A 55,980-nucleotide genomic window follows, 5' to 3' on the forward strand; every position below is an offset into this window, starting at 1 on the left:
CGTTTTCACTTATTTTCTGTAATGTATTCATAATGCGCGTTGTGTTTTTTGGGTCCAAAGAAGCAACGGGTTCGTCGGCCAATAATATTTTGGGGTTCTGCATCATGGCGCGACAAATAGCAACTCGCTGCATTTGACCACCAGATAGGTTCTCCGCACGCTGTAGGGCATGGGGCAACATATTAAGCCATTGCAATAACTCGATTGCTCTGGCTCGGTCCTGCTCAGCGAATATTTTGAAAAATGATTTTAGTGTTGAGGTATAACTGAGGCGGCCTAATAAAACATTGGTAATAACATCAAGGCGGGGGACCAGACAAAAGTCCTGAAAAATCATGCCGCATTTGGCGCGCCATTTACGCATCTGCTTTGCTGTAAGTGCTGCAATATTCTGCGTATCGCCATTATCATGATAATTAATGATTTCACCAGCACTGCTAGGGATCGTGCCATTTAAAACATGCAGCAATGTGGATTTACCGGCACCTGAACGGCCAATAATTGCGACAAACTCACCAGCATGAAGTTCGAAATTAATGTTATCTAAAACGCGATGCTGTGATTTGTACGCTTTAATTAACCCTTTAACGGCAAGTACCTTCTTACGCGGTTCTTGCACCACAGCCGGATAATCAGCCACAGTGAATTTACGTAATGCCTGGCCCATATCATGTCTCTCAGATTTCCTGTGGTCATGAGCCATTAACGGATATTTTTATTGCATCTCGATGATAGTTTTATGAGAGAAAGGTGACAAAAATAGCCACCTTTCTTATCTTTTTAAGCGCACAGATTTTAGTGAGTAATGATTATTTTATGTCATTATCATAAATCTCTTATGCGGGGTTAACTTCTTAACTTTCGGTAGACAAATAGCACGACCAACGAACCGACAACTGCAACCACAAAGCTACCAAGGTTAAATCCATCAACTCGCCCCATACCAAAGAAGGTGCTGATATAGCCTCCGACCAGAGCCCCGACCACACCGAGAATGATGGTCATAATAAAGCCACCGCCATCCTCTCCGGGCATAATCCATTTAGCCAAAATACCGGCAATAAGACCAAAAATAATCCAAGATAGTATGCCCATAAGCACCTCCATAAAATTAATTTTCGTGACAGCTGATTTAGTGACTCTGTAAGTGACTCGTCGTTCACGTTTTGCTTTTGGCCTTAAACATAAGCCCCCAAACAAACATGGTAAACTCACTATTACAAGCTTAAGCAACTATCATCATTATTAAGTTAAGACCCGAATAACAAAATCTGCAAATCAGATCAGCAATGTTCAGCACAAATCAAATAACTGGCTGACGCGGTATGACAATCTGGTTAACACCCTGTTGTTGTAACTTTTTCAGCAAATCAATCCCCCCATTTGGCATACTATGAACGAACTCCCTTTCACTGGTAAATATGGGGATGGCCCAATATATATTGACCGGGTCACCTTGCTGTTTGGGCAATGTAAGATTGTCTGCATCAGCATATAATTCTGAAGATAAAATGTAGCCTTCGTAGCCCTGAGGGGCAACTGACGACTCCAATGTATGCCCCTCCCCTAGCCAGGTTATTTTGCTCCAGGGAACATGAGAGAACCCAGCCAAAGCGCTGGCCATATGAATAGCATTGTCCTCATTAACATATTGCCCATCTATCGCTATTGCCATCTCCAAACGCCGATATTTAGCGGCATCATCATTGAATAATATTTCAACCCACGGCTGAGGGCGAATACTGACCCCCAATGTCAGAAAAAAATATATTCCCTCTTTTTCGTGCTGAGAAATGGCCATTGGCGGCCACTTTCCTTGGTCGATGGCATAATATTTCAACGATGGACCAAAGTGTTGTTCATAGCATTGAATATATTCAGCCTGTAATGCGGGCCATGGATTCCCTTCTTCCTGCTGCCAAGTCCGCCAAAATTGACGGGTATTTTGTGCGTTGGCATATTGAGTGTTGGTTGAAGCTGAACCAAGGGGTAATGTCAGGGGATTATCTTTAATACAGCTGGCAGAATAACAAATGGAGTGATCAATATATAAGCTCCAGCCAGGAATAATCGCTAACAATTGCCCCTGATACCATAGTGCAGCACCATCATCACTTTCAGACCAGACTATCGTAATAAATTGTGGATCAAGTTCTGCCTCACCGGCCACATTACGGCAAAACTCGGCCGCTAATCGGGGGGCCAATCCTTGTTCAAGGGCAGAATTATCAGCAGATTGGGGCGCGGAAACCAAATTTCTTACCCAACAAGCACGAACCGGGAAACGCTCTTCAAATGCCTCCTGCGGATAGAGATAGAAGTACACGACCCGCTGGTCCTGCTGCACCACGGCTATTAATGTCTGGTTTTCATTACTGACTTCGGCCAGCACTTCAGATTCTTTCATATCGCCTCAACTGTTTCGGCAAAAGATTTCAGGCGAAACACACTGCATGCCTGCCATAAAGTAAGTCTATTAGCGGGATACTGATAATTTCATGCTAATAACTTTTACTGATAATGTAAAACATGTGGGTAGTCACACCATGGGTGCTAAACACTTACTGATAGTGTAAAACGCCCTTGCCCGTTAAATCATCAGCAAAAGTCTCAAAAACCACTGAATACGATTAATATCTAAAGTATCTGTTTATATAATTGATTCAGTAACTTCCTATGTGGGCCCGTGGTAATTATAGACCGCCATCGAGATATTTATAATCAATAGTTGATAGTCTACAACTGGATTTCACGCTAAAATAGCAACATTATTTTTCGCGAAATTGAAGGTTCATATGGCATATATACCGAAGAATTACACCCGTCTGGAGAGTGGTTATCGGGAGAAAGCACTGAAAATTTTCCCATGGGTTTGTGGTAAATGTTCGCGAGAGTTTGTTTATTCCAATCTGCGAGAATTGACGGTTCACCATATTGATCATGATCATAGTAACAATCCCGAAGATGGCAGCAATTGGGAGATGTTATGTCTTTTTTGCCATGATCATGAACACTCTAAATACACTGAAGCGGATCAATATGGTTCAACAGTGATAGCAGGCGATGACGCCCAGAATGATCAGGGGGTAGCAACCCACAATCCATTCGCAAACCTAAAGTCATTGATGAAAAAATAAGCCTGTTTGGTCGCGAAATTAATAGCGACCAATATTGCTTAATGAGCATGGTTTGGTTAAAAACCCAATAATTGCCGGTATGAACGATGCTCCTGCTGTTCTGGCAATAATCCTAGTTTGTCAGCTAAATGTTGGCATTCAGTCTCCAAACTATTAAGCGCCGCTGCATCATCAGTCATGATGGCGATTTCAGCAAAGTCACCAAGCCCTGCCAAATTATCCAGCGTGACGTGAAACTTCCCAATAAAATAGATACTCCGTTGTTTTTCCAGTGTAAATGCAGGTTGATACCCTAAAGTGCCCAACATGCTTTTCACTTTATCGATATCTTCAATATTGCTGGCTTCACAGCGCTCTGATCCTGGTCCTTTGATTATCCATAAGCGAATACCAGATGGATTCATCTCCCGTAAAACCATACTGATCTTGTTCGCCGCCAAATCACCACCGTTAGCTTCCAGATAGATATCTTTTTCATGATTATTAAGGGTAAATGGTGTGGCTTGATATATTTTCAGTTGTTCATGTAATTGGTCGATATTCGATATATGGTACTTTAACTCAACTTCATATTTACCAACAAAATGCTCACTCATAAAATACCTTACTGATCCGTGTAATGATTAAGTCCGATCCTATACCTCATCGTACAATGATCAAAATTATTATCAAAATATTGAGGGAGCTAGCAAGCCCATATTTATCGAATCACTGCCTGACTAAATCATTAATATTGTTAATACTTGAGCGGTGATAATAATTATGACTGAAAGCCGTTTAAGTACTAATAATGTGAGGCAGCTCACAAAGCAAACGATTTATCGAGAAAGCCTCTCCTGCCTCATGTTTACTTCATGGCACTAATATATCTGTTTCATATGAATCTGAACACGGGTGTAATGCCCAATGATATAAAAAGTCAATGTCACTACAGAGAACCGCACCAATGAATCACGCCAATGATGAAAAAACGCAAACCTTGTTGAATCAATTACAGCAGATTGTGGGTGCACGTTACTTGCTCACCAGCGAACGGCAAACCGAGCGATATCGTAGGGGGTTCCGGTCCGGAGTAGGAGCAGCCCTCGCAGTCGTATTCCCTTCAACGTTATGGCAGCAATGGCAGCTACTACAACTCTGTGTGGCTGCCGATACTATTGTTATCATGCAAGCAGCAAATACCGGGTTGACTGAAGGTTCCACACCCAGCGGCAATGATTACGACAGACCGATTGTCATACTGAATACTTTACGCCTCAATCAAATTCAATTATTGAATGATGGAAAACAAGTCATTGGTTTTCCTGGTAGCACTCTGAATCAGTTGGAGAAATTGCTGAAACCTTATGAGCGTGAACCGCATTCGGTGATTGGTTCATCTTGTATCGGCGCTTCCGTAGTTGGCGGTATTTGTAATAACTCGGGGGGATCTTTGGTCCAACGAGGGCCGGCATACACTGAAATGGCACTGTATGCACAAATTGATGCGCAAGGTGAATTACAGTTAATTAATCACTTAGGGATCAATTTAGGCAATACACCAGAAGAAATTCTGCAATGTCTGGAACGAGGTAAATACCGAGCCAGTGATATTATGCAGGGTACACAACAAACCTCAGACCACGAATATGCCACTCGAGTGCGAGATATTGATGCGCCGACCCCTTCCCGCTTTAATGCCGATCCCAGACGATTATTTGAAGCTTCTGGATGTGCCGGTAAATTAGCGGTATTTGCAGTGCGGTTGGATACCTTTCCAAGTGAAAAACAGCAGCAAGTCTTTTATATCGGCACCAATCAAACTCAGGTATTGACTGAATTACGTCGTGCTATTTTACGTGACTTCAAGCACTTACCGGTAGCTGGTGAATATATGCATCGCGATATTTTTGATATTGCCGAAGTGTACGGCAAAGATACTTTTGTGATGATCAATAGTATGGGTACCAATAACATCCCCCGCTTTTTTACCTTAAAAGGTAAAATTGATGCCCGCCTAAGTAAAGTTCCTTTTCTTATCGACCACTTAACTGATCGGATAATGCAGGGTTTCAGCCAGATACTGCCTAATCATTTACCTAAACGCCTTAAGATGTATCGTAATAAATATGAGCATCATCTGATGCTTAAAATGTCAGGCAGAGGCATAGAGGAAGCACAGCAATTTTTGAAAACCTTTTTTGCCACTGCTGAGGGTAACTTTATCACCTGCACCGCTGAGGAGGGTAAAAAGGCGTTTTTACACCGATTTGCAGCCGCAGGTGCAGCGGTGCGCTATCACGCGGTTCACGCCGACAAAGTGGAAGATATTCTGGCACTGGATATTGCTTTACGACGCAATGAAGAGCAGTGGTTTGAGACACTTCCGCCAGAAATAGATCAATGTCTGGTCGCCAAGCTCTATTATGGCCATTTCCTGTGCCATGTTTTCCATCAGGATTATATTGTGAAGAAAGGCGTCGATACCCAAGCATTAAAACAAAAGATGCTGGCACTATTGAGTGACAAAGGTGCGGAATACCCAGCTGAGCATAATGTCGGGCATCTTTATATAGCAAAACCCACATTGAAGGCCTTTTATCAGCAGATAGATCCAACCAATAGCTTTAATCCGGGGATCGGCAAAACTTCAAAATTAAAATACTGGCAAGAAAAATGACGGCACTGAGAGTGATACCCATCTATCGCATAATACCTGTCGCATTGAATAAAGTGTCATACCAGTGCCAGACATATATTGTCGCCATTCAGACTAAAGCTATAGGAAGAATTTACAGCCCTGGCTGCAGACTCCGCCATTCAATTCTCTTGTGATGCTTATTCTAAGACCTGAGCTAGGCGTGCCTGGCTATCTTTTTGTTGGCGGTAACTTTTCGCCGCACCGGGTATTGGCGCGGCTTTGCCAGTTTCCATCCAGCTACGTAGGCGGTTTGCATCAGCAAAATGGGTATATTTGCCAAAAGCATCTAACACGACGAGTGCCACGGGACGACTGCCAATGACAGTACGCATCGCCAGGCAGTGCCCAGCCTGATTAGTAAAACCTGTTTTTGTTAGCTGAATATTCCATTTATCATTATAAACCAAATGGTTAGTGTTACGGAAAGGCAGTGTGTAATTGGGCTCACGGAAAGTAGCCATTTTCTCTGTCGTGGTACTCAACTGCCCAATCAGCGGATACTGTTTGGTCGCTATCAATAGTTTTGTCAGGTCACGTGCAGTGGATACATTATTAATCGATAGGCCAGTGGGTTCGGTATAACGTGTTCTCGTCATTCCCAAAGATTTAGCTTTCGCATTCATTGCGTTAATAAATGCGTTATAGCCACCTGGGTAGTGATGAGCCAAGCTGGCCGCAGCACGGTTTTCTGACGACATCAATGCCAGCAGCAGCATATCTTTGCGGCTAATTTCACTGTTTACACGTACTCGCGAAAACACCCCTTTCATCTCTTTAGTTTGATGAATATCGATCGAAATAATTTCATCCAGCGGCAATTTAGCATCCAATACCACCATTGCTGTCATTAGTTTGGTGATTGACGCGATCGGTACGACCTCATCTGGATTATTAGCATAAATGACTTTATTTGTTTGTAGGTCAACCACCATTGCACTCCCGGACGCCAGCTCCAGGGGGGCTTTCCCTTTAGTTTCAGTCGTTCCGCCACTGGCGACGGCTAAAGGAGCAGCACTGATACCAGTAGATAAAAGCAAAATACTTAAAAGTGCAGAACGGATTTTCACATGCATGTTCATCAGCTTAAATAGGTTATTGGGAGTGGTTGTGGTTGATCCAGCGCATTATAAATTACAGTAATGCCCTTCGCATCACACATTCTTCAAATGATTGTTACAAAGATTAAAGCTGACTAATCACTGCCCAAAGGTAAACATTTCTCAGTGATAACAGGGTATGCCGTGATTGAAAGGTCTATTTTGAACGATAGCGGTTGTTTATAAAACAATCAAGACCCGCTAGATATACCTTGGTTGGGGAGATCAATTTAAGTAGATTATATGGCGGTGAGGTAAATTAGCGCAGCCATTAGCCGCAGAAACCTAAACAAGGTCTCAATAGTAGTAAAAAAAATCCTGCTAAATTAATTATTAACTTATAATTGTCAGAATGATTTTTTTATAATTCGGATTTATAGGCATTACTATGGGAACAACAATTTTTGGTATTATCTTTGGTGTATTTTTGATCGCGGCAGGTTTAGCTGATATTCATGATGAAAATCTAGCATCACTGACATTCTGGGTTGATGCTTTACTGATTCTTGTTGGCGCGGTATTCCTGCTAGGAATTGCTAAATTTATCGGGCGCAAGAAGAGATAGCTATACGCTGTCATTGATAACAAAAGGCGTGTAATACGTCTTTTATTAGCATGTCTATATGCTATTTAATTGTTATTACAAACAGCCAAAATTTATAGCAGGATATTAATTCGAAATTTAATCATTAATATTTAAAATGTTTACCTCTACTTTGGTACTTTCAGGAGTAGGCATATTTCGTGTATCATACCTCACTGTACGAGCATACTCACTCTGTCTATCCTTATGCTAAATAAAGATATTATATTATTACGTCATAGTTATTGACCTTTATAGTGCAACCACATTAAGAAGGAACTTATTGATGAAAAAAAACACAGTTACATTAATGTTATTTATGGCCGGTGTAATGGAAGCTGGCTGTGCATCTGCCAATGAAATTACGTTATGGCGCGAGCCAGCGCCTGTGGTAAGAGAAGGGAAATATTACAGCCTTATCGTTGATCGAGGCGATCTACAAAAAGCAGTCAAAAGTAGTAATAACGACTATCTCTTTTCTGAGAAAGGGAGTGGCGTTAAGCCTTTAGTGCTTATCGGCACCCCAATTGAGATTTCAGCGTTTTTGATTAAAAACGAGACACGTGGTATCGAAAACAATATTAAAGATCTTCCTGATATTTATATGGGCATCACAAATTATGTGCCACATAAGCGCTTTAGCGGCTTATTCCCGCTACATGACTTGTTAAGCAAGAGTGTCGAGCAGGCGTTAAAATTCGTTCCGGCAGGCACTATTTTAACCGATGCCGCTGGTATGCCTTCTGATATAAATGAAATGTATCAGGTTATTAAGCATTTAAGCCATAAAGAGAAAGCAGAAGGTAAAGTGCTTTATGTTAAGTTCAGCTATCTTCCAGAAGATGGAATGAAAAAAGTGGGTAGTAAAACGGTAAGCTTCGGTAAAATTCTTAAAAAAATTCGACTTGAAGATCATTAATAGCTAAGAAATAGGACTGTTGCAAACACGCACAGTTAATCCGTTTGCAACAGCGTTTACTTTCACATTCCCGCGCGGGACAAGTAATTACTGAATTATTGAGCACTAACACTGAATAGATATCTGCAAATCTAGATGTCTGTCAATCAAATACGCTGAATAGATAATGCAATATCTTTCGAGGTTTTTAACGCACGTATTTCACTGAATAAATTCGTCGCTTCGGGATACTCTTTACGCAGATAACCTAACCACTGTTTGATGCGCGCCACATGATACAAACCGGTATCGCCCTGCTTTTCCAACTGCACATATTTTTGCAGTAATTTGACCACTTCCGGCCACGGCATACGCGGTTCGTTATACTTAACAACTCGACTCAGATTAGGCACATTCAGCGCACCGCGCCCTAGCATCACCGCATCACAGCCAGTGACACTCATGCACTCTTGAGCGCTCTGGTAATCCCAGATTTCACCATTGGCGATCACCGGAATAGTGAGGCGCTGACGGATTTCACCAATTGCTTGCCAATTGATCCGTTCAGCCTGATAGCCATCTTCTTTGGTTCGGCCATGCACTGCCAGTTCGGTCGCACCGGCTTGCTGCACAGCATCGGCAATTTCAAACTGACGATCACCAGAATCCCAACCTAAGCGGATTTTGACAGTAACAGGTAAATGCGCCGGTACCGCTTCACGCATCGCTTTTGCCCCCTGATAAATCAGTTCAGGATCTTTTAGCAACGTGGCCCCACCGCCACTGCCGTTGACCAGTTTTGAAGGACAACCACAGTTTAAATCTACGCCATATGAGCCAAGTTCAACTGCACGAGCCGCGTTTTCCGCCAGCCAATTTGGATACTGGCCCAGTAATTGGATACGAACTAATGTGCCTGACTGCGTACGGCTTTGATTATGCAACTCTGGGCACAGGCGGTAGAAGGATTTTGCCGGCAAGAGTTGATCGACCACCCGCAAGAACTCGGTGATACAAAGGTCATAATCATTCACTTCACTGAGTAATTGGCGCACCAGTGAATCTAATACACCTTCCATCGGTGCCAATATTACCCGCATGCTAATTATCCTGATCCATTATCCGTACCATCACACTTAGCGGCCCTGACTATAAATTCCACTCAGTATAACTGCAAAAAAGATCGGCAATAATACGGGGGAATAGTGGCGTAAAACAAGGAATAACGGCTTGGTTGCGGTGATTGAGATGAAAAAAAACCGCCTCAAAGAAGCGGTTTCATCAGCAAATAGCATTTACAGCTTATTCGCCCGGATTGCGGCTACGTCCGCGAGAGGACGGGCCAGCTGGACGGCGTTGACCATCAGCCTGGCTGCGCGGACGGCTGTTACGGCTATCGCCGCGACCTGCTGCACCACCACCATTTTGTGGACGACCCGCACTGCTACCACGGCCCATACCAGGACGTTGCGCACCACGGCCCTGACGACCATTTTGAATCGGATCAGCTTTAATGCTTGGGTCCGGCTCATAGCCTTCCAGTGCAATGCGTGGAATTTCACGTTTCAGTAAACGTTCGATATCACGCAGTAGTTTGTGCTCATCAACGCAAACCAGTGAAATCGCTTCACCGGTACGCTCCGCACGACCAGTACGCCCAATACGGTGCACGTAATCTTCTGGTACGTTCGGCAACTCATAGTTAACCACATGAGGTAACTGATCGATATCCAGACCACGTGCAGCGATATCAGTCGCTACCAGCACCCGGATTTTGCCATCTTTAAAATCAGCCAGTGCACGAGTACGTGCGCCCTGGCTCTTATTGCCGTGAATAGCGGCGGCAGTGATGCCGTCTTTATTCAGCTGTTCAGCCAAATGGTTCGCGCCGTGCTTAGTGCGGTTAAACACCAACACTTGCTGCCAGTTGCCTTCGCCAATCATCTGAGACAGCAACTCACGTTTGCGGTTTTTATCCACAAAATGAACGCTTTGGGTGATTTGCTCAGAAGCCGTATTACGGCGAGCCACTTCAACCGAGACCGGGTTGTGCAACAGCTTGCTGGCCAAACCTTTAATCTCATCAGAGAAGGTGGCGGAGAACAGCAGATTCTGGCGTTTAGCTGGCAGTTTAGCCAATACACGACGAATATCGTGAATAAAGCCCATATCCAACATGCGGTCAGCTTCGTCCAACACCAAAATCTCAATCTTGGAGAGGTCAACAGCGTTCTGATGTTCCAGATCCAGTAAGCGGCCTGGGGTGGCGACCAGGATATCGACGCCACCACGCAATTTCATCATCTGTGGGTTAATGCTAACGCCACCAAATACCACCAGCGAACGCAGCTTCAGGTATTTGCTGTAACTCTGTACGTTTTCGTCAATCTGCGCAGCCAGTTCACGGGTTGGCGTTAAAATCAACGCGCGCACCGGGCGACGACCTTTAATTGGTTCTTGGTTCTGGTTAAGCAGTTGCAACAGCGGCAAGGTGAAACCCGCCGTTTTACCGGTACCGGTTTGTGCACTGGCCATTAAATCACGGCCTTCCAGTACCACAGGGATTGCCTGACGCTGTATTGGCGTCGGCACAAGATAGCCCTGCTCTTCAACAGCACGCAGGATGTCGGCGTTTAGGCCGAGAGAATCAAATGACATATTACGAGAAGCTCCAGATCTTCCCAATCCCGGCGATATCGTCAGGTGCAGTTTCAAGGGAAGATTATCAGACGAGGCATGAATTGAGGCATTACCACGAGGATTGGCACAAACTGCAGTGCACCATTGCGGCTGATTATAACAGATGTTTAGCAAGAAAAGGGATATTTACACGTTTATTCAGTTTTTTAATGCGACATACCTCAGAAAAACTGACTTATTACTGGCTATTAATCCAGCTCAGCTCACAAAAATAGGGCTTTGACGCGCCATAACTTTACAGACTCTCAAGGTGAGCCTAAAGTTAATCATATGATTGATTTATTCTTTGCCAGTCTATTAATATTGGCGTAAATGATATTGGTATAAAACCCGTTGACCGAGTAGGGAGCCTATGTCCCATTCCACCCCTCATGCCGTAACATCATCTGTGCCAGTGACCAGCCGTGGTGAGCAAGCACGTCAGCAATTGATTCAGGCAGCAACCGAACTATTCGGTGAACTGGGCCTGAAAGGCGCGACGACACGAGATATTGCACAGCGGGCGGGTCAGAACATCGCCGCCATCACTTACTATTTCAACTCCAAAGAGGGTTTGTATCTGGCGGTGGCTCAGCAAATTGCTGATTTTATCCAGCAGGCGTTTTCGCCATTGGCGCAGGAGATTAACCAATTCCTCCAGCGCCCCCTTCAGGATCAAACGGCCGAGCAACAGTTGCACTATATTCGCCGTGGATTACTGGAATTCAGCCACTTAATGACACAGCCAGAAACCTTAAATATAAGCAAAATCATGGCGCGCGAGCAACTTTCGCCCAGTGAGGCCTACCCGCTGATTCATGCTCAAGCCATTGCCCCATTACACCAAAAATTGAACCTGCTACTGGCCGCATTCATTGGCGCTGATCCCAGTGCGACTAAAACCATTCTTCATACCCATGCATTGATTGGTGAGGTTTTAGCTTTTCGTATGGGGCGGGAGACGATCCGCCGACAAGCGGGTTGGCAGGAGATGGGCCAGGCTGAAATTGAGATGATTAATCAGGTACTTATCGAACATATTGACCTGCTTCTTTATGGATTGCGGGCCAAGGCATCCACGTGAAATTGCACCATTTTTTCCATAAAGATCATAACTGTGATGATAAAAATCAGTAACAGATAGGGAGCATTATGAATCGCAAGAAGATTATAGTGGCCGTTGTTGTTATCGCCCTGTTGGCGGCGATGGCTTACGGATGGAGTTATTATCGTCAGCAACACGACTCATCATTAACCTTATACGGCAATGTGGATATCCGCACGGTGAATCTGGGCTTTCGAGTCGGTGGCCGTCTGGCATCACTGGCGGTGGATGAAGGGGATGAGATCCAGCCGGGGCAACTGCTGGGGAAACTGGATGACGGCCCTTATCTCAATGCGCTCAAACAGGCGCAAGCCAATGTGCAAAGTGCGCAGGCACAGCTGGCATTGCTGAAAGCGGGCTACCGCGACGAAGAGATAGCGCAGGTGAAATCTGAGGTTTCCCAACGTGAGGCCGCCTTCAGTTACGCCGATAGCTTCCTGAAACGGCAACAGGGGTTGTGGGCCAGCAAAGCCACCTCCGCTAACGAGCTGGAAAATGCCCGCACCGCGCGTAATCAGGCGCAGGCCAATCTGCAAGCGTCGAAAGATAAGCTCGCTCAATATTTAAGTGGTAACCGTCCACAAGAAATTGCTCAGGCCGAGGCCAATCTGGCCCAGGCTGAGGCTGAACTGGCCCAAGCCCAGCTCAATCTGCAAGACACCACCCTACTCTCCCCATCAGCAGGCACTGTGTTGACCCGTGCGGTTGAACCGGGGACCATTTTATCCGCCAGCAATACTGTCTTTACCCTCTCACTGACCGATCCGGTCTGGGTGCGCGCCTATGTCAGCGAGCGCAACTTAGATAAAGCCATCCCCGGTACACAGGTGGAAGTTTTCACCGATGGACGCCCGGATAAGCCCTATCACGGCAAGATAGGTTTCGTGTCGCCGACCGCCGAATTTACCCCTAAAAGTGTCGAAACGCCGGATTTGCGCACCGACCTGGTTTATCGCTTGCGAATTATCATCACAGACGCTGATGAGTCGCTACGACAAGGTATGCCGGTCACCGTCCGTTTTGCACAACCTTAAGGCGGCATAAGCGATGAATGGAATCCAGCATCTCATTACTCTGGATGGCGTTGAAAAGCGCTTCCCCGGACTGGAAAGCCCTGCTGTCGCCAGCCTGACGACGGAGATCCGCAGTGGCGCGGTCACCGGTTTAGTCGGGCCAGATGGGGCCGGTAAAACCACCTTGCTGCGTATGTTGGCCGGCTTACTCAAACCCAGTCAGGGCAAGATAACAGTCGTGGGCCTCGATCCACTGGAAAACGATCGACAGTTACACTCAATTCTCGGCTATATGCCGCAGAAGTTTGGTTTATATGAAGATCTCACGGTGATGGAGAACCTGACGCTATATGCCGATCTGCGCGGGGTGATCGGCGAACAACGCCGCCAGACATTTGAACGCCTGCTAACCTTTACTGATTTGACCCGCTTTACTGAACGATTAGCGGGCAAACTGTCCGGCGGGATGAAACAGAAGCTGGGTCTGGCCTGTACTCTGGTCGGTCAACCTAAAGTTTTGCTCCTTGATGAGCCGGGGGTGGGGGTCGACCCCATCTCGCGCCGCGAGTTATGGCGCATGGTGCATGAGCTGGCGAGCGACGGTATGCTCATCCTCTGGAGCACCTCCTATTTGGATGAAGCGGAGCAGTGCCGCGAAGTCTTGCTGCTGAATGAGGGCAAATTGCTGTATAGCGGTGCGCCGCAGCGTCTAACCCAGCGCATGAGTGGCCGGACAATTTTGGTGGCAGCCCAAACGGGCACCCACCGCAAACTGTTGCAACACGCCCTCACCTTGCCACAGGTCAGTGACGGGGTTATTCAGGGGAGATATGTGCGGTTGATCCTCAAACCGGAGGTCGATCACCGCCAACTACTGCCCCTGCTCAATCAGCCCAATGCCGAGATGATGGAGGCTGAACCCCGCTTTGAAGATGCCTTTATCGACTTGTTGGGCGGTGGCCCGGCCAGTGAGTCGGCACTGGCGAAAATCATGCCGAAAGTGGAAGGCAGCCACGATGAAATGGTAATTGAAGCCCAAGAGTTAACCAAAAAATTTGGTGATTTCGCCGCCACCGACCATGTGAATTTTAAGGTGAAGCGCGGTGAGATTTTTGGCTTACTTGGGCCAAATGGTGCCGGTAAATCAACCACCTTTAAAATGATGTGTGGCCTGCTGGTGCCAAGTTCCGGTAATGCATTGGTGCTGGGAATGGATCTGAAAACCAGCTCCGGTAAGGCGCGGCAACATTTGGGCTATATGGCGCAAAAATTCTCGCTGTACGGCAATCTGACGGTTGAACAAAATCTAAAATTTTTCTCTGGCGTTTATGGCCTGCGGGGCAAAACGCAGCGCGACAAAATAGCAGATATGACCTCAGCCTTTAATTTTACGCCAATTCTTAAGCAAACACCGGACTCGCTGCCACTAGGGTTTAAGCAGCGGCTAGCGCTGGCCTGCGCCTTGATGCATGAACCGGATATCTTGTTTCTTGATGAGCCAACGTCAGGGGTCGACCCGCTGACTCGCCGCGAATTCTGGCTACATATCAATGGGATGGTCGATAAAGGGGTGACCGTCATGGTCACCACCCACTTTATGGATGAAGCGGAGTACTGCGACCGAATCGGGCTGGTTTACCGTGGCAAAATTATTGCGGCGGGCACACCAGATGAGCTAAAGCAGCAGGTGGCCACTGATGAGATCCTTAACCCATCAATGGAAGAGGCATTTATCGGGTTGGTTCAGCGTTATGACCAACAAAACGATCAGGAGCAATCGTCATGACCGAGCCACATCCATTACCGATAACGTCGGCAAATACATCGTCGGTAAATGAAGGCGAAACTTATCAGGACACTGGTTTTTCCTGGCGTCGTCTGCGAGCCTTATGCCGGAAAGAGACCCGCCAAATTCTGCGTGACCCCAGCAGTGGGCTGATTGCCTTCGTCATCCCGCTGCTGCTGCTATTTATTTTTGGCTATGGCATCAACCTGGACTCCAGCAAACTGCACCTCGGCATTTTAATGGAGCAGCAGAGCAAACCGGCGCAGGATCTGGCGAACGCCTTTGCCAGCTCACCCTATATTACGCCGCAAATCAGTGATAATCGTCCGGCACTGATTCAGGCAATGCAAGCGGGGAAAATTCGCGGCTTAATCGTCATTCCAAATGATTTTGCCGAGCAACTGGCGCGGCCAGAGAGTCAAGCGCCGATCCAGGTGATTACCGATGGCAGCGAGCCAAACACCGCCAACTTTGTGCAAGGCTACGCGCAAGGCGTGTGGCAACTCTGGCAGCAACAACAGGCGCAAAATCTGGGGCAAAAAAATGATCCGCTGATTGAGGTGCAGGTACGTTATTGGTTTAACCCCGCCGCCATCAGCCGACACTTCATTATTCCCGGCGCGATCACCATTATTATGACGGTCATTGGTGCAATTCTGACCTCACTGGTGATCGCCCGTGAATGGGAGCGCGGCACCATGGAGGCGCTGCTGTCAACTCAGGTAACGCGCAGCGAACTACTGCTGTCAAAGCTTATCCCCTATTACGTCCTCGGCATGATAGCCATGACACTCTGCATGGTGGTGGCGGTGTTTATCCTGGGCGTGCCCTATCGCGGCTCACTGTGGATATTGTTCGTCATGACCAGCCTGTTTTTAGCCAGCACGCTGGGAATGGGGCTGCTGATTTCGACCATCACCCGCAATCAATTCAATGCGGCCATGGTGGCACTGAACGCCGCATTTCTGCCGGCGGTGATGCTGTCGGGCTTTATTTTCGAAATTGACAGTATGCCCGCGATAGTGCGCGCTGTGACCTATATCATTCCTGCCCGCTACTTTGTCAGCAGCCTGCAAACCCTATTCCTGGCGGGAAATATCGGCACCGTTTTGGTGGTTAATCTCCTGTTCCTCATCGCCTCAGCGGTTGTGTTTATCGGCCTGACGGCATGGAAAACACAACGCAGATTAGATTAAGCATCGGTGAGATTAAAAGAAGGAAGCAAAATATGTTTCATCGCCTCTACACATTGATTATCAAAGAGTTGCAGTCGCTACTACGCGAGCCGCAAACCCGCGCGATATTAATCATGCCGGTGATATTACAGGTGATCTTATTCCCGTTCGCCGCCACTTTGGAAGTGACCAACGCCACTATCGCCATTTACAGCGAAGATAGCGGCAAAGCCTCGGTGGAACTCACTCAGCGCTTGGCGAAAGCCGAAGCATTTTCCCATGTGTTACTACTGCACAACCCACAAGAGATCCAACCGGTGATTGATAACCAGAAAGCGCTGCTGTTAATTCGCTTCCCGGAACAATTCAGTGCGGATTTGGCGAACGGTAAAACCACTCAGTTACAGTTAGTGCTGGATGGACGCAGCTCTAATAGTGCTCAGATTGCGGCGAACTACATTCAGCAAATCGTGCGTGATTACCAGCTAGAGCTAACCGCTGGCCAAATTAAGCCCAATAACAGTGAGTTAGTAATTCGAAATTGGTATAACCCGAATCTGGACTACAAATGGTTTGTGGTTCCGTCATTGATTGCGATGATAACCACCATCGGCGTACTGATTGTGACTGCACTCTCTGTGGCGCGTGAGCGCGAGCAAGGCACACTGGAACAGTTGCTGGTTTCCCCACTGACCACCTGGCAGATTTTTATCGGCAAGGCCGTTCCGGCGCTGATTGTTGCCGCCTTCCAGGCAAGTATCGTGTTGTTTATTGGTATCTTTTTCTACCAAATCCCGTTTGCCGGTTCACTGGCACTATTTTACGGCACTATGCTGCTCTATGGTTTGTCATTAGTGGGTTTTGGCTTGCTAATCTCATCGCTGTGCTCCACTCAACAGCAGGCATTTATCGGCGTGTTTGTATTTATGATGCCGGCGATCCTACTTTCTGGTTATGTCTCGCCAGTAGAGAACATGCCGGTTTGGCTACAAAACATCACTTGGATCAATCCTATTCGTCACTTTACTGATATCACCAAACAGATTTATCTCAAGGATGCCAGTTTCGATATTATCTGGCACAGTTTGTGGCCGCTATTGGTGATCACCGCCACGACGGGGAGTGCGGCGTATGGGATGTTCAGGCGGAAAATAGCCTAAGGGGTTAAGTTTAGCTGGCAGGGGAACAACTCTGGTTTCAGTTGATATTTGGCTCAAAAAACAAAGGACACCAGATTGGTGTCCTTCTTCAAACCTCAAGCCACCAGCTTAAACTGGCGACGCCTTATTAACGACGGTTGCCGAAAATCCGCAACAACATCAGGAACAGGTTGATAAAATCAAGATACAGGGTCAATGCGCCGACGATAGAGTATTTGCGGAAGCTATCTTTATCATTAGCATCTAACTGTGCACCCATATTTTTCAGCTTCTGGGTGTCATACGCGGTCAAGCCAACAAACACCAACACGCCGATATAGGTGACTGCCCACATTAAAGCGGGGCTTTTTAGCCAGATATTAACAACCGATGCCAAAACGATACCAATCAGGCCCATAAACAGCATGCTGCCCATGCCGCTCAAATCGCGCTTGGTGGTGTAACCGTAGAAGCTCATCGCGCCAAACATGCCCGCACAAATGATAAAGGTGCTGGCTATGGAAGCACCGGTATACATGATCAATACACTGGAGAGTGTCAGACCCGTTAACGCGGAATAGAGCATAAACAAGCTGGTTGCCATCGAACCACTCAGGCGATTAACCATGCCAGAAATCACAAACACCAAACCTAACTGAGCAATAATCAGCCCGAAAAAGGTGATTTGGCTAGAGAAGATAAAGTTAAGTGCCGCAGGGGTATTCGCTGCGTACCAGGCGACAACCGCCGTTAATAACAGACCACAGGTCATCCAGCCGTATACCTGCGCCATATATGCCTGAATGCCAGTGTTGGCACGTTCGACAATAGAACCATTAGAGCGTGGATAGCGATCCATGGTAGTTACCTTATGCATATAAATAATGAAACAGGCTATCAATTGACAGCCCACCGACTCTTTTAGGTTACCACAGAACTACCCTAAACAAGGGAGTAAAAATAGGTATTTAGCGCTGATCTTTACATGGGTTTACGTACGATTTACCAGCGCCCGGCGGCAGCATGATCACTGTCCCGCGATTCAACCCAACGTTCACCCTGCGCAGTAGCTTCTCGCTTCCAAAAAGGCGCACGCGTTTTAAGGTAATCCATAATGAATTCAGCTGCATCAAACGCCATGCCACGATGAGCACTGGTCACGCCGACAAAGACGATTTCATCACCAGGGAACAGTGGCCCGACGCGGTGGATCACGGCGACCCGCTGCAGGGTCCAACGGCTGCGAGCCTCGGCAATAATGTCAGCCAGGGCTTTTTCTGTCATGCCGGGGTAGTGTTCCAGCGTCAATGCACTGACACTCTCACCCAAATTGTGGTTGCGCACTTTGCCGGTAAAGGTCACCACTGCACCGTCTTCATCACACTGCGATAACCAATGATATTCATCGCCGACGTTAAACACTTCAGGCCCAACGTAAATTCGCGTGTGATCCATCATCAACCCCCTGTTACCGGTGGGAAGAAGGCCACTTCATCACCCGCCACCAGTGGATGCTGGGCGCTAACCAATGATTGGTTCACCGCCGTGAGCAACTTGCCCTCTTCAAGTGCTAACTGCCAGCGTTCACCCCGTTGACACAGCGACTGTCGCAGTGCTTCGACGGTGGGAAACTCTGCGGCCAGTTGTAGGCGGTCGGTCCCCACCAATTCACGTATTTGAGCAAAAAAGAGGATCTGAATCATGGGTTCACCTTAAAATCGCCGGATTTCCCGCCACTTTTCGCCAGCAGGCGAACCGGGCCAATTATCATATCTTTTTGTACCGCTTTGCACATATCGTAAATGGTCAGCGCCGCCACTGAAGCCGCCGTCAGGGCTTCCATTTCAACTCCGGTTTTACCGGTCAGGCGACAGCAGGACTCAATACGCACCCGGTTGTGCTCTGGCTGTGCTTCCAGTTGGACCTCCACTTTGGTCAGCAGTAGTGGATGACACAGGGGGATCAGTTCCCAAGTGCGCTTGGCGGCTTGGATGCCGGCAATTCGTGCAGTGGCAAACACGTCACCTTTGTGGTGGCTACCCTCAATAATCATTGCCAGTGTCGCCGCCTGCATCTCAACAAAAGCTTCCGCACGCGCTTCGCGCACGGTCTCGGCTTTGGCGGACACATCCACCATGTGAGCTTCGCCTGCGGCGTTGATGTGGGTCAGTTGTGTCATAAGTCAATCCTTAGTGCTGACGTTTTAGGGCATCAGCCACCAATAAACGATAAGTTCTGCGTAATGCCGCTATTGCCCTGATGCAAAAAATGGGTCTGCTTCTTGGTTTGCAGTGCACTCTGGATCCGCGCCATCAACTCATCTTGCTGGTCGTCGCTACCCAGCAGATCACGCAGCGTAATGCCCTGTTCGCCAAATAAGCATAGATGCAGATTCCCTAGCGCTGAAACACGCAAGCGGTTACAGCTGGCGCAGAACTCTTTTTCATACGGCATAATCAGCCCCACTTCCCCCAAGTAATCAGGGTGATGGAATACCTGAGCCGGGCCATCACTGCGCGCACGCTCTTTCTGCTGCCAACCTTGCTGGAGTAATTGCTGGCGAATGACGCCACCGGAGAGATGATGCTTGCGGAACAGATTACCGCCTTCGCCGGTTTCCATCAGTTCAATAAATCGCAGTTGGATCGGTCGCGGTTTTATCCAATTAAGGAAGGCGCTCAAATTGCGATCGTTGACATCGCGCATCAGCACGGCATTGATTTTGACTTTGTCAAAACCGGCCTCAAAGGCCGCATCAATGCCTTGCATGACTTGATGAAATTTATCTTGCCCAGTGATGGCATGAAATTGCCGTGGATCGAGGCTATCGACACTGACGTTAATCGCCGTCAGCCCTGCTTCCCGCCATTGTGCAGCATCACGCGCTAAACGGTAACCATTGGTGGTCACCGCCAATGTGCGGATCGCAGGATTTTGCCGGATAGTGGCAATAATATCGGTGAAATCACGCCGCATAGAGGGTTCACCGCCGGTTAAGCGGATTTTTTCTGTGCCCAACAGAGCAAAGGCACGGCTAACGCGGCTTATTTCGTCAAGGTTCAGAAAACTTTTTAGCCCGTCGGGGCGATAGCCATCCGGCAGGCAGTAGGTGCAGCGAAAGTTGCACACGTCGGTGATCGATAGGCGCAAATAATAGAACTTGCGCGCAAATGCGTCAGTAAGTTGTACCATAACACCTTTCCAAATACGGGAGATGCAGGCATTTCTACCTCGCACCCTGGTGGCTAAAGCCACGGCCAGAGCATCATATTGCCGGTAAACGAAAAGCGTATTCGCGACACGGGACAACGTAGACACCAAGGCTAGGAGTTTATGTTCAGTCACAGTTTGCGTACTGCAGCTGAACCATGGTTTTAAAAAGTGGAGTCAATAACAGCAGCAACACGCTAAAAACCCTACTTTTCCTCAAGATTCTAACGCTAAAACGACAGGATAGCCAATCGCAGTTTTTCGCTATATATTTTAATATACAACGACTTAACTAATACACCCATCAGTAATGATACTCATTTAACTGGCGGCTAATACCTTGTTTAAAATCACGAAAATTATAGCTTTTATCGCGTTGTCGCGACAAATCCGTTAACTTATGCAGCAATTCCACCATTAGCGATACCCAATAGATTTCAAGGTGCACAAAGGCACCTACAATTTAAAAGATGGCGGGTATCCGTAATTAGAACCAAGCAACAATATTTAGACAGGAAAAATATGCGAAATCGCACATTAGCGGATCTCGATCGGGTGGTTGCATTAGGCGGCGGTCATGGACTGGGCCGAGTGATGTCAGCCCTCTCCCCTTTAGGCTCGCGCCTGACAGGTATTGTTACCACCACCGATAATGGCGGTTCGACCGGGCGCATACGCCGTTCAGAAGGCGGAATTGCCTGGGGCGATACCCGAAACTGCCTTAATCAATTGATTACTGAGCCAAGTGTGGCGTCTGCAATGTTCGAATACCGATTTACCGGTAATGGTGAATTGGCGGGTCACAATCTGGGAAACCTAATGCTCAAAGCACTGGATCATCTTAGTATCCGGCCAATTGAAGCTATCAATCTGGTGCGTAGTTTGCTGAAAGTGGATTCCTGGCTCATCCCGATGTCCGAACACCCGGTAGATTTGCTGGCTATCGATAGTGAAGGACACCCGGTTTATGGTGAGGTGAATATCGACCAATTGGCTCAGATGCCGCAAGAGATGCTGTTGTCACCTCATGTCCACGCGACGCGGGAGGCAATCGAAGCCATTGGTCAGGCAGATGTCATTCTGATCGGCCCCGGCAGCTTTTTAACCAGCCTGATGCCACTGCTGCTGCTGGATGATTTAACCCAAGCTTTACGCCGCAGCTCTGCCAGTATGATCTATATTGGCAATCTGGGACGCGAACTAAGTGTGGCGGCGGCGGCGCTCTCACTGCAAGAAAAACTGGCTATTATGGAGAGCAAAATTGGCCGCAAAATTATTGATGCGGCAATTGTCAGCCCACAGATTGATATCAGTGGCGTAACAGATCGAATTATTGTCCAGCAGCCGCTGGAAGCTAAAGATATTCCTTATCGCCATGACCGCGAGCTACTACGCCTGGCACTGGAAGCCACTTTACAACAACTGGGCGGCGCAGTCTCCGCGTAGGGCGAGCTAAGAGCGTGACTCGCTGGATTTAGCCTGTAATGCTGCATTAACAATGGTATGGATATAGAGTGCTTCCACTTTAGCCCGTGCCCACGGGGTACGGCGCAAAAACTTCAGGCTAGATTTAATGCTGGGATCACTGGTGAAGCAGTTGATCTGGATACGGTATCCCAGCTCCTCCCAGCCATAGTGCTCCACCAATTTGGTCAGCAATTGCTCCAGCGTAATACCGTGCAGCGGGTCTTTGGATAAGTGATCACTCATTATTTATCTCACACTTTATTAGGTGACAATTTTATCAGCCGCACACAGTAATCAGGATTGGCTGATGCGACAAGCAAAATTCTCGATTAATCACCCGTTCCCTTAGCGAGCTAAGCTCATCAGGAGATGGCGATAAACTGTTGCCGCAATTGATGGACTTGATCACGTAATTCGGCTGCCTGTTCAAACTCCAGATTCTGCGCGTAAGTGTACATTTTGGCTTCCAGCTCGCGGATTTTCTGATCCAGTGCTTTCGGTGGCAATGACATGTAATTATTAGGATCTGCCGCTTTACCACCCCGCCCTTTCCCTTTACCACGGGTAGAGGGTTGACCCAGTTGCAGCAGATCACCAATTTTCTTGTTAAGCCCCTGCGGAATAATGCCACGCTCTTCATTGTAAGCTTGTTGTTTAGCGCGCCGCCGCTCCGTTTCACTAATGGCTTTTTCCATCGAGGCGGTAATTCGGTCACCATAGAGAATGGCTTTACCATTGAGGTTACGCGCCGCACGGCCAATGGTCTGGATTAAGGAGCGCTCAGAGCGCAGGAAACCCTCTTTATCTGCATCCAGAATGGCAACCAGTGAAACTTCTGGCATATCCAGACCTTCCCGCAGCAAGTTGATGCCCACCAACACATCAAACTCACCCAGACGTAAATCACGAATAATCTCTACCCGCTCCACGGTATCGATATCCGAATGCAGGTAACGTACCCGCGCGCCATGCTCGGTGAGATACTCGGTCAGGTCCTCTGCCATACGTTTGGTCAAGGTGGTTACCAGCACCCGCTCATTAATCGCAGCACGGATACGGATCTCTGATAACAGATCATCGACTTGTGTGGCGACAGGCCGTACTTCAATCAATGGGTCAAGCAGGCCGGTCGGCCGCACCACTTGCTCAATGATATCACCACCGGACTTCTCCAGTTCATACTTGCCCGGCGTTGCTGAAACATAAATAGTTTGTGGTGCCGAGGCCTCGAACTCTTCAAAACGCATCGGACGGTTATCCAGTGCCGATGGCAACCGGAATCCATACTCGACCAGTGTCTCTTTACGTGAACGGTCGCCTTTGTACATGCCGCCAATTTGCGGAATAGTCACGTGGGACTCATCGACAATCAGCAAACCATCAGCAGGCAGATAGTCGAATAACGTCGGCGGCGGTTCACCTGGCCCGCGCCCCGAAAGGTAGCGGGAGTAGTTTTCGATGCCGGAGCAATAGCCCAGCTCATTCATCATTTCGAGGTCAAACTGGGTCCGCTGAGCAATGCGCTGTTCTTCTAACAGTTTATTGTTATCTAACAGCACCTTACGCCTTTCAGCCAGTTCGATTTTGATCTCTTCCATGGCCTGTAAAATACGCTCTCTTGGGGTCACGTAGTGCGTTTTCGGATAAACCGTAAAACGTGGTACCTCATGCTGCAACTGGCCAGTCAGTGGATCAAATATCGAGAGCCGTTCAACCTCTTCATCGAACAATTCAACCCGCAGCGCCCACTCATCAGACTCGGCTGGGAAGATGTCGATAACCTCACCGCGCACTCGAAAAGTACCCCGTTGAAACACCTGATCATTACGGCTGTATTGCAACTCTGATAAGCGACGTAAAATTGAGCGCTGATCGATAATCATGCCCTTGGTCAGATGCAGCATCATTTTCAGGTATAAATCGGGGTCACCCAAACCATAAATGGCGGAGACCGAGGCCACCACAATCACATCTCGCCGCTCCAGCAGTGCTTTGGTGGCGGACAGCCGCATTTGCTCAATATGTTCGTTTACCGAGGCATCTTTTTCGATAAAGGTGTCGGAGCTGGGGACGTAGGCTTCGGGTTGATAATAATCATAATAGGAGACGAAATACTCTACCGCGTTATCGGGGAAAAACTCTTTCATCTCGCCATACAGCTGGGCGGCCAATGTCTTATTCGGTGCCAGCACCATAGTTGGCCGATTTAAGTCAGCAATGACATTGGCGACCGTAAAGGTTTTACCTGATCCCGTTACCCCTAGCAGCGTCTGGTGGGCCAGACCATTCTCCAGCCCCTCCTCCAGTTTACGGATGGCATCAGGTTGATCGCCCGCAGGCTTAAACTCAGAATGTAGTTTGAATGCTTTACTCATGAATTTGCTACCCGCCGGAGAAACACACACTATCAGGAGGCTAATTATGAAAGCCCCATAAAATTTTGCCACCTCTATGATACTGGATATAAAACCAGCTTCAAGCACCAAAGTGTAGGAATTTCTTTAATTACGAACTGAGTTGCTTCATGACAGTGACACTCAGACGGTAGCTGCACTGTAAAGGTATTTTTATCCCCAAGGGTTAACATAAACACTTTAGTGGTAGTTAATTGATTAAAGATAACCCATCAAGCCCAGCTATAACTTAGGACGCTTGATTTTAATTAACCAATTGAAAATAAATAGTATTTTTTAAAAGTAGAGAATCCGGACAACAGAGTCAGAAGCCGCGCCCGCTCTCGCTTGCCATCAGTTTTCTATGGCTAATGCACAAGGTTATCCACAGGAATGGTGGATAACTCATTCAACCCCATAGGGGCTGGGAGTTGGCGAAAAGCAAAGCTTCACGATGAAATAGGGACTAATTAGCTTTTTTAGTGTTTTTTTTACATTTTTATTTCAGCATATATTTCAAATAGTACTAACTACTCGACTTGCTAATTCTAAAATTTTCGCCTCACTGCTTCCCTCCGCCAATCATTCTCACCGATCTGCTTTTTCTGCACCATGATCTCCATCAGAGCACCGCTTGGGTGCAACTCATCCGCCACTCACCGCCTTTTTCCCGTAGGTAAAATGATTTTCACTTATGGCTCCGCGTTAAAACCATTTACAGCTCGTTAACATACGCGTTTTACCGCTATCTGCGCCAACTTGGCCCAAGAGTTGCTTTATATCTCTGTGAAATAGAGAGATGAGAGGTTAAATGACCTAAATCGGTGCAGCGCATCAATAGGCTGATAATTATCCTATAGGCGGGGTGATTAGCTGTAAAAATAGCCCATTCTTGCGTTTTTATACCGCTACTAGCCAAATTTACCTCAATTTACACTAACAACCACCCGCCATAAGTGTGGTGTTTTATGCTGTACTGCCACTATCAAGTATGCAGATTTGCTGGTTAATCCTTCACTAGCCGTTACAGAACACTGGGCCACCTGTGAACCACTGAGATCGACTGAGGAGAAGCACTGATGCTGAGTTTAACCGCCGTAAATCAATACTATGGTCAGAATCATATCCTTTGGGATATCAATCTGGAGCTTCCCCGTGGGCAATGCACCTGTCTGATTGGGCGCAATGGTGTCGGGAAGACCACGTTAATTAATTGCATCATGGGCCATTTGCCAATTAAGAGTGGCACTATGACTTGGCAGCCCAACCATGAGCCGCCGCAAAACTTGCTACAGCAACCGGTTGAGGGGCGCACTGCGCTGGGGATCGGTTATGTTCCTCAAGGGCAGCAGATTTTTTCTCAATTGAGTGTCGAGGAGAACATGCTGATCGCGGTGCTGGCGGGTCGCCATAAGTCGCGCCATATTCCAGGCTGGGTATTTGATTTGTTCCCTCAGTTGTATGACAAACGTCGCCAACGCGGTGGCGAGCTTACCCGCAATCAACAGCAGCAGTTGGCTATCGCCAGAGCGCTGGTCGCAGAGCCGGAGCTGCTGATCCTCGACGAACCGGGGAGTGGTACTTTGCCGCCGTTGAGTGAAGATATCGGCAATATCCTGCATCAACTCAGTCGTAGTCTGGGTCTGACCGTTTTATTGGTTGAGCATCGATTACCGCTGATTCAGCATGTAGCGGATCGATTTTGCCTGATGGCGGGCGGGCGAAATGTGGCGCAAGGGACCTTGGATCAGTTGGATGAGGATATGATTATTGAGCATCTGGCCAGTTGATGCCGCTCAGCGCAGCGACTCATCAGGCGGGCCGAGGCGATGGCACCCCAAAAATTATCGGGCTAATAGTGGCTATTAGCCCTCAGACTGCTGACAAAGTTGATAAGCGGGGATATGTGCCGAATGGGTCGTAACGGCATGAGCCGTCGGAGCGCCCATCGGTGCAGTCGCCCCGCCAGTTTCGGAGTGACAAAATAGGTTTGTCATCAACCTCCCTTTTATCAGTTCGCACTTACGCCGTTAACTTATCTGTGGTGGAGTGTAAGTCTGTGGTGGAGAGTAAGCTCAAATCGAGAAAGCCGCTAAGATCACGACGTTCAGTAACCGGATACTGATTAAGATCAGTCAGATGGGGGACAACACCCAGTAGCGGTGCATCTATCATCCGCGTCAATGTCGCCAGATACTCCGCTTGCCGCCCTCCCGCAGGAATGACTTCATTGGCGACCCAACCGGCCAGAGTCAAACCTGCTTGCCGGATAGCCAACGCAGTCAGCAATGCATGATTGATGCATCCCAGCTTGATCCCAACCACCATAATCACCGGTAATTGCTCCTGCTGCACCCAATCAGCAAAAGTGGCTTGCGCGGAGAGTGGGGTAAACCAGCCGCCAGCCCCCTCTACCGCTATCCAGTCAGCTAATGGCTCAAGTTGCCGTAAGCCTTGCGATAGGGCAGATAAATGAATCTGCTGCCCTTCACTTTCGCTGGCAATATGTGGCGAGGTAGCTTCCAGTAGCGTCAGCGGGTTGACTTGCGCATAATCGAGCGCTTCACTGCTATTCGCCTGTAGTGCCAGCGCATCACTGTTACGTAAACCAGCCGCCGTCATCTGGCTACCGGAAGCGACCGGTTTATAGCCGACAGTTCGATGGCCCTGCTGGGCGGCGGCTTGCAATAAGGCGCAACTGGCAACCGTCTTACCGACATCGGTATCAGTGCCAGTAATAAACCAAGATTTAATCACGATAGATAACCCCATAAACTAAATGGTAACTCAGCGGGTAGTGATCCGCTTGCCTGTTATAAGCCCGTTGCAGCCCCAGCAGACGTTGACGACCACTCAAGCCGGCCTCACGCCCCTGATGTAAATGGGTAGCGCCAATACCTTGTAGCGAGCGCATAAGGGCTATCACATCTGGAAATTGTTGCTGATATAGCTGCGCTGTTAGCTGATGGCGGTAAGCCAGACAGGCGGCGCTAATTTGCTGAAATGGCAGGAAATCATTGACATGGCGCTTGCCATCGACCTGCTGCCACGCCTGCCCCAGCTCATCAAGCGAACCTTCCGCCAGGGTAGAGAAGAGGATAATGCCACCACGACGCGTCACGCGATACAGCTGTGCCAATGCCACCGATAAATCCGCGCACCACTGCACCGCCAGATTACTAAAGCAGATATCAACTGATTGATCTGGCAGCGGAATATGCTCAATATCGGCCAGTAAATAGTCATCTGCGACCTGCTGTTGGCGCGCGTGATCCAACATGCCAGCGGCAAGATCCAGCGCAATGACCTGCTTGCCCAGTTCACGCCAGCGGCGACTGAAATGACCGGTGCCACATCCTGCATCCAGCACCACAACCCCGCTATGCTGATGGCCCAGCGCCAACAGGGTCTCCCCCGTTTGGCGCTGTAAATCGGCGGCGGTGTCATAGCTGCCCGCCGCCCGGCTAAATGCGGCGGCAATCGCGGATTTATCCACTGATGCTGGCGGCAGATTTTCAGTGGCAAGCGCCATAAAGCACCTCCAGTAATCGGTCGATATCATCCGGCTGATGCGCGGCGCTAAGGGTAATGCGCAATCTGGCCCCGCCCGGCGGGACGGTGGGTGGGCGGATCGCGGTCACCCATAAACCCGCCGCGCGCAGTTGCTGCGCCAGTGCCAGTGTTTGCTGGTTATCCCCCACCAGCAGCGGCTGGATAGCGGTTTCTGAAGCCCCTAATGAGACGGGTAAATCCGCCGCACCATGCCGAAATTGTGCAATACGTTGCTGAAGCTGTTGGCGTAGATCATCACCTTGCTGAATGCGTAATAGTGCCGCTTGCAGAGCAACGGCCTGTGCTGGCGGCATCGCCGTGCTGTAGATCAGGTGGCGGGCATATTGCAGCAGATATTCCGCTACCGGCTCCTGGCATAATACCGCCGCGCCACTAAGGCCAAATGCCTTGCCAAAGGTCACCACCAGCAGCTCGGGTTTCACCCCTTGTAACTCACAGCTGCCACGCCCTCCCTCGCCATGCACACCAATACCGTGCGCATCATCCACCATCAGCCAGCCCCCAGCGGCGGCAGTCTGTTGCTGTACAGCGGCCAGCGGTGCGCAGTCACCGTCCATGCTAAAAACGCCTTCGGTGACCACCAGGGTTTGGCCGCAACAGGGCTTGCTCAGTAGGTTTTGCAGTGAATCTGGCTGATTATGCGCAAAACGCCGCAACTGAGCCGGCGAGTGCGTAGCCGCCTCCAGGAGCGAGGCGTGGCTGAGTTTATCGGCCAATATGCGGTCATCGGCATTGGTTAGGGCCGCCAATACCGCCTGATTCGCCCCATAGCCGGAGATAAAGAGCAGTGCACGCGGGTAACCCAGCCAATCGGCCAGTTGTTGCTCCAATCGGGCATGGGGTTGGCTGTAACCGGTCACATGGCCCGAGCCACCACTGCCAACCCCGTAGCGCTGTGCGCCCTGCTGCCAGGCGGCAATCACCGCGGCATCCTGGCTGAGTCCCAGATAATCATTACCCGCGAAATTGAGATATTGCCGCTCGCCCGACTGCAACCAGCGCCCGTTAGCCCCATCATTGACCTGACGGCTGCGGTAGGCCGCCGCAGCACGCCGCTGTTGCAACCCTTGCTCTATCTTGCTTTGCCAGCTCATTACACCGCCGCGTTATAAAATTGAACGCGGTCTTCAGGTGATGAATCGCTGTGCAACAATTGCTCGGTCAATGCTTGCTGCTGCTCACGATCCCCTTGCTCAGTGGCGGTCTGTTGGGGATTCAGCCCCAATTTGCGGAATAGTTGCCTATCTTTATCCTCTTCCGGATTCGGTGTGGTGAGCAATTTACAGCCATAGAAAATTGAGTTGGCCCCCGCCATAAAGCACATAGCTTGTGTCTGTTCGTTCATCTGCTCGCGACCAGCAGAGAGCCGCACGTAAGAGGTGGGCATCATGATGCGCGCCACCGCGATGGCGCGGATAAACTCAAACGCATCGACATCATCGTTATTTTCCAGCGGCGTGCCTTTCACTTTAACCAGCATATTGATAGGTACGCTTTCAGGGGGTTTGGGTAGATTGGCTAACTGCACCAGCAGTCCGGCACGGTCACGGACAGTTTCCCCCAATCCAAGGATACCGCCGGAGCAGACTTTGATACCGGCGTCGCGTACTTCGCTGAGCGTATCCAAACGCTCCTGATAGCTGCGGGTAGTGATGATGCTGCCGTAGAATTCCGGCGAGGTATCCAGATTGTGGTTGTAGTAATCCAACCCTGCATCTGCCAGACGATGAGCTTGCTGCTTATCCAGCGTACCAAGTGTCATGCAGGTCTCCATGCCCATCGCCTTGACGCCTTCGACCATTTTTTCCAGATAAGGCATGTCGCGCTCATGGGGATTTTTCCACGCCGCCCCCATACAGAAGCGGGTGGAGCCGGCCGCTTTGGCCTTTTTGGCGGACTCCAGCACTTGCTCGACTTGCATCAGGCGTTCACTTTCCAGCCCGGTTTTGTACCGCGAGCTTTGCGGGCAATATTTGCAATCTTCCGGGCAGGCACCGGTTTTAATCGATAGCAAAGTACTGACCTGCACCTGGCGGGGATCAAAATGCTGACGATGGACCTGTTGAGCTTCAAACAGTAAATCCAGCAGCGGTTTCTCAAACAGGGCCTGGGCTTGCCCGACTGTCCAGCGCATATAATTTGCCATTACGGCTTCTCCAAAGAAGAGAAAAAAGTGTCGTCAGTGTAAATAAACTCGATATACTGTCAACCATTCTTGTAGCAAATTGGTTTACAGCAAACTCTCATGACACCTTCTGACCTGGCTTTTGATCAACGCCATATCTGGCATCCCTACACCTCAATGACCGACCCTCTGCCCTGCTATCCGGTGGTTGCCGCTGAGGGGGTTGAGCTACAGCTGGCAGATGGTCGGAGATTGATTGATGGCATGTCTTCATGGTGGTCAGCCATTCACGGCTATAATCATCCGGCACTGAATCAGGCCGCACATCAGCAGTTAGATAAGATGTCGCACGTGATGTTTGGCGGCATTACCCATCCCCCCGCGGTGGAGCTTTGCAGGCAGTTGGTCGCCATCACCCCCCCGGCACTGGAGTGCGTTTTTTTAGCGGATTCGGGTTCGGTGGCGGTCGAAGTGGCACTGAAAATGGCACTGCAATACTGGCAGGCAAAAGGGGAACGGCGTCAGCGGCTCCTGACCCTGCGCCATGGCTACCACGGCGATACTTTCGGTGCGATGTCAGTTTGTGATCCTCAGAACTCAATGCACAGCTTGTATCAGGGCTATTTAGCCGAGAATCTGTTTGCCACCGCACCACAATGCCGTTTCGATGAGGCGTGGGACCCTGACGATATCACTGATTTCGCCGCGATGATTGCCAGGCACTCCGACGAGATTGCGGCGGTGATCCTGGAGCCGATAGTGCAAGGCGCAGGCGGGATGCGCATTTATCATCCCGCTTATCTACAGCAAGTTAGAGCGCTGTGCGATCAGCATCAGATTTTGTTGATTGCCGATGAGATAGCTACCGGCTTTGGCCGTACCGGCAAGCTTTTTGCTTGTGAACACGCGCAGATAGTGCCCGATATTCTCTGTCTGGGTAAGGCGCTAACTGGCGGCTATCTGACGTTATCCGCCACACTGACCAGCCGTAAGGTGGCAGAAACCATCAGTAATGGTGATGCTGGCTGCTTTATGCATGGGCCAACCTTTATGGCAAATCCACTAGCTTGCGCTGTGGCTTCCGCCAGTCTGAGTCTATTGGCGGAGAATCGCTGGCAACAACAGGTTAGCGCGATAGAGACTCAATTGAAGCAGGCACTGCTGCCGTTGGCAGAGCATCACGCCGTGGCGGATGTGAGGGTGTTGGGGGCGATTGGCGTGGTGGAGATGAAAGAACCGGTTAATGTCGCCCGTCTGCAACGGGGATTTGTCGAGCACGGTGTGTGGATCCGCCCCTTTGGTAAGCTTATTTACCTGATGCCGCCTTATATCATCTCACCAGATGCTTTGACCCGACTCACTGATGCCGTGATAAGTGCGGTGGTGAGCTGAGGTTATGAACAAAGTGCCCACGGCGGAGAGAACAGGTAGATCGTAAAGACGCCGTAAATCCCTCCCTGGAGGCTCGAGCCGCGCCATCCCTGGCGCGGACGCTTTACTCTTCCACCCGTCCTCTCCGTTTCAAATCGAGTCATCAGGGTTTGTCGGCAGCCTGAATAGCCCTTTCAGGCTGTTAATTGCAATTACGCCCGTGGTGTGCCGATGCTGACCCACATAGGGCCTTTTCCGACCGGATACCGGTTTAGCGTCGTCAGTTGGCCGCTGTTGTGATCAATACGATACACTGCGATATGATCAGATTTTTGACCGGAAGCTATCAGGAAGTTGCCGCTGTGGTCAATATTAAAGCCGCGCGGTTGTGCTTCTGTCTGGTGATGCCCTACCAGTGAAATTTCACGGCCATCTTCCGATACGCTGAAAATAGCTAACAGGCTGGCAGTTCGGTCGCTGATATACAGATGGCGACCATTTGGCGTGATATGGATATCAGCAGCCCAGCGGGTGTCCGTAAAGTCAGCAGGCATGGCATCCAGTGTCTGAATCAGTTGGTACTCCTGCCCGTTATCGCTGATTTGATACACATCCACCGAGCTATTGAGTTCATTCACGCAATAAGCAACCTGCTGATTCGGGTGGAAGGCCATGTGGCGCGGCCCCGCACCAGCAGCAACTTGAATATCAGCCTGTGCGTGCGGCGTTAACTTGCCATCAGCGCTTAAATCAAATAGCCGCACTTTATCCTCTTTCAAGCAAGGCACCAGCAAGAGTTGATTCGTTGGGTCAATATTCGCTGAGTGCGGTGCTGGCAAATCATCCAATTGCTGAATAGGTGCCTGGACCACACCATGCTCATCAATAGGGCTAATGCTGACACAGTTGAAACTGTAAGAGGCAGAGAACAGGAAACGGCCTTGTAAATCAGTGCCAATATGGGTCGGGCTACCGGGGAGCGGAGCCATACCTGCGGCAGTCAGGGTGCCATCGTCGGCAATATTGTAGCTGACAATAGCAAAATCAGGGCGCACCCCAACATACAGATGGCGCTGATTCGGATTGATGACCATCGGCTGCACCTGGCCCGGCACCTCAACCTGTTGCAGCAAGGTTAATGCACCGGAGGAGTCTAATTGCCAGACATGGATCTGCTGACTGTCTGGGCTTGCCACGTAAACCACTTGCTTCATCTCTACTCCTTAGTCGAGCCTGTTGGGCAACACTGTTTAGCTGAATGGGTTTGACTCATCCCATTCGACCTTAAACAAATATCGATTATTGACACACTATTTTAGCCTAGCTTACCTGACTGAGTGGGCATAACAAACTCTATAGCAACACTCTATAACAACACTCTGACGTCGTGGCGATAAACTTACCCTGCTTATTCTTAGCCGATATACAGTCTGGTTTAATCAGTGACTTATCCGGTGTACTATCAGAAAATCATATTGAAACATACTATTTCACTCGCCCCTTCAATAAGTCTGGGACTGCTATGACCTATCGCGTAATTGCACTGGATCTGGATGGAACACTACTGGATCACAAAAAACGTATTCTGCCAGAATCTTTATCAGCACTGGCTCAAGCCCGTGCCGAAGGGGTTAAAGTGGTGGTGGTGACTGGTCGTCATCATGTGGCTATTCATCCGTTTTATCAGGCGTTAGAACTTGATACACCCGCCATTTGCTGTAACGGCACCTATATTTATGATTACCATGGCAAAAAAGTGTTGGATTCAAATCCATTGCAACCTAAGCAAGCGGTTCAGGTATTGCAGCTGCTAGAGCAAACCCATATCCACGGGCTGATGTATGTCGATGATGCAATGCTCTACCAGCAAACCAGCGGGCACGTCACCCGCTCACTGAGCTGGGCCGAGTCATTACCCGCCGCCCAGCGCCCGACACTGATCCACGTCGATAGCTTATTAGATGCCGCCCACAGCGCCACCGCCATCTGGAAGTTCGCCACCTCCCACGCCGATACCACACAGCTGAAAGCCTTTGCTACCATGGTTGAAGATGAAATGGGGCTGGCCTGTGAATGGTCATGGCATGATCAAGTGGATATCGCGCAGGCGGGCAACAGTAAAGGTATGCGCTTGCAGCAATGGGTTGAATCTCAGGGCATGAGCATGAGCGAGGTGGTGGCTTTCGGAGACAACTTTAATGACCTGAGTATGCTGGAGAGCGCCGGTCTGGGGGTGGCGATGGGTAATAGTGCTGACGCCATCAAGCAGCGGGCTGATTTGGTTATCGCCGACAATGAGCAACCGGGTATCGCCGCTGTTATTCGCCAGCATATTTTGGTCTGATCGCTGGCTGGACCAACCGCCCCACAGTGAAGTTGATTCAGCATCCCGGCCAGCAGGCCGGGACATTAACGATAATCTGAACTCAATCTTCGCGCGGCGTAATCTTGCCGTAATCCTGTTCGTTGTTGCGGGTTAACCACAGTGACAGGGCTTTCAGAGAGTCTGGTGTGAACTCGTCGCAACGCGCGGTGATCTCCTCTGGTAGCATCCAACGAACCTCATCAATCTCTTCCACCTGCAAGGCGAATGGGCCATGAGATACGCAGCTGAACAACGCGCCCCACACACGACAACAGGCCTCTTCAAAGTAGAACTGCCCATGCTCGGCAAACGGAACACCCGCGATACCTAGCTCCTCTTCTGCTTCGCGCCGTGCAGATTCAAGGTAATTCTCGCCACTTTGCACCACACCTCCGGCGGTCGCATCAAGCTTGCCGGGATAGAAATCTTTGCTCTCAGTACGGCGTTGTACCAGAATTTTGCCCATTCCATCATGCACCACAATATAGGTAGCACGGTGGCGTAGTCGTTGAGCTCTCATTTGTTGACGACTGGATTGAGCAATAACCTCGTTTTGCTCATCAACAATATCAACCCACTCGATGACTGCTGCTGGATTTTGCTCCACCATCCTCTAAAACCTTCTATCTAGGCGCGATGAGACGCGCGCAATTGTTAATCAAGAGATTCCCCTGACTTCTCAAGGCCGCACTCTGCTACGCGCGCCCTGAATGGGGGTAAATACTATTTATATTATTGATTTTTTCAATGCCAACTGGGCGATAGGCTCATCATTTTGTAGGGTCAGAACCTGTAAAACACCGCCGTCCAACATGCCATAACTCGCCGGATATCCCCCTTTAGGGATGCTGACGGAGCCGGGATTAAAGCAAATCACCTCATCTTGCCACTCTGCCTGTGGCAGATGAGTATGACCATAGACTAAGACATCCCCATTACGCAACGGAGGAAGCATACCGGGGTGATAAAGGTGACCATGCGTCAAGCACTGCCGCAGCACTTAATGAGAGCTAAAAGAGCCACTATTCTATCATCCAATCCGTCGGATTAATCTGATAAAAACAGCTATCTGTCATTAGAATGTTTATCGCAAAAAATCGCACTGGCAGGATAAAATCATGTCAGCGCGAGATGATATAAGCCGAGGGAGTAACAGTTATCGGGCCTGTTGGGATACCAACTCAGCCAATGTCATAGGATTAAATAAATATCCCTGCATTGCATCAATATTAGTCCCCTTGAGCTGTTCCGACTCATCTTGATTTTCGACGCCAACAACAATAACCCCAAGACAGTATTTCTTGATGTTATTGATCAATATTGGGAAGGTATGTTTGTTGTGCTGCCAGAAGAAATGCTTATCTATCTTCACATATTCAAAGATATTGGCCGTGACCGCATTTAACGTAGAACCGCCGCTGCCCAAATCATCCAACCATAATGGATACCGCTCGGCCAACTCGCGCAGCAATGGGTTATTCATGCCATCAGATAAATTGGAGAAGGTTTCCATAATCTCTAACCGCAGGAAGGGCATGTCATCCAACATCTGGCTGGTTGCATCATCGCTAACAATCACGCCTGCCAAATCAAAATCGATATTAATCGATAACAGAACATTGTTAGCAATAAACCAATCGCTATAGGTTTTCACCGCACGCAATTGATCCTGGAATAATTCACTCTTTTCATCGACACTCAAGTCCCTAATAAACTGTTCTATATCAATGGGTAAATCGACCGACTTAGCTGAAAATCGGCTCAATAACTCGACTGCTAATAAGCTACCGTCTTGCTTATATATGGGTTCACATACATAAGAACAATTAACTTCGATATTTAGCTTCATGAGCACCTGAAAAGTGTATGGACAACAATGAGATCACCAACTGATCTCAGCCAGAGGATTTATAAGCCACCACAGGTTTTTATAAAACAGATAACGGTTATTTATAAAACCTTCAACTTCACAGGGAGAGTCTGTTCGCTCCTCTATTCAGATTTATCTGTTTACTCTAGCAGATTTCTGTGAATTCAGTGTGTTAAAAGTATTCAATGCCGTGGCTTACCGCTATTGCCCATGCTCAGAAGCAAGAGGGTTCAGTGCTAGCCGTGATCTGGTATTACCTGTGCGTTCAACACTCTATTAATCGGACAGATCGACAGAATTATTTAGTTATTATTTTCATATTATCAAAAAATTCACTCAGGATGTGCTCAAGGTCGTGGGAGAAGTGTCCAGGATCACCTATGCTGAAGTAAAAAAAGGCATAAACGGAGATTGGCTATGCGTATCTTAATAACCGGAGCGACAGGACTCATTGGGCGCAATTTAACGGCCTTTCTTTTGTCACAAGCCCATCAAGTCACTGCTCTAACCCGAGATCCACTGCGGGCAAATCACCTGCTCGGCACACAAGTCACTTATTGGTCGACGCTAGATGATCAACATGACCTTAATAATTTTGATGCGGTGATCAATCTTGCTGGTGAACCCATTGCAGAAAAACGCTGGACCTCACAACAAAAAGAGATTCTGTGCCAAAGTCGCTGGCAGATAACCGAAAAACTAACCACGTTAATCAAGGCCAGCAGTGCACCACCGGCTGTGCTTATTTCCGGATCGGCGGTAGGCTTTTATGGTGATCAAGGACAAGCATTGGTCACTGAAGAGGAGACGCCACACGAAGAATTTACCCATCACTTATGTGAGCGCTGGGAAAGTCTGGCTCGCGCCGCTGAAAGCAGTCATACCCGCGTATGCTTACTGCGCACCGGTATCGTACTGGCTCCGCACGGTGGGGCATTAGCTAAAATGGTGCCACTGTTGCGCCTCGGTTTAGGCGGCCCTATTGGTGATGGTCGCCAATATCTACCGTGGATACATATCGATGATATGGTTCATGGTATCTATTTTTTACTGACGACCGATGGCCTAAATGGCCCATTTAATATGGTCTCCCCTTATCCGGTGCATAACGAACAATTTATTGCCACACTGGCCGAGGTATTGGGTCGCCCAGCGGTCATTCGTACCCCGGCGGCGGCAATTCGTTTACTACTAGGCGAATCCGCAGCCTTAGTATTAGGTGGGCAACGGGCAGTACCGAAAAGATTAGAAGAGGCTGGTTTTGCTTTCCGCTATTTTGAACTGGAAGAAGCACTTCGTGATGTACTGAAAAAACCCATAACCTAACATTGATCAGCAAGATATTCCCCCGTAGGGGAATATCTATAAGATAACAAAATTATGCAGCAATGATATTCGCCCAAGCTGGCTGGCGATCAGCACCATATATTAAAGTAGCGGGTTCCTGAGAAGCATCGCGAATAACATCCGGGATGCTCATCATATTATCGATCAATAATCTAAGCCCTTCACCTTCAATTTCATGGCCATTAGTTTGAAAAATAAAATTCGCTGATATACTATGGCTTGAAAAGTAATCTTCTATAATCACTTCTTTTTCAACACCCTGTATCCTAACCAATAAGTTATTATCCCGCTTTTTAAGCCATAACTTTCTATAGTCGATATCTTTAAATATCACACTGTTTTTTCCATATGTATCTCGAATTTTTGTTTCCTCAACCCCCTTCTCGATAACATAGGTATCATCACCTTCACCGCCCTCCATCCTGTCTATTCCACTTCCTGCGCATAACGTATCCTGTCCATCTCCTCCCTCTAAATGATCATTGCCATTTCCGCCAAACAACTGATCATCACCCTCCCCGCCAACAAGTCTGTTATCTGCACTTTTAGCATAAATAATATCATTACCTAAACCACCATTAATAGTATTGCCAATACAGCTGAGATCACTGAAGGTATCATTACCCGCCATAAGATCTAACGTACTATTTAACAGGCGATATCCTTCTGGAAGGGTAATATTATCGTCGAGTTCTGTGGGATTAATTATCACGGGGGAATCTGGATAAATCTCATACCCACCGTCTCTGTTTTCAATAGAAAAAGTATTGTGATTTTTATCAATAAATGAAATTAATTTTTTCGAGTCTTTATACTTAAGGCCATCAGGACAATTAAGAGCTATATTCAAGAATGCATCAGGCTTATCACGGTGAGTGATACTTAAATCCCCCAAGCTGTCTTTAGTGACGCGGAGGTCATAACCCGTAACATCACCTAACACCAAATGCACTCGATTATCCTCTCGGCTAAAATGAGCCAAAAGACGACAATCAATAAGCAATTTTTTATCCCCATATTCATTTGGAAGGGATAGCTTAGGGATGCTGAATGTATTATCTCCTCCATTAGCAAGAACGGTGTCTCCTGGGCCTAAATTTTCAAAGTGATAGCCCTGACCATCTCCATGAATTTTATTAGCTATTAGATGGCTACCATTAACTGAAGCCCGAATAAAGGGAGGTAATATTATTTTTTTATCACCAATTTTAATCTCATCACACTCTTTTTTATATATAGTCGCTATTGGTAGTTCGAGTCTCTTGTTATCTGGTTGAGCTAGATAATCAACCATTGGATTATAATACGCGATCATTTTAAGTGATGAAGGGAGTTCATTTTCAGCTATATCCAATGTTTGAGGCCACTCTGGCACCAATATCAGATTATCCGCAGTTTGGATAAGATAGTGATGAGAGAGTACCTTTTTATCACCCGTCTCATTAGGCTGATAAACACCCTTTAATACAACTCGACCTCTATTATAGCGTTTATTATTACCAAGAGAGATAACTATATCATTACCCTTTAGCAAAATACTACGTATCTGTTCAGCATCATAAGGTAACTGAACTGTACTGACCTCATCTAGTCCATCATCTATGATAGTTACATCAATACCGCTGGTGACAGAGGGTGATATAATATAATTATCTGAACCTTTCCCACCAATTGCCAACCCTTTTTGCAACACAAGAATATCATTCCCTCCCTGCCCCTCTAATTGATCATACCCCCCCCCTCCGCCACCACTTAAGTAGTTTACATTATCATTACCAATTAAAATGTCATTCGTACCTGCCTGACCATATACATTTTCAATATTATAAATATAAGCAAGTTTCGACTTATCATTTATATATCTTATAGTACCTTCAGCTAAATTAATATTATAACCATCGGCGCTAAAACGGACTCCCATAGCTATAATGGTGTCACTCCCTCCCTGACCATCGAGAATACTTGCAGGACGATGAACAGATGCTTCAACATCACCCATTAAATAAAATATATCTTCTTTATCTCCGCCAACGAATGTTTTATGACCTTGAGAGACATCGAAGCTATTCTTATGATCTACATGGCCGAAAATCAGGTCATCTCCACCACCAGAATTAAAATGTGTACTCAAATCATTATGCTCTTTATCACTGGCTAGAATAACTTCTGTTGTAGATTCCCTCTCGAGCCAAATGTCTCGCTCTGAACCAATCGCATCATAGCGATTAAAAAGATCCCTGTTATAAATAATCGCATTATCTTGTTCTTCTTTATTATTTAAGTCTGTAACCTTTATCTCTATTATTTTATAGTGATCCATATTTACACTCTCTTTCCAACGATTCAAGTCATTTTCTGAAAGTGGTCTTCTGGCATAACGCATTAATCCATATCTATCTTCATTAGCTTTACTAAAATCACGTGAACCTAATAAGTCTAGAGTACCATCAGCTGTATAGCCATTTTTATAATTGCTCTTAAAGTACTTTTCTTCCACCCCAATATAGTAGGCATCAACCTTATAAATATAAACGTATTTTTTAACTGGGGTTAAATCCACCGGTTCATTGACATATACGTAGCGATTATATCCCATTGGTTTTATGCGCTGCTCATAGGTATCGTTAATCTGCTGTGTAATATACGCGCTTAATTTCTCCTTATTTTTCTCTGCCAGCCTTTGCTTAATATCCTCTCCTGGCTCTGCGCCAAATGCCAGACGTATGCCGGTTTTAAACTCCTCCCAACCATTAAGATCAATCTCACGCTTAATATATTCTACCTGGCGAACCGCATTGTATATCATACCCCCTAACATGATAACAGCCCCAAGAGCTATGCCAATGGGGCCAGCAATACTCGCCCCCATCACTAATGCTATCGCGGTTGCTGTACTGACTGCGGCACCAATCGTTGACAGCGTACCATTCACAATATGGTCTGTTTTTAAATCTCGATCAGTCTCTCGCTCTGCTTTGATAAAATTATCAATCGCCTCATAAATTTCAAAGCCAGCCGCAGCTATATTTAAGCCCGAACCTGCAAATTTTGCCGATTTAGCTGCCACATGAAACCCAGCTCGCCCTCCACCAGAATGGGTTACCGATAATAGTTTTTTATTAAAGTAACCCTGCAATTTGTCAAATGTTGGCTGCATAAGATCCGTACCGAAATCTACGCCGATAGAACTCCAACTGATTGCCAATTGCCTGGTTATCTCGGCACGTTCCTCATCTGTTATATCCAGCGCTAATAATCTTTTTGCCATTGTTGTTGTCGAGATGAACAACGTCAATATGCCTATACTCTGAGCACCAGCCCCCACTTTTTGCCCAAATGATTGCAAACCAGTTGAAGACAATCGGTGATTATTAATATCTTTCGCCTGATCAATACCTCCAATTTTTATTGATTTTAATTTTTTATCAACATGATTTTTATGCCATTCTCGACTGAAATTTAATACTTCAGCTGCTGGTATCGCCTGTAAATCAGCGTTACTTGCACTTATCTGCTGTAGTGTAACTAAATCAGAACGTATACTTTGGTAAGCGACGGGTTCACTCACTATTTTTAGTATTTCTCTACTAAGCAGAGGGTCATCAGGATGAGTTATATATATTGACAGCATTTTTTTGGCATTTTCACTTAAGTCGGCAACACTTATTCGCCCATTTATTAACGCATCTAAAATATCTAGGGATCTAGAGGTAAGCTGATTTAGTGATTTTTCCAAGTAATTATCTTGATGATCTCTTGGTTTCAGCTGTGTAAGATCTACATTTTCAATAATAGAATCTAGAACCCAACTCTCTGCGCCCTCTATATTTAATGATAATTGCATACTTTCCAATAAATTATCCATGCTGTCATTATTAGGTTTTTTCGCTATCCAATTAAAAAATGATTCTTCTCCGGTAATTCCTGCATTATATCTTTTATTAATAAAGTAATTAAATTTAAAATTATTTTCTGTATTTTCAGTAACCAGACTTATTAATAATCTCGATATCGCCCCCTGATAAGAGAACTCTTTTCCCAATATTTCAGGAAAGTGATTAATTGCGTAAGTGAGCGATGTACGTCCTGCTGCTATATCATTTATTAGGAGTATTACTGCCGGAACATCATTAATGAGAATATTCCCTTGTATGTCTTCACTATAAATAACACGTTGACTATTGTCTTTAATACCAAAATCAAAATACATATCAACATTTTGGTTCTCGGCTATTTTTTGCCCAAATAAATTAACGCCAAAATCGACATTAAAAGCTTTAACAGATGCATTAATGCCTCCCCCCCTTATTTGACTAAAAAAATTAAAACCAAAAGAGCTAAGATTTTCCTCATTAGCCAAATTACAGCCAGCAAGAACGATATGTTTAGGATTGATTAAGTTTAATCTCTCTTTTATTTCCTGCATCCCCGCAACAAGATTATCTACCTTATAGTTAGCTAAGCGAGAATTCGTACCAGCAAGCTCAAAACTTCCATGTCCTCCTAGATGCCAACGAATGTTATCACCTTGCATTTTCTCCAAATCACCATAAACAATTCGATGCTCTTTATTTTTGATATCATATTGAATAATGATTGTTCTATCTGGATGTTTTGCAGCTGAATACATCGTGCCATCACGAATAACCTTATCATCTTCCAGCTGGAAAATAATTTGATAATCATAATTCATTCCCTTGGAACTCAGGGGATTTTTTTTACTTAATGAATAAACAGCTTCAGGCTTAATCTCAACCCACTCAGTTACATATCTATTCATGGTATCTCCAGTATTAATTTATGATATGTCATCAGCATTAGTTATTAATGTTAAGTAAAGCACTTACTAAGAAATAACTTGCTTTGCAAGCAAAAATACTAATATCACACATAAAATATTTATCTAATGTGATTTTTCTTATTAACTCTTTAATTTATTTTTATCATTAAAACAAATTATTAGCTTTTACATGAAATGTTGTGTTGCTTATATCGATGCCATTAAATTAAAACTATAATAACTTTAATTTATATTATTATGAGAGTGGGGATATCGGTAGGATGATGAGATGAGTAGAACACCCATCTCATTGGAATAGATTACTTCAGTGCACCAGAAAGGAACTGCTGTAAGCGGGTGCTTTTAGGGTGACCAAAAAGTTCAGCCGGCGGACCTTCCTCTTCAATAACCCCTTTATGCAGGAAGATGACATGGTTCGAAACATGGCGGGCGAACTCCATTTCATGAGTCACTACCACCATGGTTTTCCCCTCTTCTGCCAGTTTTTGCATAATACGCAATACTTCGCCGACCAGTTCAGGGTCCAGCGCTGAGGTGGGTTCATCAAACAGTAATACATCCGGCTCCATTGCCAGTGCGCGGGCAATAGAAACACGCTGTTGCTGACCACCAGAAAGATGTACTGGATATTTAGCCCGCGCCCGCTCATCAATCCCGACTTTATCCAAATAACGAATAGCCCGCTCTTTCGCCACCGCTTTGCTCAGCCCTAATACTTGAATCGGTGCTTCCATTACGTTTTCCAGCACCGTCATATGGCTCCATAAATTAAAATGCTGGAATACCATCGTTAGCCGGGTGCGCAATAGTTGCAATTCTTTTTTATCGAAGACTTTTAATTGCCCATCTTTATCCCGTACCAAGCGGATATTTTGATTATTTACGCTGATCGAACCTTCACTAGGTTTTTCCAGAAAGTTGATACAGCGTAAAAAAGTGCTTTTCCCCGAGCCGGAGGAGCCAATAATGGAGATCACATCCCCCGCTTTGGCTGAGAGGGAAACACCTTTTAAAACCTCGTGCTCACCATAATGCTTATGCAACTCTGTCACGGACAGTTTGGTTTCAGCTATTTTATTTTCTGATGTATCAGTCATAGTTTCTAATGTGTCCATCATGGTTTCTCCGTACTTAATGCGATGCCTGCGGTTTTATATGAGCCAGCCAACGTTTCTCTGCCTGGCGGAACAGGCTAATTAGCGTAAAGGAGATAATCAGATAAAGTACGGCAGCAATACCAAAAGCATAAAATGGCTGATAAGTCGCGGCGTTAATATCACGCGCTATTTTCAGTATATCCGGCACTGTGGCAGTAAAGGCTAGCGCCGTAGAGTGCAGCATTAAAATCACTTCATTACTGTAGGCCGGTAAAGCAATACGCAGTGCAGAAGGTAAAATAATACAACGATACATTTTAAAGCGCGAGAAACCATAAGCTCTGGCTGCTTCAATTTCACCATGTGGCACCGAACGAATGGCACCGGCGAAAATCTCGGTAGTATAGGCACAGGTATTTAGCGTCAGCGCTAAAATAGTACAATTCAATCCACTACGGAAGAATGCATTAAGCAGATCATTGCCTCGGATTATCTCCAGACTGTACATGCCAGAATAGAATACCAATAATTGTACATATAATGGCGTGCCACGGAAGATATACGTAAAAATCCAGACAGATAAGCGGATCCAGCGCCGTTCGGCCACCCGAGCTACCGCTAAAGGAATAGCTAGCAGCCCCCCCATGACTACCGAGGAAATTAATAACCACAAAGTGACGGCCATTCCGGTAAAGCGATAGCCATCACTCCAAAGTAGTGCTTGCCAATATTGGTGCAGGATTTCAATCATAGTTCAGCCCTCTTCACCCCATGGGAATAGCGCCGTTCTAACCACAGCAATACACCATTTGATAGCGTGGTGAAGATCAGATAAACCGCACCCGCCACTAGAGCAAAGAAGAAGGGTTGATAGCTCCCCTTTCCCGCCAACTGTGTAGCTTTAACCACATCATTTAATCCCAAAATAGAGACCAATGCTGTCGCCTTTAGAATCACTTGCCAGTTATTACCAATACCCGGTAGTGCATAGCGCATCATCGCCGGAAACATAATTCGGCGGAAAATTTGGCTTGGGGTGAAACCAAATGCAGTGGCCGCTTCAATTTGGCCGGCAGGAACCGCCATATAAGCACCACGGAAGGTTTCAGTGAAATAAGCACCATAGATAAAGCCGAGGGTAATAATCCCGGCGGAGAGAGGATCAATATTAATTTGTTCAAAACCGAGCGATTCTGTAATGCTATTTAGGGTTATCTGCAAACCGTAGAAGATAAGCAGCATTAAAACTAAATCCGGTACACCGCGAATAAGCGTGGTATAGCACTCAAATAAGCCAGATAACAGCCGATTTGATGATAACTTTCCACCGGCACCCATTAGGCCGATAATCACTGACAGCAGCACTGAGCACAATGCTAACTCCAGCGTTACCAGCGCACCCTCAAATATCAGTTTCGAATATCCATCCAGCATCTGGGTTATCCTGTTTTACTGAGTAAGGAGTCTGGTAAATGACTATTATTAAGTACCCTTAGTGACCCCTGTCGGAATAGACAGGGGCCATGACGGCAATATAATTAACCGCCGTAAACATCAAAATCGAAATATTTTTTCGCCAGTTTGTCGTAAGTGCCATCTTTGCGCATTTCTGCAAAGGCTTTATCCAACGCGACTTTCAGCTCTACATCATCTTTACGCAAGCCCATACCGGTGCCAACACCAAAGAATTGATCATTTTTAACTGACGGCCCAGCAAATGCGTAGCCTTTACCGACTTCTTGTTTCAGGAAACCTTCACTGCCCGCCACTTCATCCTGGAAAGCGGCGTCAATGCGACCTGAAGCCAGGTCAGCGTAGATCAAGTCCTGATTTTGATAGGCAACAACATCGATGCCTTTTGGCTGCCATTCAGCATTGGCGAATGCTTCCTGAGTCGACCCCTGCAACACGCCAACACGTTTGCCCTTCAAGGCCACCAATGTCGGTTCGATTTTGCTATCTTTCGGCGCAATTAAGCGGGCATTAGCTGCATAGAGTTTATCGGTGAAGGCTATCTCTTTTTGCCGTTTTTCAGTTATGGAGAGTGAGGAGATAATAGCATCGATTTTTTTAGCTTTGAGTGATGGAATTAATGCATCGAAGTCACTCTCGACAAAAGTACATTTAGTATCAATGCGTTTGCATAACTCTTTTGCTATATCGATATCAAAACCGACCAGTTCACCACTGGCATTTTTAGATTCAAATGGTTCATAAGTGGGATCAGTACCAATCTTGACATCTTTAGGAATAGCAGCAAAAGCACTGCTCGCAGCAGCCAATGCTAAGACTAAAGGGAGAACCAGAATCTTCTTATTCATACATAATCCTCAAATTGATTTTCGATGCCATAAAGCGCGTTAGATTTCTGCACAGCCCAGAGTTTTCTTAAATTAATAGCTTTTCATAGATCAATTAGCAGTAATCGTGCCAGTAATTATCTGGAGGGAAAGCAAATTCCATCACTGCTTTCTTAGCACTATCATCACTAAATCAAGGCATCAGGCTATAAACAGAAATCGAATAGGCAATTTATGCCACAGCACAGATAGTGCAACAGGATCATTGTGGTGCATTATTCGCCCCATTTCAGTGCGATGTTGCACAAATGTATCAATTAAGTGAGAAATGTTAATTGGCACCTTGCCAACGAACAAAAAGATCTTCAGGCAACTCAATATCAAATTGATCGATAACCCGATTAACGGTCTGATCAACAATATCCTGAATGGTTTGAGGGCGGTGATAGAACGCAGGCATCGGGGGCATAATCACCGCACCCAACTCAGCGGCCTGCACCATCAGCCGTAAATGGCCTAAATGTAGCGGGGTTTCGCGAACACACAGCAGCAATGGGCGTCGTTCTTTCAATATCACATCAGCAGCACGAGTCAGTAATCCATCGGTGTAGCTATGGACAATGCCAGATAAGGTTTTGATTGAGCAAGGTAAAATAACCATGCCGTGGGTCTTGAATGACCCGGAGGAGATACAAGCCGCAATGTCTCGTGAGTCATGCACCACATCCGCCAGCGCCTGCACATCCTTAACACTGAACTCAGTTTCAAGCGCCAGGGTCTGACGTGCCGCATGGCTGAGAATCAGATGTGTTTCCACGCCCTCGACATGTTGCAGCACCTGTAATAGCCGCACGCCATAGATGGCCCCGCTGGCACCACTGATACCAATAATAAGTCGTTTCATGGAACACTGCCTCGCACTGACGTTATGCTTTCCAAACTAAGCATAACATAAAGAAATAGGGGCAAACTTTGCCGTATCAGACAGGGATTAGCAAGTTATAGCCACTCACTCTCAGGTGTTTTGCCGTTGGATCGATAACAAAAAAGGTGCACCGCGCCTGAACGCAGATTGCACCTTTTTGATTCACTTTTATCTAGCGCTAAAACGACGGTGTATTACCCTTCGTTATGCATCTCAAGATTTTCCGCTTCGTTATGATTACGTAATGCCTGCGCATCATCGTTACGTAACGACTCCAGATACTCCAGATAGCTCTGATCCACATCTTTGGTGACGTAAACGCCATTAAAAACTGAACACTCAAACTGAGTGATATCTGGGTTATCTTCGCGTACTGCTTCGATAAGGTCAGGAAGATCCTGGAAAATCAGTGCATCGGCACCAATCAACTGGCGGATCTCGTCCACTTCACGGCCGTGCGCAATCAACTCATTGGCGCTAGGCATGTCGATACCGTACACATTCGGGAAGCGAATTTCAGGAGCGGCAGAAGCAAAATAGACTTTCTTCGCCCCGGCTTCACGCGCCATCTCGACGATCTGTTCTGAGGTCGTACCCCGTACGATTGAGTCATCCACTAATAACACATTCTTATCGCGGAACTCTGCACGGTTGGCGTTCAGTTTGCGGCGCACGGATTTACGACGCTCTTGTTGGCCCGGCATGATGAAGGTACGGCCTACATAGCGGTTTTTCACAAACCCCTGACGGTAGGGTTTATCCAGAATACGGGCAATTTCCAGCGCGATATCGCAGGAGGTTTCTGGGATAGGGATAACCACATCAATATCCAGATCTTCCCACTGTTTGGCGATTTTTGCGCCCAATTTCTGGCCCATGCGCACCCGCGCACTATAAACAGAAATTTTGTCCATAAAGGAGTCTGGGCGGGCAAAATAGACATACTCAAACAAGCATGGATTGTATTTTGGATTTTCAGCACACTGACGGGTGAACAACTGACCCTTTTCGGTGATATACACCGCTTCGCCCGGCGCAACATCACGCAGGAATTCGAAGCCAAGGGTATCAAGTGCCACACTTTCAGAAGCGACCATGTACTCATTACGGCCATCAACCAAGGTGCGTTTACCAATCACCAGCGGGCGAATGCCGTTAGGGTCACGGAAGGCGACCATGCCATGGCCGATAATCATCGCGACGCAAGCATAAGCACCACGGATCAGCTGATGCGTGGCGGCAACAGCAGCAAAAATGTTGTCAGATTCCAGCGGGTAATGTTGGAAACGATCCAATTCACTGGCAAAAATATTCAGCAGAATTTCTGAGTCAGACGTGGTGTTCACATGACGGCGAGAAACTTCGAATAATTTCTTTCTCAGTTGGTGAGCGTTAGTCAGATTTCCGTTATGAGCCAGGGTGATGCCAAACGGTGAGTTAACGTAGAAGGGCTGAGCCTCGGAAGCACTGGAGCTACCTGCGGTCGGGTAACGAACATGGCCAATACCCATATTCCCCTGTAAGCGCAGCATATGCCGGGTTTCAAATACATCCTTCACCAAGCCGTTTGCTTTACGCAGCCGGAACCCATTATGGTCATCAATGGTAACGATGCCCGCAGCATCCTGGCCTCGGTGCTGGAGCACCGTCAGCGCATCATAAATCGACTGGTTTACCGGTGCAAAACCGGCGATACCGACAATACCGCACATGTTGTCTTTTCCTCATAAGCCGCTTCGAATCGGTAATTGATTCGGTAAGAAACTCGACGTGCTCTGCAGGTAGTCAAAGAACCACCTGATGATATAACTGAACTGCGGGATTAATTGTGACTGTTTCCAGTCTTCACTTTGTGAGAAGCCGGTAAACGTGTCCAGAAAGAACAACATGGCTGAGACAATCAGAACACCTCGCAGCGCCCCAAAACAGATCCCCAATACCCTGTCTGTTCCTGATAACCCGGTACGTTCAACCAGTGAGCCAATCACGTAGTTAACAATAGCCCCGACGATCAATGTCGCGATGAACAAAATGCCGATGGCAATGCCGTTACGTACCACTTCATCCTCAAAACGGGTGAAGTAGACAGCAAGGTAAGTGTAAAAATGGCTGGCGACAAAAAACGCACATCCCCATGTTACAAGTGACAATGCTTCACGGACAAATCCCCGGATTAAGCTGACTAACGCAGAAAATCCGATAATCCCTATAATGACGTAATCAATCCAGACCATGACTATTCCAATGACGAAATCGCCGCTGCATCCTGTTCGCGGCGAATTCTAACAGAAAAAGAAAACGTTTGCGTAGGGGTTTCTGACCCCGCGACAAATTAAAGTGCGACGATTTTAAAAACAGCAATCGTCGCACAAACTTAGTACCCAACCCCCGTGTGCACTGACATTCTACTGCGCAGTTAAACTTTAGCGCCCCGTGCTATAGGGCCTGACCTGCCCATTCAGCCCGCTTAATGAATTAAGCTCCGGCAACGCGGATTGCAATTTTTGTTTTGATGCATCCGGCCCGACAAATACTCGTGTTATCTGGCCCTGAACCGGGGTTGCAGGCACCGTAAATGCCCGATGACCTGATAGGCGCAATGTAGCGACCACTTCATTCACTTTAGCGGCGTTTTTGAGCGCCCCCAGTTGGACGACATAAGCCTGCCCTATCGGTGCCTTTTCTTCTGCGGCCGGTTTACTCTCCGGCTGAACTTCCGGCTTAATTTCTGGTTTAACTGCCGGTTTAGGCTTAACTTCCTGCGGTTTTTTCTCTACCGGAACCGGTTTGATTTCGACCGGCCTCTTCTCAACAGGTTTCACCTCAACCGGCTTATTTTGCATCGCTGACGGTGCAACGATTGTCGGTTCAGATGGCAGGTTACCGGCATCATTAGCGGCTTGAGAGGCGGAATCATCTTTAGGGACTTCCACCGCTTGCGCCGCACCTTCTGGTGGCGCGATAGGCAAAGGCTGACTGACCGGCGGAACCGCGTCAATCTCCTGGCTATCACCGGGTTTTGGCACTAATGGGATAGCAGCAAACTCATCCTCATAATGCTTCTTTTTACCATCCAGCAGCCCCGGCAGCAAAATCACGCCCAACGCCACCAGAATTATGGTCCCGACTAAACGGTTCTGGAACTTACTTGCCACTCTCATTCCCCACGTTCATTCGTTTATAATTTCGATTTTTTATCAATAGGATACAGCCATATATTCAATGCAGCCATCACATGGGCGACAGTATGGAAAGAGCCGCAAACAATAACCACATCCTGTGGTTCTGCATCCTGCATGGCCTGACGCCAGGCAGTTTCAACATCACTAAATTGGCGAGATAGCCTGAGATGCTCAGCCAACTGCGCCGCAGTAGCCCCACGCGGCCCCTCTAGTGGTGCGCAATACCACTCGTCGACCTGTTCAGATAAGCACGCCAAAGTACCTGCAATATCTTTATCTGATAACATCCCAACCACTGCCCGTACTTTACCCTGTTTCGGCAATTGAGCGAGCCTGTCAGTCAAATAACGTGCAGCATGTGGGTTATGGGCAACATCCAAAATCAGCAAGGGTTGCTCACTAACAATCTGGAAACGCCCCGGCAGGCGGGCAGCCTGCAAGCCCTGGCGAATAACCGCTTCACTCAATGGCAATCCGCAATAGTGCAGCACGGCCAATGCAGTAGCCGCATTCGCCAATGGTACATTGGGCAGAGGTAAATCAGCCCACAGGCGATCGTCGCACTGCCAGCTCCAACGGTTTTCTTGCTGGCTTAACTGCCATTGCTTATCACGCTGATAGAGTTGTGCGCCAAGTTGCGCGGCAACATCAGCAATGGACTGCGGCATATCGGGTTCACCCACCACGGCAGGTTTTCCTGCGCGGAACACACCGGCTTTTTCGCGCCCAATACTTTCGCGATCAAAGCCCAGCCAGTCAGTATGGTCTATCGCGATACTGGTGATAGCCGCGACATCAGAATCAACAATATTGGTCGCGTCCAAACGCCCACCCAGACCCACTTCTAGGATCACTACATCAAGCTTAGCTTGCTTAAATAATTGCAGCGCCGATAAGGTGCCAAATTCGAAGTAAGTCAGCGAGATACCCTCACGCCCTGCTTCAATTTGGGCAAAAGAGTGGCTATGTTCGGCCTCAGGCAGCTCTTGCCCCTGAATACGGACTCGCTCGGTGTAACGCAAAAGATGAGGTGAGCTGTAGACCCCTACCCGCAGGCCCGCTGCCAGTAAAATTGATTCCAGGGTACAACAGGTGGTGCCTTTGCCATTGGTGCCGGCAATGGTAAATACTTTCGGGGCAGGTTTAAGCAGATCAAGACGCTCTGCAACCTGTTTAACACGCTCCAGACCCAACTCGATTGGTTGTGAATGCAAGCGCTCAAGATAGTAAAGCCACGCGGCCAAAGGCGACGTGGCTTGGGGAGTTTGATGATTGTTCATGAGTCCCGTCACTGATCTTTATTCACAATAACCGGGCACCACCTTATCATGGTGATGCCCGTTGGGAGAATCAGGCTTCTGCCTGAGTATCCGTCGCAGCACTATCTTTGGCGTCAACCACGCTTGGCTGTGGCTGATGAGTCAATTTAGACAAGATGCTGGCAATCGTCTGACGCATAACCGGACGGCGCACGATCATGTCAATAGCGCCTTTTTCAATCAAGAATTCACTGCGCTGGAAGCCCGGCGGCAGTTTCTCTCGTACGGTTTGCTCGATAACCCGTGGCCCGGCAAAACCGATCAGGGCTTTAGGCTCACCGATATTGATATCACCGAGCATCGCCAGACTGGCGGAAACACCGCCCATGGTCGGGTCTGTCAGCACTGAAATGTAGGGCAAACCGCGCTCTTGCATTTTAGCCAGCGCCGCACTGGTTTTTGCCATCTGCATCAGTGACATCAATGCTTCCTGCATACGGGCACCGCCACTGGAGGAGAAGCACACCAGCGGGCAATTATCTTCCAGTGCCTGCTCTACGGCCCGAACGAAACGCGCCCCCACCACTGACGCCATTGAACCGCCCATAAAGGCAAATTCAAATGCGGCGGCAACAACAGGCATACCCTGCAAGGTGCCTTTCATGGCAACCAAAGCATCTTTCTCGCCGGTCTCTTTTTGAGCGGCCGAAATACGATCTTTATACTTTTTGGAATCCTTGAATTTCAGGATATCCTTCGGCTCCAGCTCGCTACCCAATTCAACTTCACTACCCGCATCCAACAGCATATGTAACCGTGCACGGGCTGACATACGCATATGGTGATCACACTTAGGACAAACTTCCAGATTGCGCTCTAGCTCGGCACGGTAAAGTACCTGACCACAACTGTCACATTTCGTCCACACCCCTTCAGGAATACTCGCTTTACGGGTTTGTGTGATATTGCTTTTGTTAAGAATTCGTTCAATCCAGCTCATCGATGACCTTTCTGTTTGAACCTGGCCGTTGCCAGTCCGCTGTTCATGCTTTAACCATCTTCCTGAAAAACGCCCCAATAACAAATGCCTGAGATACACGCCAGCACAGCGTGGCTAAGGCACCGAAATTCGGGTTGTCCGCAGGAACAGACCATAAATGTCACTCATTAAACCATATTGGCTCGACAGTGTAGATAAAAAACTGGTCGAACCCTTGGCTTAGGTAACGTTTTTACTGATTTTTTTGACGTGCCGCCGCGCGCCGATGCCGCCAAATCTCAAATACACCGGGCAAAATTGACACCACAATAATGGCGACAATCAGCAATTTCAGATTGTTCTGTACGATAGGCACATTACCAAACAGGTAACCAGCATAGGTGAATAGCAGCACCCATACCAACGCCCCAATCACGTTATAGGCCGCAAAGTGACGATAGGACATTTTCCCCATTCCCGCGACGAACGGCGCAAAAGTGCGAATAATGGGCACAAATCGCGCCAGAATGATCGCTTTTCCACCATGTTTTTCGTAAAACTGATGGGTTTTATCCAGATAACTGCGGCGAAAAATTTTGGAATCCGGGTTGCTGAAGAGCTTTTCACCGAACACCCGGCCGATGGTGTAGTTGATAGCATCCCCCAAAATAGCCGCCGTCACCATCAGGGCCACCATGATATGCACATTGATATCATTGGATGGCAATGATGCCAGTGCGCCAGCGACAAAGAGCAGAGAGTCACCCGGCAGGAATGGCGTCACCACCAGACCGGTTTCACAGAATAAAATCAGGAATAAAATGCCATAAACCCAGACCCCATACTGCGCCACCAACTCAGCCAGATGAACATCAATATGCAAAATAAAATCAATAACGAAACGTATAAATTCCATAAATACTCTCGAGTGGTAAGCGAGCTTAAATTTTGATTGAGACTAGCTGAACTTCCTTAAGTATTCCTTAGCTCAAGGTCAGCGTTCAGCCAAACACCTATCATTTTATCCTAATCAATCATCTGCCAAAAAAAGCGGCCCCATTGGCGCTGCGGGTAAACCAAAGCGCTCTGGATAGTCAACAGAGACCAAATATAGCCCTTCGGCTTTCGCGGTTGCCGCCGCGCGAGTTCTGTCTTTTAGCGCCAACAACTCGGCCATCCAGGTCACATCCTGATTACCGCAACCAATCTCGATCAGGCTACCGACAATATTGCGCACCATATGATGCACAAAGGCATTGGCCTTGATATCTACCACGATATACGCGCCGTGTCGGGTAACTTTGATATGTTTTACATTTCGCCATGGTGTGCGCGACTGGCACTGCACGGCGCGGAACGAGGTAAAATCATTCTCGCCAAGTAGGCACTGCGCAGCCTGCTCCATTCTTTCGGCGTCCAGTGGCTGGTAGCAATGGGTCACCCCTTGCGCCAATACCGCCGGACGATAGCGATGGTTAAAAATAATATAACGGTAGCGGCGGGCCGTGGCACTGAAACGGGCGTGGAAATCTTCATCAACCGTTTTTACCCAGCGCACTGCAATATCGCCCGGCAGATGGCTATTGACCCCCATCGTCCAGGCGGCATCTTTGCGCACTGCAGTGGTGACAAAATGCACCACCTGCCCGGTCGCGTGCACCCCCGCATCCGTCCGCCCTGCACAAAATACGCCAATAGGCGCATTAGCAACTTTCGAAAGTGCCGCCTCCAGGCAAGCTTGCACGCTGGTGACCTCTTGCTGACGTTGCCAGCCGAAATAGCGACTGCCGTTATATTCAATACCCAGCGCAATTTTTAAACTGGCAGCATCTGCCACTGTGGCCTCTTGCTGCGCAACTGTTTCTTGCTGAGCCAACTCAAATTCGGACATCAGTAAAGTTGCTCCTGCAACAGGCGCTCCGCCGTTTCAATCGCCATTAATGCGCCACCAAAACGAATGTTGTCGGCCACCGACCAGAACTGTAATACCTCGGGAATACCATAGTCATTGCGCACACAACCTATGCTCAGGACATCACTGCCCGAAGCATCACTGACCTGTGTGGGGTAATCATCTTCTTCAGATAATTGGATATCTTCGCAGCTCTCCAGCTCGCTACGGGCCTCATCCGAGGAGATCGGGCGCAGCGCTTCCAGATGCACCACCTGCGCCTGACCATAGAATACTGGTGATTGAATGCAGGTCACCGAGATAGGCAAACCGTCGTCTTGTAGCACCTTGCGCACCTGATCTACCAAGCGGCGCTCTTCGCGCACACTGCCCTCTTCATCCGCCACCAGCGGCAAGACATTAAATGCCAGCTGTTTGGCAAAGAAACCCGGTTCAGCAGGGATGCCGTTTAGCAGCTTAGCACTTTGTCCGGCCAGATCGTCCACCGCGACTTTACCGTGGGCTGAGGCAGAAATGAGTGCCGTGACATGCAGGCGGGACAAACCCGCTTGTTCGGTCAGCGGCTTGATAGCCGTTAGCAACTGGCAGGCCATGCTATCGGCCACCGCAACAATATTGCGATTGCGGTAATCCGCCAGCACTTGAGGATTGACACTCGGCACTACCAGCGGCACATCATGCTCCATTGAGAACAGACCACTGCTGTCGATAACCAGACAACCGGCGTTACCCGCCTCTTCCGCATATTGCTGCGAGGCTTCAGGGCCGGCGACAAAGAAAGCCAACTGCGCCTGTGACCAGTCAAATTCAGCAACATTTTCAACCAGCAAACTTTTGCCGTTAAAGCGCACGGTCGCCCCAGCACTGCGCTCGCTGGCCAGCGGATACAACTCACCAACCGGGAACTGGCGCTCATTGAGCAGCTCCAGCAAAGCTTCACCTACTGCGCCCGTCGCTCCTAACAGAGCAATATTCCAGCCGTCAGACATGTTGGTTTTCTCCACTAACGTTCATTAAAATACAAGGATTTATACAAATACAAACAGACGGTAAATACCATCTTAGACTGCTGACAACCCCCGATGACTCGATTTGGAACGGAGAGGACGGGTGGAAGAGTAAAGCGTCCGCGCCAGGGATGGCGCGGCTCGAGCCTCCAGGGAGGGATTTACGGCGTCTTTACGATCTACCTGTTCTCTCCGCCACCGGCACTTTGTCAGAAAGAGTCATTGGCTTACAATAGCTGAGTCATAAAACCTAATTTCTGCAACAGCTCGGCACTGGCCGCATCATCACACTGCACACAAAGTGATGACCATTCGCGTCGCTCCTGATAGTGCTTACGCAGGCGATCAAACTCCCCCGGCAGGCCAGCAACACGGCGTAGCGGAGCATCATCGCGGCGCACATCATACACTAAGTGCATCAATCGTTTTAATTTGCCTTCATCCAGTTCACCATTCAACTGTAAGTGGCTGAACTCTGGCGGTGGCAATAAGGTGGCTAACGCTACCGATTGCGGCTGCCCCAGATGCTGACTGAAAGCTTCAAACACTTGCGTTGTACCGCGCGCTTTGCCTTCCAAGGTGTATCCGGCGATGTGTGGCGTGCCAATATCGACGAGGGCCAGCAGCGGTAACGACAGCTCAGGTTCCGGCTCCCACACATCCAATACCACACTGAGTTTTTTGCCTTTCTCCAGCGTACGGAGCAGTGCGGCGTTATCCACCACCGCACCACGGCAAGCATTGATCAATATACGACCATCCGGCAGGGCCGCCAGTAGCTCATCATCCGCCATATGCAGGCTTTGATAAGCGCCAGTTTTATTCAGTGGCGTATGGAAGGTGAGGACATCCGCTTCGCGCACCAGTTTTTCCAGCGGCCAAAAAGTGTCGTTATCGCCACGATCCGCACGGGGGGGATCACAGAGCAGCGTGCGCACGCCAAGGGCTTGCAGGCGAGCATTCAGTCGCGAGCCCACATTCCCCCCCCCAACGATACCGACCGTTTTATCGCGCAACTGGAAGCCATCGCGCTCAGCCATCATCATCAGTGCGGAAAAAACATACTCAACCACCGCTATCGCGTTACAGCCCGGAGCGGCAGAGAAGCCAATTCCCTGCTGCCGCAGCCAGTTGTCATCAACATGATCTGTACCGGCAGTTGCCGTGCCCACAAAGCCAATTGAGGTGCCTTGCAGCAGTGACTCATTAACTTTGGTGACCGAGCGCACCATCAGCGCATCGGCGTCAGCCAGCGCTTCACGGGGGATTGGTCGCCCCGGCACCGCCTGCACATCGCCTAAACGCCGAAATAGCGCCTCCGCGTACGGCATATTCTCATCAACCAGAATCTTCACGTTATTCTCCGGCAGCTCACTGCCCTACAGATGAAAAACAGGGGCTTAGTATATACCCAAAAAACGCAGAGCCACAGGTAGGCAGCCAGCGAAAGCATCCCGGTGAGCTGACTCAAGTCAGTGATTCGGGTAAGTGAGCGCAGCTAACAC

51 protein-coding genes, 2 pseudogenes and 1 riboswitch (1 of these 54 only partly in view) are annotated in these 55,980 nt (G+C 47.9%); of the genes and pseudogenes, 14 read left to right on the forward strand and 39 right to left on the reverse strand.

From position 1 onward, the window contains the following. The 3 genes from phnC to AACW11_RS15600 all read right to left on the reverse strand — a co-directional run. Nucleotides 1–667 carry the 5' portion of a phosphonate ABC transporter ATP-binding protein gene (gene phnC, locus AACW11_RS15590; RefSeq protein ID WP_212584697.1) on the reverse strand. 170 nt of this gene lie to the left of the window's left edge, so only the first 667 of its 837 coding nucleotides appear in the window; its start codon is at nucleotides 665–667; the stop codon falls past the left edge of the window. Nucleotides 668–846: 179 nt separating this feature from the next. Beyond that, a complete protein-coding gene (locus AACW11_RS15595) occupies nucleotides 847–1,095 on the reverse strand; it encodes a GlsB/YeaQ/YmgE family stress response membrane protein (RefSeq protein WP_212584698.1) in 249 nt (82 codons plus the stop codon). Between the two features lie 208 nt (nucleotides 1,096–1,303). Further along, entirely contained in the window at nucleotides 1,304–2,407 is a 1,104-nt protein-coding gene (locus tag AACW11_RS15600) for a suppressor of fused domain protein (protein ID WP_212584699.1), read from the reverse strand. A gap of 388 nt (nucleotides 2,408–2,795) precedes the next feature. On the opposite strand from AACW11_RS15600, the gene yajD reads away from it, so the two are divergent. Next, nucleotides 2,796–3,137: an HNH nuclease YajD gene (gene yajD, locus AACW11_RS15605; protein ID WP_005189583.1), complete on the forward strand. Its 342-nt coding sequence runs from the start codon at nucleotides 2,796–2,798 to the stop codon at nucleotides 3,135–3,137. Between the two features lie 56 nt (nucleotides 3,138–3,193). On the opposite strand, the gene AACW11_RS15610 is transcribed toward yajD, so the two are convergent. Beyond that, on the reverse strand, nucleotides 3,194–3,733 hold the full coding sequence (locus tag AACW11_RS15610; protein WP_212584700.1) for a class IV adenylate cyclase: 540 nt from the start codon (nucleotides 3,731–3,733) through the stop codon (nucleotides 3,194–3,196). Between the two features lie 350 nt (nucleotides 3,734–4,083). Between AACW11_RS15610 and dld the strand changes: the two genes are divergently transcribed. Next, entirely contained in the window at nucleotides 4,084–5,796 is a 1,713-nt protein-coding gene (gene dld, locus AACW11_RS15615; RefSeq protein ID WP_212584775.1) for a D-lactate dehydrogenase, read from the forward strand. Between the two features lie 158 nt (nucleotides 5,797–5,954). Here the strand turns inward: dld and pbpG are convergent, their stop codons facing one another. Beyond that, nucleotides 5,955–6,890, reverse strand: a complete 936-nt coding sequence (gene pbpG, locus AACW11_RS15620) for a D-alanyl-D-alanine endopeptidase (RefSeq protein ID WP_212584701.1) — start codon at nucleotides 6,888–6,890, stop codon at nucleotides 5,955–5,957. Nucleotides 6,891–7,302: 412 nt separating this feature from the next. Here pbpG and AACW11_RS15625 point away from each other — a divergent pair, with 412 nt between their 5' ends. Together AACW11_RS15625 and AACW11_RS15630 are read left to right on the forward strand one after the other, a co-directional pair. Next, entirely contained in the window at nucleotides 7,303–7,479 is a 177-nt protein-coding gene (locus tag AACW11_RS15625) for a hypothetical protein (RefSeq protein WP_212584702.1), read from the forward strand. Nucleotides 7,480–7,783: 304 nt separating this feature from the next. After that, entirely contained in the window at nucleotides 7,784–8,416 is a 633-nt protein-coding gene (locus AACW11_RS15630; protein WP_212584703.1) for a hypothetical protein, read from the forward strand. A 146-nt stretch (nucleotides 8,417–8,562) separates the two neighbouring features. Here AACW11_RS15630 and dusC read toward each other — a convergent pair whose 3' ends face one another. Together dusC and rhlE are read right to left on the reverse strand one after the other, a co-directional pair. After that, on the reverse strand, nucleotides 8,563–9,495 hold the full coding sequence (dusC, locus tag AACW11_RS15635) for a tRNA dihydrouridine(16) synthase DusC (protein ID WP_212584704.1): 933 nt from the start codon (nucleotides 9,493–9,495) through the stop codon (nucleotides 8,563–8,565). Nucleotides 9,496–9,697: 202 nt separating this feature from the next. Then, entirely contained in the window at nucleotides 9,698–11,053 is a 1,356-nt protein-coding gene (rhlE, locus tag AACW11_RS15640) for an ATP-dependent RNA helicase RhlE (RefSeq protein ID WP_004877142.1), read from the reverse strand. A gap of 394 nt (nucleotides 11,054–11,447) precedes the next feature. On the opposite strand from rhlE, the gene cecR reads away from it, so the two are divergent. The 5 genes from cecR (at nucleotide 11,448) to AACW11_RS15665 (ending at nucleotide 17,313) form a co-directional block, all read left to right on the forward strand. Next, a complete protein-coding gene (gene cecR, locus AACW11_RS15645; RefSeq protein WP_212584705.1) occupies nucleotides 11,448–12,158 on the forward strand; it encodes a transcriptional regulator CecR in 711 nt (236 codons plus the stop codon). A 68-nt stretch (nucleotides 12,159–12,226) separates the two neighbouring features. Further along, nucleotides 12,227–13,213, forward strand: coding sequence for a secretion protein HlyD (gene hlyD / locus AACW11_RS15650; protein WP_212584706.1), 987 nt, complete (start codon nucleotides 12,227–12,229; stop codon nucleotides 13,211–13,213). 13 nt (nucleotides 13,214–13,226) lie between these two features. Then, on the forward strand, nucleotides 13,227–14,978 hold the full coding sequence (locus AACW11_RS15655; protein WP_212584707.1) for an ATP-binding cassette domain-containing protein: 1,752 nt from the start codon (nucleotides 13,227–13,229) through the stop codon (nucleotides 14,976–14,978). Further along, nucleotides 14,975–16,174, forward strand: a complete 1,200-nt coding sequence (locus AACW11_RS15660) for an ABC transporter permease (RefSeq protein ID WP_212584708.1) — start codon at nucleotides 14,975–14,977, stop codon at nucleotides 16,172–16,174. The genes AACW11_RS15655 and AACW11_RS15660 overlap by 4 nt, the downstream gene beginning before the upstream one ends. Before the next feature lie 32 nt (nucleotides 16,175–16,206). Continuing rightward, nucleotides 16,207–17,313, forward strand: coding sequence for an ABC transporter permease (locus AACW11_RS15665; protein WP_212584709.1), 1,107 nt, complete (start codon nucleotides 16,207–16,209; stop codon nucleotides 17,311–17,313). A 127-nt stretch (nucleotides 17,314–17,440) separates the two neighbouring features. Here AACW11_RS15665 and AACW11_RS15670 read toward each other — a convergent pair whose 3' ends face one another. The 5 genes from AACW11_RS15670 to moaA all read right to left on the reverse strand — a co-directional run bounded on the left by AACW11_RS15670 (nucleotide 17,441) and on the right by moaA (nucleotide 20,484). Next, the gene (locus AACW11_RS15670) at nucleotides 17,441–18,151 is read right to left on the reverse strand and encodes a Bax inhibitor-1/YccA family protein (RefSeq protein WP_212584710.1); all 711 of its coding nucleotides are present in this window, start codon (nucleotides 18,149–18,151) and stop codon (nucleotides 17,441–17,443) included. Between the two features lie 143 nt (nucleotides 18,152–18,294). Beyond that, the gene (gene moaE, locus AACW11_RS15675) at nucleotides 18,295–18,747 is read right to left on the reverse strand and encodes a molybdopterin synthase catalytic subunit MoaE (protein WP_212584776.1); all 453 of its coding nucleotides are present in this window, start codon (nucleotides 18,745–18,747) and stop codon (nucleotides 18,295–18,297) included. Nucleotides 18,748–18,749: 2 nt separating this feature from the next. Further along, nucleotides 18,750–18,995, reverse strand: coding sequence for a molybdopterin synthase sulfur carrier subunit (gene moaD / locus AACW11_RS15680; protein ID WP_212584711.1), 246 nt, complete (start codon nucleotides 18,993–18,995; stop codon nucleotides 18,750–18,752). Beyond that, nucleotides 18,992–19,471, reverse strand: a complete 480-nt coding sequence (moaC, locus tag AACW11_RS15685; protein ID WP_005276766.1) for a cyclic pyranopterin monophosphate synthase MoaC — start codon at nucleotides 19,469–19,471, stop codon at nucleotides 18,992–18,994. The genes moaD and moaC overlap by 4 nt, the downstream gene beginning before the upstream one ends. Nucleotides 19,472–19,503: 32 nt before the next feature. Beyond that, entirely contained in the window at nucleotides 19,504–20,484 is a 981-nt protein-coding gene (moaA, locus tag AACW11_RS15690) for a GTP 3',8-cyclase MoaA (protein ID WP_212584712.1), read from the reverse strand. Beyond that, nucleotides 20,471–20,634: riboswitch (molybdenum cofactor riboswitch) on the reverse strand. It overlaps the preceding gene by 14 nt. Before the next feature lie 390 nt (nucleotides 20,635–21,024). Here moaA and yvcK point away from each other — a divergent pair. Further along, nucleotides 21,025–21,948 (forward strand): uridine diphosphate-N-acetylglucosamine-binding protein YvcK, encoded by a 924-nt coding sequence (gene yvcK / locus AACW11_RS15695; RefSeq protein ID WP_212584713.1) that lies wholly within the window; start codon nucleotides 21,025–21,027, stop codon nucleotides 21,946–21,948. 6 nt (nucleotides 21,949–21,954) lie between these two features. On the opposite strand, the gene AACW11_RS15700 is transcribed toward yvcK, so the two are convergent. Then, a complete protein-coding gene (locus tag AACW11_RS15700) occupies nucleotides 21,955–22,212 on the reverse strand; it encodes a VF530 family protein (RefSeq protein ID WP_212584714.1) in 258 nt (85 codons plus the stop codon). 119 nt (nucleotides 22,213–22,331) lie between these two features. Then, nucleotides 22,332–24,344: an excinuclease ABC subunit UvrB gene (gene uvrB, locus AACW11_RS15705; protein ID WP_212584715.1), complete on the reverse strand. Its 2,013-nt coding sequence runs from the start codon at nucleotides 24,342–24,344 to the stop codon at nucleotides 22,332–22,334. A gap of 1,097 nt (nucleotides 24,345–25,441) precedes the next feature. Here uvrB and AACW11_RS15710 point away from each other — a divergent pair. Beyond that, nucleotides 25,442–26,152: a branched-chain amino acid ABC transporter ATP-binding protein gene (locus tag AACW11_RS15710; protein WP_212584716.1), complete on the forward strand. Its 711-nt coding sequence runs from the start codon at nucleotides 25,442–25,444 to the stop codon at nucleotides 26,150–26,152. A 75-nt stretch (nucleotides 26,153–26,227) separates the two neighbouring features. Here the strand turns inward: AACW11_RS15710 and AACW11_RS15715 are convergent, their stop codons facing one another. From AACW11_RS15715 to bioB, 5 genes are read right to left on the reverse strand one after another with little or no spacing between them, the layout of a single operon-like run. Further along, nucleotides 26,228–26,359 carry a hypothetical protein gene (locus tag AACW11_RS15715; protein WP_283048523.1) on the reverse strand — a complete coding sequence of 44 codons (132 nt, stop codon included), beginning with the start codon at nucleotides 26,357–26,359 and terminating at the stop codon, nucleotides 26,228–26,230. A gap of 25 nt (nucleotides 26,360–26,384) precedes the next feature. Beyond that, nucleotides 26,385–27,119 (reverse strand): dethiobiotin synthase, encoded by a 735-nt coding sequence (bioD, locus tag AACW11_RS15720; protein ID WP_212584717.1) that lies wholly within the window; start codon nucleotides 27,117–27,119, stop codon nucleotides 26,385–26,387. Next, nucleotides 27,112–27,894, reverse strand: coding sequence for a malonyl-ACP O-methyltransferase BioC (gene bioC, locus AACW11_RS15725; RefSeq protein ID WP_212584718.1), 783 nt, complete (start codon nucleotides 27,892–27,894; stop codon nucleotides 27,112–27,114). Before bioC ends, bioD begins: the two co-directional genes overlap by 8 nt. Further along, a complete protein-coding gene (gene bioF, locus AACW11_RS15730; protein ID WP_212584719.1) occupies nucleotides 27,878–29,029 on the reverse strand; it encodes an 8-amino-7-oxononanoate synthase in 1,152 nt (383 codons plus the stop codon). The genes bioC and bioF overlap by 17 nt, the downstream gene beginning before the upstream one ends. Continuing rightward, nucleotides 29,029–30,081, reverse strand: coding sequence for a biotin synthase BioB (gene bioB, locus AACW11_RS15735; RefSeq protein ID WP_212584720.1), 1,053 nt, complete (start codon nucleotides 30,079–30,081; stop codon nucleotides 29,029–29,031). The genes bioF and bioB overlap by 1 nt, the downstream gene beginning before the upstream one ends. A gap of 99 nt (nucleotides 30,082–30,180) precedes the next feature. On the opposite strand from bioB, the gene bioA reads away from it, so the two are divergent. Beyond that, nucleotides 30,181–31,452, forward strand: a complete 1,272-nt coding sequence (bioA, locus tag AACW11_RS15740; RefSeq protein ID WP_212584721.1) for an adenosylmethionine--8-amino-7-oxononanoate transaminase — start codon at nucleotides 30,181–30,183, stop codon at nucleotides 31,450–31,452. Here bioA and AACW11_RS15745 read toward each other — a convergent pair. Beyond that, nucleotides 31,448–31,510: pseudogene (locus AACW11_RS15745) on the reverse strand (gluconate 5-dehydrogenase); the annotation flags it as partial. The gene bioA and the pseudogene AACW11_RS15745 overlap by 5 nt on opposite strands. 133 nt (nucleotides 31,511–31,643) lie before the next feature. Next, complete coding sequence (gene pgl / locus AACW11_RS15750) at nucleotides 31,644–32,645, reverse strand: 6-phosphogluconolactonase (RefSeq protein ID WP_212584722.1); 1,002 nt, start codon at nucleotides 32,643–32,645, stop codon at nucleotides 31,644–31,646. A 308-nt stretch (nucleotides 32,646–32,953) separates the two neighbouring features. On the opposite strand from pgl, the gene AACW11_RS15755 reads away from it, so the two are divergent. Next, nucleotides 32,954–33,775 (forward strand): pyridoxal phosphatase, encoded by an 822-nt coding sequence (locus tag AACW11_RS15755; protein WP_212584723.1) that lies wholly within the window; start codon nucleotides 32,954–32,956, stop codon nucleotides 33,773–33,775. 82 nt (nucleotides 33,776–33,857) lie between these two features. Here AACW11_RS15755 and yfcD read toward each other — a convergent pair whose 3' ends face one another. The 3 genes and pseudogenes from yfcD to AACW11_RS15770 form a co-directional block, all read right to left on the reverse strand. Beyond that, the gene (gene yfcD, locus AACW11_RS15760; RefSeq protein ID WP_005276741.1) at nucleotides 33,858–34,406 is read right to left on the reverse strand and encodes an NUDIX hydrolase YfcD; all 549 of its coding nucleotides are present in this window, start codon (nucleotides 34,404–34,406) and stop codon (nucleotides 33,858–33,860) included. 117 nt (nucleotides 34,407–34,523) lie between these two features. Beyond that, nucleotides 34,524–34,790, reverse strand: a pseudogene (locus AACW11_RS15765) (metallophosphoesterase family protein); the annotation flags it as partial. A gap of 162 nt (nucleotides 34,791–34,952) precedes the next feature. Continuing rightward, the gene (locus AACW11_RS15770) at nucleotides 34,953–35,645 is read right to left on the reverse strand and encodes an EAL domain-containing protein (protein ID WP_212584724.1); all 693 of its coding nucleotides are present in this window, start codon (nucleotides 35,643–35,645) and stop codon (nucleotides 34,953–34,955) included. 438 nt (nucleotides 35,646–36,083) lie between these two features. Here AACW11_RS15770 and AACW11_RS15775 point away from each other — a divergent pair, with 438 nt between their 5' ends. After that, nucleotides 36,084–36,992: a TIGR01777 family oxidoreductase gene (locus tag AACW11_RS15775; RefSeq protein WP_212584725.1), complete on the forward strand. Its 909-nt coding sequence runs from the start codon at nucleotides 36,084–36,086 to the stop codon at nucleotides 36,990–36,992. Between the two features lie 52 nt (nucleotides 36,993–37,044). Here the strand turns inward: AACW11_RS15775 and AACW11_RS15780 are convergent, their stop codons facing one another. From AACW11_RS15780 to pdxB, 15 genes are all read right to left on the reverse strand, one after another. Next, nucleotides 37,045–41,793, reverse strand: a complete 4,749-nt coding sequence (locus AACW11_RS15780) for a C80 family cysteine peptidase (protein ID WP_212584726.1) — start codon at nucleotides 41,791–41,793, stop codon at nucleotides 37,045–37,047. Nucleotides 41,794–42,113: 320 nt separating this feature from the next. Beyond that, on the reverse strand, nucleotides 42,114–42,911 hold the full coding sequence (hisP, locus tag AACW11_RS15785; RefSeq protein ID WP_212584777.1) for a histidine ABC transporter ATP-binding protein HisP: 798 nt from the start codon (nucleotides 42,909–42,911) through the stop codon (nucleotides 42,114–42,116). Between the two features lie 34 nt (nucleotides 42,912–42,945). Continuing rightward, nucleotides 42,946–43,662 (reverse strand): ABC transporter permease, encoded by a 717-nt coding sequence (locus AACW11_RS15790; protein ID WP_212584727.1) that lies wholly within the window; start codon nucleotides 43,660–43,662, stop codon nucleotides 42,946–42,948. Further along, nucleotides 43,659–44,345: a histidine ABC transporter permease HisQ gene (locus AACW11_RS15795; protein ID WP_212584728.1), complete on the reverse strand. Its 687-nt coding sequence runs from the start codon at nucleotides 44,343–44,345 to the stop codon at nucleotides 43,659–43,661. Before AACW11_RS15795 ends, AACW11_RS15790 begins: the two co-directional genes overlap by 4 nt. A 104-nt stretch (nucleotides 44,346–44,449) precedes the next feature. Continuing rightward, the gene (gene hisJ, locus AACW11_RS15800) at nucleotides 44,450–45,232 is read right to left on the reverse strand and encodes a histidine ABC transporter substrate-binding protein HisJ (protein WP_212584729.1); all 783 of its coding nucleotides are present in this window, start codon (nucleotides 45,230–45,232) and stop codon (nucleotides 44,450–44,452) included. A gap of 310 nt (nucleotides 45,233–45,542) precedes the next feature. Continuing rightward, entirely contained in the window at nucleotides 45,543–46,115 is a 573-nt protein-coding gene (locus tag AACW11_RS15805; RefSeq protein WP_212584730.1) for a UbiX family flavin prenyltransferase, read from the reverse strand. Nucleotides 46,116–46,330: 215 nt separating this feature from the next. Next, a complete protein-coding gene (gene purF / locus AACW11_RS15810) occupies nucleotides 46,331–47,848 on the reverse strand; it encodes an amidophosphoribosyltransferase (RefSeq protein ID WP_212584731.1) in 1,518 nt (505 codons plus the stop codon). Nucleotides 47,849–47,860: 12 nt separating this feature from the next. Beyond that, nucleotides 47,861–48,370: a colicin V production protein gene (cvpA, locus tag AACW11_RS15815; protein ID WP_048616554.1), complete on the reverse strand. Its 510-nt coding sequence runs from the start codon at nucleotides 48,368–48,370 to the stop codon at nucleotides 47,861–47,863. A 189-nt stretch (nucleotides 48,371–48,559) separates the two neighbouring features. Next, nucleotides 48,560–49,291 carry a cell division protein DedD gene (gene dedD / locus AACW11_RS15820; RefSeq protein WP_212584732.1) on the reverse strand — a complete coding sequence of 244 codons (732 nt, stop codon included), beginning with the start codon at nucleotides 49,289–49,291 and terminating at the stop codon, nucleotides 48,560–48,562. 23 nt (nucleotides 49,292–49,314) lie between these two features. Then, a complete protein-coding gene (folC, locus tag AACW11_RS15825; RefSeq protein ID WP_212584733.1) occupies nucleotides 49,315–50,598 on the reverse strand; it encodes a bifunctional tetrahydrofolate synthase/dihydrofolate synthase in 1,284 nt (427 codons plus the stop codon). Nucleotides 50,599–50,668: 70 nt separating this feature from the next. Further along, on the reverse strand, nucleotides 50,669–51,577 hold the full coding sequence (gene accD / locus AACW11_RS15830) for an acetyl-CoA carboxylase, carboxyltransferase subunit beta (RefSeq protein ID WP_212584734.1): 909 nt from the start codon (nucleotides 51,575–51,577) through the stop codon (nucleotides 50,669–50,671). A 232-nt stretch (nucleotides 51,578–51,809) separates the two neighbouring features. Continuing rightward, entirely contained in the window at nucleotides 51,810–52,472 is a 663-nt protein-coding gene (locus AACW11_RS15835) for a DedA family protein (protein WP_005276713.1), read from the reverse strand. 114 nt (nucleotides 52,473–52,586) lie between these two features. Continuing rightward, nucleotides 52,587–53,447, reverse strand: a complete 861-nt coding sequence (gene truA, locus AACW11_RS15840; protein WP_212584735.1) for a tRNA pseudouridine(38-40) synthase TruA — start codon at nucleotides 53,445–53,447, stop codon at nucleotides 52,587–52,589. Then, nucleotides 53,447–54,457: an aspartate-semialdehyde dehydrogenase gene (locus tag AACW11_RS15845; RefSeq protein WP_212584736.1), complete on the reverse strand. Its 1,011-nt coding sequence runs from the start codon at nucleotides 54,455–54,457 to the stop codon at nucleotides 53,447–53,449. Before AACW11_RS15845 ends, truA begins: the two co-directional genes overlap by 1 nt. Before the next feature lie 245 nt (nucleotides 54,458–54,702). Next, entirely contained in the window at nucleotides 54,703–55,830 is a 1,128-nt protein-coding gene (gene pdxB, locus AACW11_RS15850; RefSeq protein ID WP_212584737.1) for a 4-phosphoerythronate dehydrogenase PdxB, read from the reverse strand. Nucleotides 55,831–55,980: the final 150 nt, after the last annotated feature.

The organism is Yersinia sp. Marseille-Q3913, assembly GCF_963892745.1.
GTDB lineage: Bacteria > Pseudomonadota > Gammaproteobacteria > Enterobacterales > Enterobacteriaceae > Yersinia > Yersinia bercovieri.

Bases quoted from the DNA above. Each gene is read 5' to 3' on its own strand.
- AACW11_RS15595 (WP_212584698.1), bottom strand. From the start codon at position 1,095: ATGGGCATACTATCTTGGATTATTTTTGGTCTTATTGCCGGTATTTTG.
- AACW11_RS15600 (WP_212584699.1), bottom strand. From the start codon at position 2,407: ATGAAAGAATCTGAAGTGCTGGCCGAAGTCAGTAATGAAAACCAGACA.
- yajD (WP_005189583.1), top strand. From the start codon at position 2,796: ATGGCATATATACCGAAGAATTACACCCGTCTGGAGAGTGGTTATCGG.
- AACW11_RS15610 (WP_212584700.1), bottom strand. From the start codon at position 3,733: ATGAGTGAGCATTTTGTTGGTAAATATGAAGTTGAGTTAAAGTACCAT.
- dld (WP_212584775.1), top strand. From the start codon at position 4,084: ATGAATCACGCCAATGATGAAAAAACGCAAACCTTGTTGAATCAATTA.
- pbpG (WP_212584701.1), bottom strand. From the start codon at position 6,890: ATGCATGTGAAAATCCGTTCTGCACTTTTAAGTATTTTGCTTTTATCT.
- AACW11_RS15625 (WP_212584702.1), top strand. From the start codon at position 7,303: ATGGGAACAACAATTTTTGGTATTATCTTTGGTGTATTTTTGATCGCG.
- AACW11_RS15630 (WP_212584703.1), top strand. From the start codon at position 7,784: ATGAAAAAAAACACAGTTACATTAATGTTATTTATGGCCGGTGTAATG.
- dusC (WP_212584704.1), bottom strand. From the start codon at position 9,495: ATGCGGGTAATATTGGCACCGATGGAAGGTGTATTAGATTCACTGGTG.
- rhlE (WP_004877142.1), bottom strand. From the start codon at position 11,053: ATGTCATTTGATTCTCTCGGCCTAAACGCCGACATCCTGCGTGCTGTT.
- cecR (WP_212584705.1), top strand. From the start codon at position 11,448: ATGTCCCATTCCACCCCTCATGCCGTAACATCATCTGTGCCAGTGACC.
- hlyD (WP_212584706.1), top strand. From the start codon at position 12,227: ATGAATCGCAAGAAGATTATAGTGGCCGTTGTTGTTATCGCCCTGTTG.
- AACW11_RS15655 (WP_212584707.1), top strand. From the start codon at position 13,227: ATGAATGGAATCCAGCATCTCATTACTCTGGATGGCGTTGAAAAGCGC.
- AACW11_RS15660 (WP_212584708.1), top strand. From the start codon at position 14,975: ATGACCGAGCCACATCCATTACCGATAACGTCGGCAAATACATCGTCG.
- AACW11_RS15665 (WP_212584709.1), top strand. From the start codon at position 16,207: ATGTTTCATCGCCTCTACACATTGATTATCAAAGAGTTGCAGTCGCTA.
- AACW11_RS15670 (WP_212584710.1), bottom strand. From the start codon at position 18,151: ATGGATCGCTATCCACGCTCTAATGGTTCTATTGTCGAACGTGCCAAC.
- moaE (WP_212584776.1), bottom strand. From the start codon at position 18,747: ATGGATCACACGCGAATTTACGTTGGGCCTGAAGTGTTTAACGTCGGC.
- moaD (WP_212584711.1), bottom strand. From the start codon at position 18,995: ATGATTCAGATCCTCTTTTTTGCTCAAATACGTGAATTGGTGGGGACC.
- moaC (WP_005276766.1), bottom strand. From the start codon at position 19,471: ATGACACAACTGACCCACATCAACGCCGCAGGCGAAGCTCACATGGTG.
- moaA (WP_212584712.1), bottom strand. From the start codon at position 20,484: ATGGTACAACTTACTGACGCATTTGCGCGCAAGTTCTATTATTTGCGC.
- yvcK (WP_212584713.1), top strand. From the start codon at position 21,025: ATGCGAAATCGCACATTAGCGGATCTCGATCGGGTGGTTGCATTAGGC.
- AACW11_RS15700 (WP_212584714.1), bottom strand. From the start codon at position 22,212: ATGAGTGATCACTTATCCAAAGACCCGCTGCACGGTATTACGCTGGAG.
- uvrB (WP_212584715.1), bottom strand. From the start codon at position 24,344: ATGAGTAAAGCATTCAAACTACATTCTGAGTTTAAGCCTGCGGGCGAT.
- AACW11_RS15710 (WP_212584716.1), top strand. From the start codon at position 25,442: ATGCTGAGTTTAACCGCCGTAAATCAATACTATGGTCAGAATCATATC.
- AACW11_RS15715 (WP_283048523.1), bottom strand. From the start codon at position 26,359: ATGACAAACCTATTTTGTCACTCCGAAACTGGCGGGGCGACTGCACCG.
- bioC (WP_212584718.1), bottom strand. From the start codon at position 27,894: ATGGCGCTTGCCACTGAAAATCTGCCGCCAGCATCAGTGGATAAATCC.
- bioF (WP_212584719.1), bottom strand. From the start codon at position 29,029: ATGAGCTGGCAAAGCAAGATAGAGCAAGGGTTGCAACAGCGGCGTGCT.
- bioB (WP_212584720.1), bottom strand. From the start codon at position 30,081: ATGGCAAATTATATGCGCTGGACAGTCGGGCAAGCCCAGGCCCTGTTT.
- bioA (WP_212584721.1), top strand. From the start codon at position 30,181: ATGACACCTTCTGACCTGGCTTTTGATCAACGCCATATCTGGCATCCC.
- pgl (WP_212584722.1), bottom strand. From the start codon at position 32,645: ATGAAGCAAGTGGTTTACGTGGCAAGCCCAGACAGTCAGCAGATCCAT.
- AACW11_RS15755 (WP_212584723.1), top strand. From the start codon at position 32,954: ATGACCTATCGCGTAATTGCACTGGATCTGGATGGAACACTACTGGAT.
- yfcD (WP_005276741.1), bottom strand. From the start codon at position 34,406: ATGGTGGAGCAAAATCCAGCAGCAGTCATCGAGTGGGTTGATATTGTT.
- AACW11_RS15770 (WP_212584724.1), bottom strand. From the start codon at position 35,645: ATGAAGCTAAATATCGAAGTTAATTGTTCTTATGTATGTGAACCCATA.
- AACW11_RS15775 (WP_212584725.1), top strand. From the start codon at position 36,084: ATGCGTATCTTAATAACCGGAGCGACAGGACTCATTGGGCGCAATTTA.
- AACW11_RS15780 (WP_212584726.1), bottom strand. From the start codon at position 41,793: ATGAATAGATATGTAACTGAGTGGGTTGAGATTAAGCCTGAAGCTGTT.
- hisP (WP_212584777.1), bottom strand. From the start codon at position 42,911: ATGACTGATACATCAGAAAATAAAATAGCTGAAACCAAACTGTCCGTG.
- AACW11_RS15790 (WP_212584727.1), bottom strand. From the start codon at position 43,662: ATGATTGAAATCCTGCACCAATATTGGCAAGCACTACTTTGGAGTGAT.
- AACW11_RS15795 (WP_212584728.1), bottom strand. From the start codon at position 44,345: ATGCTGGATGGATATTCGAAACTGATATTTGAGGGTGCGCTGGTAACG.
- hisJ (WP_212584729.1), bottom strand. From the start codon at position 45,232: ATGAATAAGAAGATTCTGGTTCTCCCTTTAGTCTTAGCATTGGCTGCT.
- AACW11_RS15805 (WP_212584730.1), bottom strand. From the start codon at position 46,115: ATGAAACGACTTATTATTGGTATCAGTGGTGCCAGCGGGGCCATCTAT.
- purF (WP_212584731.1), bottom strand. From the start codon at position 47,848: ATGTGCGGTATTGTCGGTATCGCCGGTTTTGCACCGGTAAACCAGTCG.
- cvpA (WP_048616554.1), bottom strand. From the start codon at position 48,370: ATGGTCTGGATTGATTACGTCATTATAGGGATTATCGGATTTTCTGCG.
- folC (WP_212584733.1), bottom strand. From the start codon at position 50,598: ATGAACAATCATCAAACTCCCCAAGCCACGTCGCCTTTGGCCGCGTGG.
- accD (WP_212584734.1), bottom strand. From the start codon at position 51,577: ATGAGCTGGATTGAACGAATTCTTAACAAAAGCAATATCACACAAACC.
- AACW11_RS15835 (WP_005276713.1), bottom strand. From the start codon at position 52,472: ATGGAATTTATACGTTTCGTTATTGATTTTATTTTGCATATTGATGTT.
- truA (WP_212584735.1), bottom strand. From the start codon at position 53,447: ATGTCCGAATTTGAGTTGGCTCAGCAAGAAACAGTTGCGCAGCAAGAG.
- AACW11_RS15845 (WP_212584736.1), bottom strand. From the start codon at position 54,457: ATGTCTGACGGCTGGAATATTGCTCTGTTAGGAGCGACGGGCGCAGTA.